The 57,671-nt window shown below is 46.9% G+C and carries 52 protein-coding genes (2 of these 52 cut by a window edge); all 52 read right to left on the bottom strand.

The genetic code is table 11. The features are described 5' to 3' along the window. Positions 1-404, bottom strand: partial view of an acrylyl-CoA reductase family protein gene (locus ABIC22_RS27865; protein WP_354485347.1) — the beginning only. It extends 616 nt beyond the left edge of the window; the window shows 404 of its 1,020 coding nt (coding positions 1-404); it begins with the start codon at positions 402-404; its stop codon lies beyond the left edge, outside the window. 37 nt (positions 405-441) lie between these two features. Beyond that, a complete protein-coding gene (locus ABIC22_RS27870; protein ID WP_354485349.1) occupies positions 442-1,095 on the bottom strand; it encodes a hypothetical protein in 654 nt (217 codons plus the stop codon). 382 nt (positions 1,096-1,477) lie between these two features. Next, the gene (locus ABIC22_RS27875; RefSeq protein ID WP_127536214.1) at positions 1,478-2,932 is read right to left on the bottom strand and encodes a nicotinate phosphoribosyltransferase; all 1,455 of its coding nucleotides are present in this window, start codon (positions 2,930-2,932) and stop codon (positions 1,478-1,480) included. Positions 2,933-3,095: 163 nt separating this feature from the next. Continuing rightward, a complete protein-coding gene (locus ABIC22_RS27880) occupies positions 3,096-3,659 on the bottom strand; it encodes a cysteine hydrolase family protein (protein WP_354485351.1) in 564 nt (187 codons plus the stop codon). Positions 3,660-3,728: 69 nt separating this feature from the next. Next, positions 3,729-4,532 carry an NUDIX hydrolase gene (locus ABIC22_RS27885; protein ID WP_095287688.1) on the bottom strand — a complete coding sequence of 268 codons (804 nt, stop codon included), beginning with the start codon at positions 4,530-4,532 and terminating at the stop codon, positions 3,729-3,731. A 58-nt stretch (positions 4,533-4,590) separates the two neighbouring features. Next, positions 4,591-5,016 carry a PaaI family thioesterase gene (locus ABIC22_RS27890; RefSeq protein WP_095358569.1) on the bottom strand — a complete coding sequence of 142 codons (426 nt, stop codon included), beginning with the start codon at positions 5,014-5,016 and terminating at the stop codon, positions 4,591-4,593. Positions 5,017-5,315: 299 nt separating this feature from the next. Continuing rightward, entirely contained in the window at positions 5,316-5,729 is a 414-nt protein-coding gene (locus tag ABIC22_RS27895; protein ID WP_095287792.1) for a YlbF/YmcA family competence regulator, read from the bottom strand. Positions 5,730-5,996: 267 nt separating this feature from the next. After that, on the bottom strand, positions 5,997-7,553 hold the full coding sequence (gene miaB / locus ABIC22_RS27900; protein WP_127536216.1) for a tRNA (N6-isopentenyl adenosine(37)-C2)-methylthiotransferase MiaB: 1,557 nt from the start codon (positions 7,551-7,553) through the stop codon (positions 5,997-5,999). A 410-nt stretch (positions 7,554-7,963) separates the two neighbouring features. Beyond that, positions 7,964-8,536, bottom strand: a complete 573-nt coding sequence (gene pduL, locus ABIC22_RS27905) for a phosphate propanoyltransferase (RefSeq protein WP_017689107.1) — start codon at positions 8,534-8,536, stop codon at positions 7,964-7,966. A gap of 200 nt (positions 8,537-8,736) precedes the next feature. Then, entirely contained in the window at positions 8,737-9,702 is a 966-nt protein-coding gene (locus tag ABIC22_RS27910; RefSeq protein WP_354485354.1) for a dipeptidase, read from the bottom strand. A 102-nt stretch (positions 9,703-9,804) separates the two neighbouring features. Then, positions 9,805-10,065, bottom strand: coding sequence for a stage V sporulation protein S (locus ABIC22_RS27915; protein WP_019005392.1), 261 nt, complete (start codon positions 10,063-10,065; stop codon positions 9,805-9,807). A 117-nt stretch (positions 10,066-10,182) separates the two neighbouring features. After that, on the bottom strand, positions 10,183-10,977 hold the full coding sequence (locus ABIC22_RS27920; protein ID WP_095358572.1) for a TIGR00282 family metallophosphoesterase: 795 nt from the start codon (positions 10,975-10,977) through the stop codon (positions 10,183-10,185). Between the two features lie 155 nt (positions 10,978-11,132). Next, positions 11,133-12,674 (bottom strand): ribonuclease Y, encoded by a 1,542-nt coding sequence (gene rny / locus ABIC22_RS27925; protein ID WP_127536218.1) that lies wholly within the window; start codon positions 12,672-12,674, stop codon positions 11,133-11,135. Positions 12,675-12,980: 306 nt separating this feature from the next. Continuing rightward, the gene (locus ABIC22_RS27930; protein WP_354485357.1) at positions 12,981-13,718 is read right to left on the bottom strand and encodes a regulatory protein RecX; all 738 of its coding nucleotides are present in this window, start codon (positions 13,716-13,718) and stop codon (positions 12,981-12,983) included. Between the two features lie 265 nt (positions 13,719-13,983). Beyond that, the gene (gene recA, locus ABIC22_RS27935) at positions 13,984-15,048 is read right to left on the bottom strand and encodes a recombinase RecA (RefSeq protein ID WP_095358574.1); all 1,065 of its coding nucleotides are present in this window, start codon (positions 15,046-15,048) and stop codon (positions 13,984-13,986) included. A 236-nt stretch (positions 15,049-15,284) separates the two neighbouring features. Next, positions 15,285-16,541 (bottom strand): competence/damage-inducible protein A, encoded by a 1,257-nt coding sequence (locus ABIC22_RS27940; RefSeq protein WP_354485360.1) that lies wholly within the window; start codon positions 16,539-16,541, stop codon positions 15,285-15,287. Positions 16,542-16,649: 108 nt separating this feature from the next. Further along, positions 16,650-17,237, bottom strand: a complete 588-nt coding sequence (gene pgsA / locus ABIC22_RS27945; protein WP_127536220.1) for a CDP-diacylglycerol--glycerol-3-phosphate 3-phosphatidyltransferase — start codon at positions 17,235-17,237, stop codon at positions 16,650-16,652. Positions 17,238-17,558: 321 nt separating this feature from the next. Then, positions 17,559-18,050, bottom strand: a complete 492-nt coding sequence (locus ABIC22_RS27950; RefSeq protein ID WP_095287698.1) for a YajQ family cyclic di-GMP-binding protein — start codon at positions 18,048-18,050, stop codon at positions 17,559-17,561. 149 nt (positions 18,051-18,199) lie between these two features. Continuing rightward, positions 18,200-18,364, bottom strand: a complete 165-nt coding sequence (locus ABIC22_RS27955; RefSeq protein WP_164764158.1) for a hypothetical protein — start codon at positions 18,362-18,364, stop codon at positions 18,200-18,202. A gap of 73 nt (positions 18,365-18,437) precedes the next feature. Continuing rightward, positions 18,438-19,493, bottom strand: a complete 1,056-nt coding sequence (locus ABIC22_RS27960) for a RodZ domain-containing protein (RefSeq protein WP_354485363.1) — start codon at positions 19,491-19,493, stop codon at positions 18,438-18,440. Positions 19,494-19,564: 71 nt separating this feature from the next. Continuing rightward, positions 19,565-20,332, bottom strand: coding sequence for a DUF3388 domain-containing protein (locus ABIC22_RS27965; protein WP_095287700.1), 768 nt, complete (start codon positions 20,330-20,332; stop codon positions 19,565-19,567). Between the two features lie 187 nt (positions 20,333-20,519). Then, on the bottom strand, positions 20,520-20,783 hold the full coding sequence (locus ABIC22_RS27970; protein ID WP_095287701.1) for a DUF3243 domain-containing protein: 264 nt from the start codon (positions 20,781-20,783) through the stop codon (positions 20,520-20,522). Between the two features lie 121 nt (positions 20,784-20,904). Beyond that, complete coding sequence (gene ymfI / locus ABIC22_RS27975; protein ID WP_397332215.1) at positions 20,905-21,654, bottom strand: elongation factor P 5-aminopentanone reductase; 750 nt, start codon at positions 21,652-21,654, stop codon at positions 20,905-20,907. Between the two features lie 22 nt (positions 21,655-21,676). After that, on the bottom strand, positions 21,677-22,957 hold the full coding sequence (yfmH, locus tag ABIC22_RS27980; protein ID WP_354485365.1) for an EF-P 5-aminopentanol modification-associated protein YfmH: 1,281 nt from the start codon (positions 22,955-22,957) through the stop codon (positions 21,677-21,679). Between the two features lie 3 nt (positions 22,958-22,960). Beyond that, on the bottom strand, positions 22,961-24,241 hold the full coding sequence (yfmF, locus tag ABIC22_RS27985) for an EF-P 5-aminopentanol modification-associated protein YfmF (protein WP_354485367.1): 1,281 nt from the start codon (positions 24,239-24,241) through the stop codon (positions 22,961-22,963). 130 nt (positions 24,242-24,371) lie between these two features. Then, positions 24,372-25,199, bottom strand: coding sequence for a spore cortex-lytic enzyme (gene sleB / locus ABIC22_RS27990; protein WP_154893568.1), 828 nt, complete (start codon positions 25,197-25,199; stop codon positions 24,372-24,374). Positions 25,200-25,389: 190 nt separating this feature from the next. Then, positions 25,390-28,128 (bottom strand): FtsK/SpoIIIE family DNA translocase, encoded by a 2,739-nt coding sequence (locus ABIC22_RS27995; protein ID WP_354485369.1) that lies wholly within the window; start codon positions 28,126-28,128, stop codon positions 25,390-25,392. A gap of 90 nt (positions 28,129-28,218) precedes the next feature. Then, entirely contained in the window at positions 28,219-28,449 is a 231-nt protein-coding gene (locus tag ABIC22_RS28000; RefSeq protein ID WP_095358583.1) for a YlzJ-like family protein, read from the bottom strand. Continuing rightward, positions 28,446-29,219 carry a ClpP family protease gene (locus ABIC22_RS28005; RefSeq protein ID WP_371859910.1) on the bottom strand — a complete coding sequence of 258 codons (774 nt, stop codon included), beginning with the start codon at positions 29,217-29,219 and terminating at the stop codon, positions 28,446-28,448. The genes ABIC22_RS28000 and ABIC22_RS28005 overlap by 4 nt, the downstream gene beginning before the upstream one ends. A 216-nt stretch (positions 29,220-29,435) precedes the next feature. Beyond that, positions 29,436-31,115, bottom strand: coding sequence for a ribonuclease J (locus ABIC22_RS28010; protein WP_095287708.1), 1,680 nt, complete (start codon positions 31,113-31,115; stop codon positions 29,436-29,438). Positions 31,116-31,588: 473 nt separating this feature from the next. After that, a complete protein-coding gene (gene dapA, locus ABIC22_RS28015) occupies positions 31,589-32,467 on the bottom strand; it encodes a 4-hydroxy-tetrahydrodipicolinate synthase (RefSeq protein ID WP_127536227.1) in 879 nt (292 codons plus the stop codon). 45 nt (positions 32,468-32,512) lie between these two features. Continuing rightward, complete coding sequence (gene dapG, locus ABIC22_RS28020) at positions 32,513-33,730, bottom strand: aspartate kinase (protein ID WP_095358586.1); 1,218 nt, start codon at positions 33,728-33,730, stop codon at positions 32,513-32,515. Positions 33,731-34,146: 416 nt separating this feature from the next. Further along, entirely contained in the window at positions 34,147-34,743 is a 597-nt protein-coding gene (locus ABIC22_RS28025; RefSeq protein ID WP_127536229.1) for a dipicolinate synthase subunit B, read from the bottom strand. Beyond that, complete coding sequence (gene dpsA, locus ABIC22_RS28030) at positions 34,740-35,639, bottom strand: dipicolinate synthase subunit DpsA (RefSeq protein WP_095358588.1); 900 nt, start codon at positions 35,637-35,639, stop codon at positions 34,740-34,742. The genes ABIC22_RS28025 and dpsA overlap by 4 nt, the downstream gene beginning before the upstream one ends. A 138-nt stretch (positions 35,640-35,777) precedes the next feature. Then, entirely contained in the window at positions 35,778-36,224 is a 447-nt protein-coding gene (dut, locus tag ABIC22_RS28035) for a dUTP diphosphatase (RefSeq protein ID WP_170948039.1), read from the bottom strand. Beyond that, complete coding sequence (locus tag ABIC22_RS28040) at positions 36,184-37,467, bottom strand: M16 family metallopeptidase (protein WP_354485373.1); 1,284 nt, start codon at positions 37,465-37,467, stop codon at positions 36,184-36,186. The genes dut and ABIC22_RS28040 overlap by 41 nt, the downstream gene beginning before the upstream one ends. A 94-nt stretch (positions 37,468-37,561) precedes the next feature. After that, a complete protein-coding gene (locus ABIC22_RS28045) occupies positions 37,562-38,557 on the bottom strand; it encodes a polysaccharide deacetylase family protein (protein ID WP_154893571.1) in 996 nt (331 codons plus the stop codon). Between the two features lie 176 nt (positions 38,558-38,733). After that, positions 38,734-40,836: a polyribonucleotide nucleotidyltransferase gene (gene pnp, locus ABIC22_RS28050; protein WP_153978031.1), complete on the bottom strand. Its 2,103-nt coding sequence runs from the start codon at positions 40,834-40,836 to the stop codon at positions 38,734-38,736. A gap of 233 nt (positions 40,837-41,069) precedes the next feature. Beyond that, complete coding sequence (gene rpsO, locus ABIC22_RS28055; protein ID WP_056700672.1) at positions 41,070-41,339, bottom strand: 30S ribosomal protein S15; 270 nt, start codon at positions 41,337-41,339, stop codon at positions 41,070-41,072. A 159-nt stretch (positions 41,340-41,498) separates the two neighbouring features. Beyond that, complete coding sequence (locus ABIC22_RS28060; protein ID WP_127536233.1) at positions 41,499-42,437, bottom strand: bifunctional riboflavin kinase/FAD synthetase; 939 nt, start codon at positions 42,435-42,437, stop codon at positions 41,499-41,501. A 70-nt stretch (positions 42,438-42,507) separates the two neighbouring features. Then, on the bottom strand, positions 42,508-43,431 hold the full coding sequence (gene truB, locus ABIC22_RS28065; RefSeq protein ID WP_127536234.1) for a tRNA pseudouridine(55) synthase TruB: 924 nt from the start codon (positions 43,429-43,431) through the stop codon (positions 42,508-42,510). After that, on the bottom strand, positions 43,425-44,402 hold the full coding sequence (locus ABIC22_RS28070) for a DHH family phosphoesterase (protein ID WP_354485377.1): 978 nt from the start codon (positions 44,400-44,402) through the stop codon (positions 43,425-43,427). The genes truB and ABIC22_RS28070 overlap by 7 nt, the downstream gene beginning before the upstream one ends. 19 nt (positions 44,403-44,421) lie before the next feature. Next, a complete protein-coding gene (gene rbfA, locus ABIC22_RS28075; RefSeq protein WP_095358595.1) occupies positions 44,422-44,781 on the bottom strand; it encodes a 30S ribosome-binding factor RbfA in 360 nt (119 codons plus the stop codon). Between the two features lie 25 nt (positions 44,782-44,806). After that, the gene (gene infB, locus ABIC22_RS28080; protein WP_354485379.1) at positions 44,807-47,410 is read right to left on the bottom strand and encodes a translation initiation factor IF-2; all 2,604 of its coding nucleotides are present in this window, start codon (positions 47,408-47,410) and stop codon (positions 44,807-44,809) included. Beyond that, the gene (locus ABIC22_RS28085) at positions 47,403-47,732 is read right to left on the bottom strand and encodes a L7Ae/L30e/S12e/Gadd45 family ribosomal protein (protein ID WP_170948040.1); all 330 of its coding nucleotides are present in this window, start codon (positions 47,730-47,732) and stop codon (positions 47,403-47,405) included. The genes infB and ABIC22_RS28085 overlap by 8 nt, the downstream gene beginning before the upstream one ends. Continuing rightward, on the bottom strand, positions 47,722-48,030 hold the full coding sequence (gene rnpM / locus ABIC22_RS28090) for an RNase P modulator RnpM (RefSeq protein WP_095287722.1): 309 nt from the start codon (positions 48,028-48,030) through the stop codon (positions 47,722-47,724). The genes ABIC22_RS28085 and rnpM overlap by 11 nt, the downstream gene beginning before the upstream one ends. A gap of 26 nt (positions 48,031-48,056) precedes the next feature. Then, positions 48,057-49,154 carry a transcription termination factor NusA gene (gene nusA / locus ABIC22_RS28095; protein ID WP_095287723.1) on the bottom strand — a complete coding sequence of 366 codons (1,098 nt, stop codon included), beginning with the start codon at positions 49,152-49,154 and terminating at the stop codon, positions 48,057-48,059. Positions 49,155-49,277: 123 nt separating this feature from the next. Next, complete coding sequence (rimP, locus tag ABIC22_RS28100) at positions 49,278-49,739, bottom strand: ribosome maturation factor RimP (protein WP_095287724.1); 462 nt, start codon at positions 49,737-49,739, stop codon at positions 49,278-49,280. A gap of 256 nt (positions 49,740-49,995) precedes the next feature. After that, a complete protein-coding gene (locus ABIC22_RS28105; RefSeq protein ID WP_354485382.1) occupies positions 49,996-54,318 on the bottom strand; it encodes a PolC-type DNA polymerase III in 4,323 nt (1,440 codons plus the stop codon). Positions 54,319-54,461: 143 nt separating this feature from the next. Beyond that, the gene (gene proS / locus ABIC22_RS28110; protein WP_193721909.1) at positions 54,462-55,916 is read right to left on the bottom strand and encodes a proline--tRNA ligase; all 1,455 of its coding nucleotides are present in this window, start codon (positions 55,914-55,916) and stop codon (positions 54,462-54,464) included. A gap of 62 nt (positions 55,917-55,978) precedes the next feature. Further along, positions 55,979-57,250 (bottom strand): RIP metalloprotease RseP, encoded by a 1,272-nt coding sequence (gene rseP / locus ABIC22_RS28115; RefSeq protein WP_127536239.1) that lies wholly within the window; start codon positions 57,248-57,250, stop codon positions 55,979-55,981. Positions 57,251-57,362: 112 nt separating this feature from the next. Beyond that, positions 57,363-57,671 carry the 3' portion of a 1-deoxy-D-xylulose-5-phosphate reductoisomerase gene (locus tag ABIC22_RS28120; RefSeq protein ID WP_127536240.1) on the bottom strand. It continues 831 nt past the right edge of the window, so 309 of the gene's 1,140 nt are visible here — the last part of the coding sequence; its start codon lies beyond the right edge, outside the window; the stop codon is at positions 57,363-57,365.

Consider the following 57,671-nt stretch of genomic DNA (forward strand, 5'->3'; position numbering starts at 1 on the left):
GTAAAACCAGCTGTACCGATTGCCATCGCTTCCTTCTCGCTGAGACCCGGTGGCAGCGGAACCAGCCATTCGCTCCGTAGACGAGCGTATCTGCTGTAGCCTCCAAAATGAGACACCCCTGGCTCAAAACCTGTGCTGATCACCCGGTCCCCCGGGGCAAATCGACCACTTACGGACTCTTCTACCATACCTGCCAGGTCGATCCCCGGTACCATGGGATATTCACGAACAACTCCCCCTTTTTCGATAGTAGCGAGCCCATCCTTATAATTGACACTGGAGTACTGTACTTGTACAGTCACATCTCCATTGGGTAGATCTTCTTTTTTCAACTGTTCTACAGATGCCTTAACTCCGCCTTGTTCTTGACTTCGAACGACATATGCCGGAAACGTATTCTCCATGTAAATCCTCTCCTTATGTTTGGTGATTTTTCTGATCTTAAGCTGCACTTCTTCTATCCACTACCAAATACACGAGCGGTCCAATTAGGGGCACCAACCCTGTTAACGCCCATACACGTGATCTGCGACTGAACACGGCATCCCTATAGATTGCAATAACGGAGAGCAGTGTCAGCACAACAAAATCAATCGTCATAATATGTACAAAGGAAGATTGCCTGAATGCTTCCATATATACAGCCGGATGGCCTTGAATGAATCCGTAGCATGCCGTACCCAACGTCAACAATAAAAGTATACCATGAGTCAGTTTGTGTCCTGCAATCCGCCCAATTATAGAGCTGCGGCGATAGCCAAAATGAAGATGTTCCGTTCCCCGTCTACTCCGCTTTGGTGACGACCATGCGAAATAAGGAAGCAGCGCAAAGGCTCCCAAGCCAAAAGACAAGAGCACGAACGGCCAAACAGGCACACGGCTTCCACGCTCGTTTGCAGGTGTTTTTAACAGGAGACATGCGAAGATCGCTGGAAAAATGCCCAGCCATGAGAACACGGTCATCAACCATGCTTCCTTGCTCTGCAGCGTAATCAGCTCTTTGAACACAGGATCGCTCCCCACTGGCTTTCCAGGCGCCCAAATCCATGCATATGCCAAGAAGGCAAGCCAGATCATTCCCAAGATCCATTTCACGATGTACACCTCCCTCACTGTTTCATCCCCCGAGGCTGCATGCTTGAAACAGAAAACGTAAGATTCTAGAATTGCTAGCGAATTGGATCCTGGCCGTGCTGTCCACCTGCAACTTCCTAAGACTATGCGGATCCATAACTTGTGAACAATGCAGAATTTTGGCGGCTTTTGCCATTTCCCGAGAAATAATTATGCCCATGTCCAACTACATTCCGTCTTTAACCCTTAGTATACTGTGGCTCCTAGCCCATCTGTCGTGACGTTGGACACAGCCGCATGAATTCGTAAAGCCAAGCCTGAAGCCGATGAATGGTTACAAAAACAAATCCGAAACCAAAAAGGCATAACCCGGTAAATATACCGATTATGCCTTCTTCCGTTCTCATTCCTCTGTGAATTGTACGTGTTCAGCAATCAGCTTCTGCTTCATATTCCATGCTGCTGGGCTGATGTTCACACGGTAAATCTCCGGATTGAGTTTACGCAAATACTCTGGCCAGAACAGATCCATCTGTTCACGGTGGTAGCTACGGATTTCATCCAGGGTAGGCAGCTCATATACTTTCAACCCATTCACAAAGATTGGTTCAAGCATATTTACCGCTTCATAGCGCGTTACGGTCTTTTTGAGATACGGGTGTAGCGGGTTGAACAGCTTGAGCGGCCCGCCCTGAAGCGGCTGTTCTTCTCCAGGATAGCAGATATAATCTGCAATGGCCTTACCATGCTTCGGATCAATGATCCGGAATACTTCTTTTTTGCCTGGGGTGGATACCTTCTCGGGATTCGCCGATATTTTGATCGTCGGCAGCATGGCACCATCCACTTCACGTTCGACCAGTTTGTAAACCCCGCCGAGGGATGGCTGGTCGGATGCCGTAATCAGCTGTGTACCCACGCCCCATGTATCGATGCGAGCGCCCTGAGCTTTCAGGTTGAAGATCGTGTTCTCATCCAGGTCATTGGACGCCACAATTTTAACGTAATCCAGTCCTGCCTCATCCAGCATTTGACGTGCCTGAATGGACAGGTAGGCAAGGTCACCGCTATCCAGCCGGATGGCATTCATTTTCTTGCCCTGGCTTTCGAGCATTTTGGCCGTTTTGATCGCATGAGGTACTCCACTGTTCAGCGTATCAAAGGTATCTACGAGCAGGGTCACCTGATCAGGCAGCACTTTGGCATAGACGTCAAACGCCTCCTGTTCACTCATGAAACTCTGTACCCAAGAGTGGGCATGTGTTCCAGCTGTCGGAATGCCAAAACGTTCTCCTGCCAGCATGTTGGACGTTGCATGGAACCCAGCGACGTATGATGCACGTGCACCCCATATGGCTGCATCGGCTTCCTGAGCCCGTCTGGTTCCGAATTCAAGCAGGGTGTCCTGACTCGCCACCTGTTTGATCCGTGACGCCTTCGTTGCAATCAAGGTCTGATAGTTCATGAAGTTAAGTATTGCCGTCTCCACCAGTTGGGTCTCCATAATGGAGCCTTCTACCCGAATGAGCGGTTCATCAGGGAAAACGAGCGCTCCTTCCTTCATGGAATGAATTGTCCCCTGAAATGAAAACTGGAGCAACTCTTCCAGAAAGACCGGATCGTAATTTTCCTCTTGTTTGGATAAATACTTGATGTCTTCCATGGTGAAGCGAAGCTGGCTGATATAGTTCACAATCCGTTCCAATCCGGCGAATACGGCATAACCGTTACCAAAAGGAAGCTTGCGGAAATAGGCTTCAAACACCGCTTTTCGTTTGTGAGTGCCATTCACCCAGTGTGCATACATCATATTAATTTGATATTTATCCGTATGTAAAGCCAGGCTAGTCGTCTGCATTTGTCTCATCCTCTCTGACTTCCGCTCGTTACACAAGTGTATCCTGTGCACTCGGTTCAACATGTGGAGACTCCTTACTTTTGTATCAGAACATGTGTAAAGATACGAGTCTCCGGATTATTTCCTGCTCATCATTTTATTAACGCCATCACTGAACGCCAGGCTAAGCCCTTACAAGTACGGTCTCACTGGCCTTAATGACCTGAGCCCCAAGGCTTGACTGAAAATGTCCGAGTGCCCATTCATGTCCCGCCGGGTTGAAGCTGGCAACGGCATCTTCATACACCGTAATGTGAAAACCTTTGTTGTACGCATCCACTGCCGTATGCAGAACGCAAATATCTGTACATACTCCGATCAGTGCGATGTCTGTAATCCCGCGTTCACGCAGCCTGAGTTCCAGGTCCGTACCAGAAAATGCGCTGTATCTTGTTTTGTCCATCCACCGAATATCTTCATGACGTTCCTGCATCACCTGTGCCAGACGGCCATATAGCTGCCTTCCTTCAGTCCCTCTAACATTATGCGGTGGGAAAAGAGCCGTTTCCGGATGGTACGGATCACTCTCTTCATGCAGATCAACTGCCATGATAACTTCATGCTTATTATTACAATATGCTTCCGTTATCGCGGCAACTGTCTTCTCAATATCAACCGCGGGCTGGCCTACAGGCAAGGATCCGTCCACGAAATCACGGGTAAAATCAATCACAATTAGTGCTTTCATCGTCCACACTCCCTTTTGAGAATAGGTTGGGTTGATCCAGATACACTCCTTAATGATAAACTTCCGAAATTAAGTATAGATCGACAGACGGGGTACGAGTTCCGTGAAACGATAAAGCTGTGCCGGACGCTGTGAGTACTGGTTGGAACTTAGGAGGTTCCCCTCTTCGTCTCGTACCTCTTCCACAATCCCTTTTCGACTGCGAGTGGAAGTGATTTTCCGAATGAAGTTTGGTTCTTCAAAATCAGGTACCACACTCTGAATGACCTGGTACAGTTCGCTTAACGTAAAATCACGCGGCAGAAACTGTCGTGCAATCGTCGTTTCCAGCATCTGCTGCTGTATGCGGCGATATGCATCCTCAATGATTGTCCGGTGATCAAAGGCAAGCTCCAGCTCCTGCAATGCTTCCTGGATGGTAAACAGGCCCACATCTTCAGCATCATCCGCCGCCTGGCGATGTTCCAGCATCCATTCTTCTACAAGCGCGAAAAACGCATGGGAGATAATCCATCCTCTCGGATCCCGCCCGGGTTGACTATATACATTTAAATACTCCAGATGTCCGCCGTCGACACCGGTCTCCTCCATTAGCTCCCGCTTGGCAGCATCATAGATGGACTCATTTTCCTGACAGAATCCACCGGGCAAAGCCCAGCGACCTGCAAAAGGCCAGCCTTTGCGCTTGATCAGCATCACTTTCAGTTCACGAATAGGAAGTGTCTTGGTTACCGTCTTGCGTTCTCTCTTGGTTAAGGTGAACATCACGATATCCGCAGGAACGCCATCGGGGGTACGATATTTCTTGGAACTATAGGCAAGTGCTGCCTGTTCATCGTTCTCTTCATTGACGTGTTCGTAGTTTTCGCTCATGGGCACCACCGACTACTTTCATTTTGATAATCTCATTATGACATAATAATATCGTTTGTCAACCTTTGGATTCTGTACTTGGCGTTTTTGATCGTGCCACACGGAACGTGGCTGTTGCCATACATCCTAATGTACCTGATGCATCACGAATTTCCGCTTGGGCGGTGAGGCTCCGTCCGGCTTGGTGCAGCACCGTTGCTGTCACCATTAACTCACCCTGTTTCATCGGTGCCAGAAAATGTACATTCAGATTGGTCGTCACACAGCTGTCCACGGCCATCGCTGCTGTGGCTACCATCCCCATCGCTTGATCCATCAGGGAAGTAAGCACTCCGCCGTGAATAATCCCCATCGAATTCGTATGATGTTCGCCAGCCGTTAATGCGATCTGTACTTCCTTTTCATTCCCTTTGATATAACGACAACCCAGGAACCCCCAGAATCGTTCATTGCCCTCTTCGACCATTTTATCCAAAATATCCATTTTCCATTTCCCCTTTGTTGCACATTAATGTTATCGACTAAGTTGTCTATATTTTTCATTGTACCTGTAATTCTGCTGCGGACTCTCGGATGCTATCTCCTTTATACGGTTGATCATTACTAATAAGCCTGCTCTTGCCAGCCTGGTCTTATTCCTGTAAAGGCGTTCGTCAACCGTACACGCACAAAAGAACCCCACTGCGTGGAGCTCTTCGAAATGTATTTCAAGATCGATTGTGTTAGCTCCCTGTTCCTATAAGTCAAAAAAGGCACGGACCGCGTCCGCACCCTTCTTGTCCATTAACCGCAGCTGGTCGGAGGTGAATCCGTGCCTGCCTCCACATTCACTTTTTCGGAAACGGTATCCCGAATGACAGAGATGACAAGTTGAAGCAGGTAGTTGATATCGCTTTGGCTCTGCTGGAACTCGGTTACCAATGGGATGCTGTCCAGTTCATCCTGCAATTCTTCAATTTCCTGTTCAATTTTGCTGACCATCTCTGCATTTTTGAAGCTTTCGAAGGCAACGATCTCCTTCTGTTTCTTCTTGATTGTTGCAATCAATTGCTGGATACGCTCATGATCGCGAATTTTGGACTCAGCCTGTTGGAAGTGTCTTACTTCCTCGCTTGTGCCGAGCATATCAGCCAATTCTTTGGCTTTTCCCATAATGTCGTCGCGTATGACCAGATTGCGCGTATCGTAGGTAGGCATTCCATAATGGTTGTACTGCACTTCTTCTTCCTGCGCCACTGAAATCGCTCCATTTCTATGAGATATTATAAGATGAATGTTTATTCTCGCATTAGCCGCTCCAATTACATTGCCATCTTTCAATCGCTGTTACCCCCGGATTTTCTGAACTATTTTTCATAGGGAAAAAATCCGGTTGTAAAGGCGAACGCTACGCTTTTCCAGATTGGCACTGCACTCTCCGCTACGTGCAAATCCAACATTCATCTTATTCGGTTGTGTTGTGTATTACTGATTGGCAGCTACCGGCTCGGTGAGCAGGTTGCCACGGATATAAAAAGTCATCGGATCGGTAATTTCCACGTTCACAAATGTACCAATCAATTCTTTGGGTCCTTCGAAATGTACCAGCTTATTACTGCGTGTACGTCCTGCAAGGACGTTGGAATTCCGCTTGCTCTCACCCTCGACGAGTACTTCAACGATCTTGCCGCGCTGCTGTTCATTGCTTCTGTGGCTGTATTCGTTGATGGTTTCATTCAGGCGTTTCAAGCGTTCCTTCTTCACTTCCATTGGCACGTTATCCTCCATCACCGCAGCAGGCGTACCTTCGCGAGGAGAATAGATAAAGGTATAAGCAAAGTCATACCCTACTTCGCGCACCAGTGACAACGTGTCTTCGAACTGCTCATCTGTCTCACCTGGGAAACCAACGATAATGTCCGTGGTCAGAACGACATTAGGGATCGCTCTCTTAATCTTATCCGCCAGCTGGAGATAGTGTTCACGGCTGTACTTACGACTCATTCGCTTCAGCACTTCAGTGCTGCCAGACTGTACTGGGAGGTGGATATGTTCCACCAGGTTTCCTCCCTTGGCAAGCACCTCAATCAGTCGATCATCGAAATCCCGTGGGTGACTGGTTGTAAACCGTACACGGGGAATGTCGATTTTGCGAATATCGTCCATCAGGTCACCGAAGCTGTATTTCAGATCCGTAAAATCCTTGCCATAAGCATTCACATTCTGTCCAAGCAATGTAATTTCCTTGAATCCCTGTCTTGCCAGCTCACGAACTTCGGCGATTACATCTTCCGGTCTGCGACTGCGCTCTTTGCCCCGTGTAAATGGAACGATGCAATATGTACAGAATTTGTCACAGCCATACATGATATTCACCCAGCCGCGCATGCCTTCACGTTTCTTCGGCAGGTTCTCAATAATGTCGCCTTCCTTGGACCAAACCTCAACAACCATTTCCTTGCTGAAGAGTGCTTCCTGAATCAGATGCGGCAATCGGTGAACGTTATGCGTACCGAAGATCATATCCACAAAGCCATGCTTCTGCATGATTCGGTTCACGACACCTTCTTCCTGGGACATGCACCCGCATACGCCGAGCAGCAGTCCTGGACGCTCCGTCTTCAGCGTTTTGAGGTGACCCAGCTCACCAAACACCTTATCTTCCGCATTTTCACGGATGGCACATGTGTTCAACAATATAATGTCCGCCTCTTTGCGGTCCTCGGTTGCCTGATAACCCATGGATTCCAGGAGTCCCTTAATGGTCTCGGAATCATGCTCGTTCATCTGACAGCCGTACGTGTATACGATATAGTGTTTGCCTTTACCAATCGTTTTCAGTTCGTCCGGTACTGCATTCTCATAGAGCACCTGAACGTCTTCCTTGCCCCGTTGTTTCTCCTGACGATGATTAGGCTCCGACTTGATGTTGATCTCACGGCCCCGAATTCGAATCTTTTTGCTGAATTCATCTTGCGAAATTACTTTGGCATCGGAGAAATCAAAATACTGGGAGTAATCCTTTTTTGAGTCTTTAGCCATTTCCTTCGGTCACTCCTTACAGCCTCTATTAATAAAAGTTTCAAGTTCTTAAGACAACACGCTGCATCAGGCAGTTGTATATACGTTCGATATGAGCAGCAAGCTCTACAAAAAGTCACCATCTCATATTTCTAACTTCGTTATCTCTCTTGGATTCTTATCGATTTCATGCAATCTGCACCAAAAGAGCATTACATCAAATTATAACATGAACTGGGCTGTAATTCCACATTCCAAGCCGCCATTGATTTAACAATCCTACCATACAAACTCCGCCTCATACGTGACGCAAAATACACAAAAACCCGAGCACAAACCCCTTCGCTGTGTAAAACAGCTTACCAGGATGTACTCAGGTTTTTTAAGTTGCTCCAACCGAAGAAAACTCAGTTGAATGTCGGTTCATTTGATTAGTCGATGATTTCAGCAGTGTCGCCGTTACGAGCGCCAGCAGCATTAGCTTCATCTGTGTCAATATGCATGTCCAATGCGAAAGAGTCAGATACACGAGCCAGTACATTTTCAAGTACCAGACCACGATCTCCGCCGAGACGAACTTTCAGCATTTGTTTGTCTTCGATGCCCCATTTAGCAGCATCGGAAGTATGGAAGTGGATATGACGGGCAGCAACGATAACACCTTTATCAATCGTAACTTCACCAGCTGGTCCTTTGATCGTGATGCCGGGTGTACCTTCAATGCTTCCGGACTCGCGAACAGGTGCCTTAACGCCAATGGCGAAAGAGTCTGTCATCGAGATTTCCAGTTGTGTCTCAGGACGCACAGGTCCAAGGATACGCACTTTATCAAACTGTCCTTTGGAACCGATGACTGCTACTGTTTCGTTCGCAGCATATTGACCAGGTTGGGACAGAGGTTTAAACTCAGTCAATTCGTAGCCTTTACCAAACAAAATTTCAACGTGCTCTTGGGATACATGAATGTGACGGGCAGATACGCCCACTGGTACTGTTTTACTCATCGTGAATTTCACTCCTTGTTTATCTGTGGCCTACGATTAGGCTCTTAACAATCCAATGGTATTATACCCCTTTTTGACGTGAAATGAAAACGAACTGCTGAAAATTCATGAAATACACTTATTTCACAATCAATAATCTCCTTATTCTGTAAAACAATCTGTATTGAATGCAGTGCTATCGCTGTCGTAATTGGTGTTTATTACAAATTCCCTTCAGGCAGATGTTTCCCAAGATAACTCATAGCATTATCCCACAGCCAGCCGCGTACCAGCTTCTCGTCATAATGTTGGAGAAGGGTTTCGATCAGCCTCGGATATTGGCCTGTGTGTTCAAGATCTTGAATGTATGTGGGTATTCCATCAAAATCTGAGCCCATTATCAGGTGCTGATCCCCGCCAAGCGAACAGATCTGTTCAATATGAGGCAGCAAATGTTCGATTCTAACTTCTCCCTCCTGCTTCACAAACCAGGGAACGAACGTTAGCCCAATTCGCCCTTCCCGTGCAATGATAGCCCGGATCTGGTCATCCTTCAGATTACGCACATTTGGACAAACCGTATAGCTGTTGGAATGCGAAGCAATAAACGGACGCTCACTCAGCTCAGCCAGCTCCCAGAATCCCTTCTCCGTGAGATGTGACACATCCAGCAGCATGCCAATCCGGTTACAAAGGCGGACCAGCTCTCTGCCCCTCTCGGTCAATCCGGCTCCGCGCTTCTCCAACACCCCATCAGCTGCCCAGTTGGCATAATTCCAGGTGAGCCCTACTATCCTTACTCCCATTTGGTAACATAGCTCTAGATAAAACAGGTTCCCCTCGAGTCCGTCTACACCTTCCAGCGTCAGCAGCCCCCAAGGATTAGCCGTGTGACCGACCTCACCAACCTGTTCCCGCCATAATAATTTGTTTACGCCCCCAAGCCGTTCAGGGCTCTTCTCCACACGTGTGCGATATACTTCCAGCTGACCAACCACATGTTCAAACTTGCCCCTGCCGAGCACTTCAGGCAAGTAAATGGCAAATGCCTGCAGACCCACATTCCCTTGCATCATCCGCTCCAGATTGACATCCAGTGTTGAACCATCTTCGAAGGACAGTTCTGATTGCATTAACATTTTGCTGAGCACGTCACAGTGAAAATCGGCTACTTGCCACTTAGTCATGATTAAACCTCCCTATGTAAACCCTATTCTTATTAAGCATATAGACAGAATGCAAAAAAACCTGTCTACTCTGTAAACAGGTTCAATGCATGATCACATGTATTATCTGGGCTCCACAATCAGCTTAATGGCCGTTCGATCCTCACCGTCTATCACAATGTCTGTAAAAGCTGGAATACAAATCAAGTCAACTCCGCTTGGTGCTACAAATCCCCGGGCTATCGCTACCGCTTTAATGGCTTGGTTCAGTGCTCCCGCTCCAATGGCCTGCAGTTCAGCATTTCCACGTTCACGAAGAACTCCTGCAAGTGCGCCGGCTACGGAATTGGGATTGGACTTTGCTGAAACTTTTAATACTTCCATGGTAAGTACCTCCCTGGGAATGTTGAATGTTTGTTTCCACTTACTAGATGTTATTCGCGGGAGGTAAAAAAATTCCTTCTTTTTAGACGGGTTTCCTTGCAAAATGGGACAATACCCCTATTCCATGCGCCACTCGTCTTCCATCAGGCGGATTTTTTCAATTTTGGTTGCTGCACCTGTGGACTCATCAATTTCAACGAATACACCGTGGAAATGCCACTTGCCGTCATCAACTACAAAGCGTACCGGCAGCTGGGTGTAAAATTTTCGCAGTACTGCTTCACGCTCCATACCGAGAATTCCATCTCGCGGCCCAACCATGCCCGCATCCGTCAAGTATGCTGTCCCACCAGGTAGAATACGGTCATCATTGCTTTGTACATGTGTATGTGTACCTACGACCAGTGACGCACGCCCATCCAGATGCCAGCCCATGGCAATTTTTTCGGAAGTCGCCTCGGCATGCATATCGACCAGAATGCATTTATGATCCCGGCGCAGCTCATCCACAATCTCATCCGCAACGCGGAATGGGCAATCAAGTGCGGGCAAAAAGGTACGACCCTGCAAATTCACGATCGCTAGCTCCTTGCCTTCACCTTTGACCACCGTGTATCCTCTGCCTGGTGTTCCTGGTGGAAAGTTGGCAGGTCGGATCATGCGTGGTTCGTCATCTATAAAATCAAAAATGTCCTTATTGTCCCAAGTATGATTGCCAAGCGTAATCCCGTGCACACCCCAGTTGAAAAATTCGTTGGCAATAGCCCCCGTAATTCCTCGGCCAGCTGCTGCATTTTCTCCATTTACAATAACCACATGTGGTTTATATTTCGTCTTCAGATATGGCAAGTTCTCCTTCAAAGCCTTACGTCCTACATTACCCACAATATCACCGATAAACAGCACTTTCATTGCATTGCCTCCTTAATTCCCCGCAAGCTTAGCTTGGTATAACCAGCATACATCTTTGCGGGCATCCCTAACCCATTAGTTCGTCCTATCAAGCCCATTGCCGGGCTTTCAACAGGAAAAGTGGCCCACTACAGCGGCCACTTTTCCTTAAAGCTCTATTTAGCGTATTCAACCGCCCGGGTTTCCCTGATGACGGTGACTTTGATATGACCCGGATAATCGAGCTCATTCTCGATCATCTTCGTTATGTCACGTGCGAGACGGAATGCTTCCGCATCGTCGATTTTTTCAGGCTGCACCATAACGCGAACTTCGCGTCCAGCTTGAATGGCATACGATTTCTCGACACCTTCGAACGATTCCGAAATCTCTTCCAGTTTCTCCAGTCGTTTGATGTACGTCTCCAGTGTTTCGCGGCGTGCACCCGGTCTTGCTGCAGACAGTGCATCTGCTGCACCAACCAGCATGGCAATGACCGAAGTTGCTTCGCAATCCCCGTGATGGGACGCGATACTGTTGATTACTACCGGATGTTCTTTGTATTTCTTCGCCAGCTCCACGCCGATTTCAACGTGTGATCCTTCCACTTCGTGATCCAGCGCTTTACCGATGTCATGCAGTAGACCTGCACGTCTTGCAAGTGTAATATCTTCTCCGAGTTCGCCAGCCATCAGTCCAGCCAGATAAGCGACCTCCATCGAATGTTTCAAGACGTTTTGACCGTAACTTGTACGGAACTTCAACCGGCCCAGTATTTTGATCAGATCCGGATGCAGACCATGTACACCCACTTCAAAGGTAGCTTGCTCACCATATTCACGGATGCGCTCGTCCACTTCTTTGCGGGATTTCTCCACCATCTCTTCAATGCGTGCCGGGTGAATGCGTCCGTCAGCCACCAATTTCTCGAGGGCAGTACGGGCAATCTCACGACGGATCGGGTCAAAGCCCGACAGAATAACTGCTTCTGGCGTATCATCGATAATAAGGTCAATCCCCGTAAGGGTTTCAAGTGCACGGATGTTACGTCCTTCACGACCGATAATCCGGCCTTTCATTTCTTCGTTAGGCAAAGTGACAACAGATACCGTTGTCTCTGCCACATGGTCAGCCGCACAACGCTGAATGGCAAGGGTAATAATTTCGCGGGATTTCTTGTCCGCTTCTTCCTTCGCCTGCTGTTCAATGTCCTTGATCATTTGAGCCGTCTCATGACGAACTTCCTGTTCTACGTTGGACAGTATGATACTGCGTGCATCTTCCATGGTGAGGTTGGATATACGCTCCAGCTCCGTCACCTGATTTTTGTAGATCATTTCGATCTGCTGCTGTGTCTCATCAATACGTTTCTCTTTGTTGGCCACTTGCTCTTCTTTACGTTCGAGTGATTCCATCTTTTTATCCAGCGACTCTTCTTTTTGCAACAATCGTCTTTCTTGTCGTTGAATTTCGTTCCGACGTTCACGAGTGTCTTTTTCAGCTTCGGCCCGAATGCGATGAATCTCATCCTTTGCTTCCAGCACCGTCTCTTTCTTCTGTGCTTCTGCCTCTTTCTTCGCGTTCTCAACGATCTGTACGGCAGCTTGTTCCGCACTGGAGATTTTAGCCTCTGCAAGAGATTTGCGAATAAAATATCCGACTCCGAACCCAATAACGAGCGCGGCCACAACGAGAACGATCGTGATTGCAATGTCCATACTGTTCACCTCCTCGTTGGTTCCTCCAAGGCACTCCTTGGGTCAATTTGCTGTTTTCAAACTTACATATGTTTGGGAATAACGATACCTACGGCGATCCCCCGCCGATTTTCATTTCAAGTGTACATGTTACCATGTACTATTCGCTGCCTTCAGCGAATCCATAATCATGAAGGGTAAATCCTAAGAAACCGAAACCGCTTTTTTGGAAGGAAAAAGGGTTGTCCATTTCTTACAGACTCATGTCCATTTTAGTATTTGACGAAAGAAATTGTCAAGAGAATGCAGTACACTGTGTAGTCTCTGCTAATCCCATGGTAACAACTCGTCATCTTCAGAATCTTCGACTTCATCTTCTTCAATTAAACAATTCACAACTTTACGTACCATATCCATAGGAAAACCGCGTCTCATCAAGAAGGGAAGCGTTTTGCGTTTCTTCTCTGCAACGTCCCCTTTGACTTGGTTCCACTTCTTTCGCCCTGCGGTCAAAGCTGTCTCAAACTCCACATCCGCATCCACACCTTCAAGCGCTTCAACGATGAGCTCATTAGCAATGCCCTTTTGACGCAGCTCTTGCCTTATCCACAGTTTTCCCTTCCTCTGCCCTGTCATACGCTGCCTTGTCCATTCCTTCGCAAACCCTTCATCGTCCACAAGCTTCTCCTGTTCAAGCCGATCCAGTACTTCTTCAATTAATGGTGCTGCAAACTCTTTCTGACGAAGTCGCTGGCTTAATTCATGCCTTGTACGCTGTTTGTGCTCTAAGTAACGCAATGCCTGAACATAGGTTTGCTGCCGCTCATCCGCTACTATAATCTCTTCGAGATCTTTCTTCACAAATGTGTTGCCCCGAGTCATTCGATATTTGATCATTACATCTTCCAGAACCGTAATCGAGTACATACCGAACGTGATCCGGTACCGAGCCTGCCTGCTTTTTGTTCGTTCTACCCGTGTAATCGTAAGTTCTTCGTTATCCGGGAATTGGGAGATCCCCCCTAATTCTGCTGTTTCGTACAAATCATCATCATGTTGATCCATTCAGGTCTCTCCCTCCTTTTTGTTCAACTCTTTATCTTTCTGATTTCCTATCTACTTAAAGAAAACTGCAGACCAAAATGCAAAAAGCCGGGAATCCAACCCGGCACCAGCTCACTCAATAAATGTGCTAACAGCCCCTGTCCAATGGACAGGAGCTGTTAGACAGCGCGAGAAACACGCGCCGTCTCCCCTAGCAGGATCGGTACAATTCACCCCAATCCGGGAAGTCCAGCAACACCTACTGGGGCCTCCCGGTCAGGAAGAATTACTCGTTAATCTCAAACAATTCTTGTTCTTCTGCTTCTTCTTTTTGTTGATCTTCGCTCGTTGGAGCTGGAACTACTGTCGTCAGATTGCTCGCTTCACGAATTTTTTGCTCGATCACTTGAGCGATCTCTTTATGTTCTTTCATAAACTGCTTCGCATTTTCACGACCTTGCCCCAGACGTTCGCCTTCGTAAGAATACCAAGCACCACTTTTATTAACGATATCGAGTTCTGTACCAATATCAATGATACTGCCCTCTCTCGAGATACCTTCACCATACATGATATCTACTTCTGCTTGTTTGAACGGTGGTGCAACTTTATTTTTGACAACCTTCACACGAGTACGGTTCCCGATGATGTCATTACCTGATTTAATACTCTCAATACGGCGAACATCCAAACGAACTGTAGAGTAGAATTTCAGGGCACGTCCACCAGGTGTTGTCTCAGGGTTACCAAACATTACGCCAACTTTTTCACGAAGCTGGTTGATAAAGATGGCAATGGTTTTGGATTTGCTGATTGCACCAGACAATTTACGCAAAGCCTGAGACATCAGACGTGCTTGCAAACCAACGTGGGAGTCCCCCATTTCGCCTTCGATCTCAGCTTTTGGTACCAAGGCAGCAACAGAGTCAACAACGATAATGTCAACAGCACCACTGCGCACAAGTGCTTCAGCAATTTCCAATGCTTGTTCGCCCGTATCCGGCTGGGACAAAAGCAATTCATCAATGTTAACACCCAGTTTACTAGCATATTGAGGGTCAAGAGCATGCTCGGCATCGATAAATGCAGCTTGTCCACCGACTCTTTGCACTTCAGCAATCGCATGCAATGCTACAGTAGTTTTACCTGAAGATTCAGGTCCATATATTTCAACAATCCGGCCTTTAGGCAAGCCGCCTGTTCCAAGTGCTATATCCAGAGCCAAGGATCCGCTGGGTATGATTTCCACTTGCATGTGAGTTGACTCACCCAGTTTCATGATAGATCCTTTACCAAATTGCTTCTCTATTTGACGGAGCGCCATATCAAGCGCGGCACGACGGTCTGACAATATGCTCACACCCTTTACTGTTTATAAGATAATGATACCTTGTTTTAACACGTTTGCCAAGCTTTTTTTCGAACATACATTCGTTTTTTTTATAAGGCCGAGGCGCCTCTTCCTGGGCAAAACTTGCAATGAGACAGAAAAAAGAACCGCAAACAAGGCTGAGTGCCCAATTCTACGGTTCTTCCGTCTGTTTTGATTATACTTGAATATCCCTGTAAAAGCAATTCAAGGTATACCTAGTCCATCGCGACAAGTTTGCGCCATAAGCGGTATAAAATAGCCTTGGTCGAACGGATGCGGACCGTCTCCCGATTACCGTTGATACGCAATTCGTGAATCTCCGTCTCTTTCCCCCGCTCAGCAAGAGCGATAAAAACCAGACCTGGTGGCTTACGCTCAGAGTAACCTGGACCTGCTACTCCTGTAACGGCCAGACCAAAGTCGGAATCACCGATCATGCGTACCTGCTCAGCCAATACTTTAGCAACTTCAGGGCTCACAGCCCCGGGAGCATCTTCACCCTCCAGATAGTCATGAGGAACATTCAGCAGCTTTTCCTTTATCTCGTTGGAATAACATACAATTCCGCCTTTGAGCATGGAAGCACTGCCAGGAACCGAAGTCAGGCTCTGCATAACAAGCCCTCCTGTACAGCTCTCAGCCGCGCTCAGGGTCAGACCCATATCAGCCATCATTGTTACAATTGTGTACTCTATAGGCACATCCTCGTTGGCGTAGAGGTGTTCAGGCAACCGTTCCCGAATGAGTACCTCCATGGCATCCAGCTTCTGTTTGGCCTCATTCTCACTCGGAGCCTTGGTGGACACCCGTACCGTTACCTCTCCCTCACTTGCATAAGGTGCAATCGTAGGGTCAGTTTGGTTATCAATCAGGTCAAGCAGACGGTCTTCCAATGCCGACTCACCGATCCCGGCAAATTTCAACATTTTCGAATAAATCGGCATTTCTTTCGTAAGAACATGTTGGAACAACCAAGGTTTGACCTCCTGCTCAAACATGGGAATCAGTTCTTTTGGTGGCCCAGGCATGACAATATAATGCTTCCCGTTATCCGAGATGGCATTACCTGCGGCAAGACCCGTTTCATTAGCCAGCGGGGTCCCTCCTTCAACCACGATGGCTTGACGCCGGTTATTCTCCGTCATCTCCACATTGCGATCCCTGAAGAAGCTTTCGATTTTATCCATTGCCATCCGATCAATATGTAGGCTGCGTCCCAACACAGCTGCTATGGCATCCTTGGTTAGATCATCCTGCGTTGGTCCGATACCGCCTGAGAACAAAATGACGTCAGCTCGCCCTTGAGCAATTCGAATGGCTTCACTGAGACGATTCAGATTGTCCCCTACCACCGTTTGAAAATAAACGTCAATCCCGATAGCAGCCAATTCACGGGATAAATATCTGGCATTCGTATTTACGATCTGTCCGAGCAGCAACTCTGTTCCGACTGCGATAATTTCTGCCTTCATTCAGCATCCTCCTGTACACAATGTGAGTGATCAAAGGGCAATAGGATGTTTTCCTATTGCCCTTTGCGCAAGCTGTCCTTCATAAATTACCCGTTTTACCTTAAACTTTTACGCTTTTGATAAATTAAGCAAATTTTTGTTTTTGATGAAATAATCAATGCCAGACCAAATCGTAATGATCGCTGCAGCCCAAACGGCTATAACATCAACATGTATCCCAGTATAAGAGAACGGGAAGTTGTTAAGCAGGAGCAAAACGATGGCTACAATCTGTATTACGGTTTTCAGTTTGCCCCAGTTGCTGGCCGCAACAACCGATCCATCCAGCAAAGCAATTTGGCGAAGGCCAGTCACCGCAAACTCCCGGCTGATAATGACGACAGCGATCCATGAGTCCAGCTTACCCATCTCAACAAGTGAAATGAGCACTGCAGTCACTAGTAGCTTGTCAGCCAGCGGGTCGAGCAGCTTGCCCAAATTGGTGACCATATTGTTTTTCCTTGCCAGGTATCCATCAATTCCATCCGTACTGGCTGCAATGATGAAAATAATGGCAGCAATTAGCTGATTATACGGAAGCGAAAAACTTCCAATCTGCATAGGCTCCGGATAAAATGGAAAGTCCACGAGCAGAAACACCATTAAAAAAGGGATTAAGCAAATTCGTGCAAGCGTAATCCGGTTGGGTAAATTCACAAGACGCCCTCCCTCTTATCCTCCAATACTTCAAACAATCATCCTAATCCCGTATCCATCATCCGGAAGGTGAACATGTAAAATGCACTGAGTACACCACTGATCTCATATGTAAAAACGCAAAAAATAAAGTCAACCGTTCAAACGCAAAATCGTTTAAAACGTTCCGGCGACCTCCAAAAGGTGTACTGCTTTTCACAAAGTCAGCAAAACGATGATGACTGGGCTTTATGCTTGATTGCTAGCAATGCACACTTAGTATAATATACGCCAATTCCAGTGTCAAAACACGTTTTTCACAACAAAATCGACGTAACAAACTTATTTGAAATTGGTATATTGCAAATCAAGAGGCAGATTGGCACCATTCAAAAGCTGCATAACGGCTTGCAAATCATTTTTACTCTTACCAGTTACCCGGAGCTGGTCCCCTTGAATCTGGCTCTTCACTTTCATTTTGGAATCACGAATCAGAATATTGATCTTTTTCGCGATATCCTGATCAATCCCCTGTTTAAAACTCAAACGCTGGCGCACGGTCCCGGATGAAGCTGGCTCCACTTTGCCATAGTCAATGTTTTTGAGCGGCAGATTCCGCTTCGCCATTTTGGATTGAAGTACATCAATAACAGCCTTAAGTTTGGTCTCATCATCGGATACAATTGTCAACGCATCCTTGTCCAGTTTCAAGCTACTTTTGCTGCCTTTAAAATCGTATCGTGTGCTGATTTCCTTTTCCGTCTGTGTAACGGCATTCGTTAATTCCTGCAAGTCCATTTTGGACACGATGTCGAACGAATTTTCTGAGCTCAATCTGGTCACCCTTTCAATTAATCATTGGTTCTGTGTAACATTATAGAGGATTCGCCCCGGAAAAGTCTAATTTTGAGGGGTAAACAAACGAAAAAGCATTTTTAGCCACCGCTTTTGCAGTAACCAAAAATGCTTTAACGCACAGCAATCTAATATCGGCTGCGGTTGGGCTGTCTGAACATGTCAAGCACACCCAAAACGACGTGTGCAAGTCCAAAGCCCAAAATTCCGTAACCCCAAGCGCTTGGAGTCAAATAATAACCCAGGAGGCTGACAATGATTCCTAAACCTGTGACGATCCAGCTGACTGTCATAGCCATCCACCTCGCTTTACCGAAAGTTAACTGCAATTGAAGACAACCTTATTGTCCCCCGCAGTTAATGCCCTTATTCGCCGCCTGTGGCAGAGCCTTCGGTTCCTGCATCGGTGCCTTCGACAGAGCTCGCATTCGTTCCGGTAGATGCGCCTGTGCTTTCATCTCCCAATTGGAGACGAATCCGGTTGGTGGCCTTGCCATCCGTTACAACTTGACCACCAACTTCAATGGTCGTAGCCGCAGCATATCCAGACTTAATGTACAAACCGGTACTATCCAGATCAAACGACATACTGTCCCCATCGGCTGTCATACCAAATTGCAGTTTTTCTCCGCTTGAATTTTCACCTTTATACACTTCCAGCCAGCTCTGACCTGAAGCATTAATGGTAACCTTAACCGGTTGACCTGCACTTCCGTTTACTTTGAAATTTGTAATATTACCGGATTTACCATCTTCAGCAACCGTTACAGTCCCAGCATTATCTGCAGGCTCTTGATCTTCGGTGTCATCCGGGGTTTGTTCGTCAGTCTGACCTTCGGTACCCTCACCAGTCACGTCAGTCCCCCCACCATTGCCGCCTGCTTCTCCTTCTGCCTGACCGGTTTCTTGTCCTGCAGATTCGTTATCCGGTGGAGTGGACGCTTGACCGTTGTCCGTCGTCTCATCCGGTTGATCATTTGGCGTTTGCTGACTATCTGTAATTTTGGTTTGATCGACGCCTTGTGTATCCGCATCATCTCTGTTCATGACCACATACACGTACAGCAAGGCAACAATCAGAATCGGAAATGTCCACATTAACGCTACTGACATCCATCGATTGCTGCGCTCTACAGGTCGACTCGAACGTTTTTGAATCACGGGCTCCATGGTTGCTTCCGTTTCCTCTGCCGGTACATCTTTCTTGTGTCCCTCCAGCAGCTCATCAGGGTTTAGTCCCACTGTCTCCGCATAGGTTTTAATGAAAGCTCGCACATAGAAGCTGCCAGGAAGCACCTTATAGTCCCCAGCCTCTATTGCTTCCAAGTACCTCTTGCGAATTTTAGTCATTTCCTGTACATCGTCGAGACTCATCCCTTTTTGCAGCCGGGCCTCTCTTAACTGCTGACCCAGTTCAGACATGCTATCTCCTCCTTATGTTTATCTTTTTCTCTTTGGTTGTTGCTATCTATTCCATGATTCCGTACGGAGCATTACAGTTCGTCGGTGTAACTGGCCGTAAACGTATCATAAATAATTTCCTCATTCGGATTGTTGCGAAGTTCAATAATGATATCAAAATCGTTATAGTCATATTCTGATTCCTGCACAAAAATATCAGGATGCTCAATGACCTTGGTACTCGGCATCGTCATAATGTCCTGCAACAGATTATAATGCCGTTCACTGGAACGGATCGTACTTACGATACCATCAATGATGAAGACGTTGTTTGGGTTCATTTCATCCTCGGAGAGTTGGCTCCTTATCGTTTGACGAAGCAAAGTAGAAGAAACAAACGTCCATCGTTTCATCGCACAGACGCTACCGGCGATAATGGATTCCGTTTTTCCGACACGAGGCATGCCTCGAAGGCCAATCACCTGATTGCCTTCCCTTTTAAATACTTCACCCAAAAAGTCCACGAGTAACCCAAGTTCGTCCCGTGTGAAACGAAAAGTTTTGCGATCGTCCGAGTCGCGGTCAATGTACCGGCCATGACGCACAGCCAAGATGTCGACCAATTTGGGTTGGCGCAGAGCGGAAACCGTAATGCTGTTCACTTTTGCAAGCATTTCACCCAGCAAACGAATCTTCTCATCGTCGTCGGATTCGAGCAGCATTCCTCTAGTTTTGCCTTCAACACCATTAATGGTCAATATATTTACTTCAAGCATCCCCAGCATGGAGGCAATGTCCCCCAACAAACCGGGTCTGTTCTTATGTATTTTATATTCCATATACCATTGTTTAGATTCCATTTAAACACCCCGTAATGCAATATTCCACATTGTTCGACAGCAACAGATCGTGCCCGAAGGACACCGAACTGAGACATCTTCTAAAAATGGGTCACGTTAATGATATATAAAAAGAAAATGAATTACAAGAACAGGTCTGTAATCATTAGAGAAAAGCCCCCTTGCGGGAGCTTTCCATCGGTGGATCTTATGCGTTTTGTTTGGCCAATTTGACCATCAGGCGCGCAATCGTACGACGCTCTTCGGCATCGCCGACATCCCATATTTCCTTCAATGCCCGGTTGGAATGGTTCGCTGGATCCACTTTCTCATCCAGAAAGTCACCAATCTCATACGCAAGTTTGTTGATGGTATCTTCACTCATCCCCATCTTCTCTGCTTGCTGTACGCGATCACCCAAGAACTTTTTCCATGTGTCAAAACTGCTGAGCACCGTTTTTTCTGTTGACATGATAAATCCTCCTTAGCTGTCGCATGAGATTTAAAATCAACAGTTGTAATATGTGCCTATCGAGCAATTAATATTCAGGATAAATTATCCACCGAGCCGTGACCCACCAAACTGCCATTCTTCAGGTAAGCCAGCCGCCATTCGGGCTAATGATCTGGCCATTGATATATCCGGATTCCGGTAGCGCGAGGAAATAAACCAGGGAGGAAATTTCATCAGGCTGCGCAAGTCTGCCGGCTGGAATTTCCTCCTCCAGCATTTTCAGTTCATCCTGATCCAGATGATTCAGCATGGAGGTCTGAACGGCTCCGGGGGCAACTGCATTTACAGTAACACCGGAAGGTGCCAGCTCTTTCGCAAGAGCTTTTGTAAAGGCATTTACGCCCCCTTTCGTGGTGGAGTACAGGACCTCACAAGATGCACCTGATAGCCCCCAGATGGAGGATACGTTAATGATTCGTCCGTATCGCTGTGAAATCATGTGAGGCATCATGATCTGAGTACACAGAAATGTGCCTTTCAAATTAATGGCCATCACTTCATCCCATATTTCATCAGTCACGTCGGACAACAACCCATAATGCGATATGCCTGCGTTATTTACCAGAATGTCAGGCAATAATCCATGAGACTCCAATTTTTCACGCATACGCTCAATTTGTTCCCGGCTGCGAAGATCTGCGGACACCGTCATGACTTTGCCGCTACCCTTTTCCATGCACCTTCTCGCCGCTTCGTTGGCTGCCTCATGGGATTTCATGTAGTGAATAACCACGTTCATACCCACCATTGCAAACCGTTCTGCAATAGCTGCTCCTATACCTCCGCTTGCTCCAGTAACCAGTACTGTCATGTCTCCAATCGGCTTCATTTGTCCGGTTCCCCTCTCCATATTACGGACTCACGACAAGCGATACAGCCAGTTGTTCCCAGCGAATATGCTCTTCCAGTCTGCGATTTACTTCTTCCAATGTGATTGATTCATATATGGGAATCATGTTGAAAAAATCACCGCCACGGAACTGCTCACGGGTAAATTCATGTGCAATATTCTCCGGTGAATTAAGCATGCGCAAATATCCCCCGATTTTCTTTTTGCGTGCACGCTCAAAGTCCGAAGCTTCGAATCCCTTTTTAACAATAGCATCGACCTCTTCCCGTATGCGGGCCAGCAATAGATCCGGGTCTTTCGTATCACCACCAACAACAGAGAATGCATACTGCGGTGAACTAATGTATTCATGTCCGAAGCTATCCGAGATGAGATCTTCATCATACAGTTTTTGAAATAGGGCCGTGCTAGCGCCAAACAGAAGATCCAGCATCAATTTGGTCGTCATATCACGCCGGAGCAGGTCTTCCCCCGAGAATCCAACATCCGTTTCCTTAAAGCCAAATAGACACTTGGGCAATGAAACCGCGAGCCGTGCTTCCCTCCTGGCCTCCACAACCCCAGCAGGCTCCTGTTCAAATATCCGTTTGATTTCACCTTGAGGCTCGTAGTTTTTCTCCTCCTGGTTCGAACGAACCATATCCATGACTTCTTGAGGTTCTACTCCACCTACAACAAATAAAAGCATATTGCTTGGATGATAAAACGTATTGTAACACGTATACAGCGTCTCTTTGGTTATCGTGCCGATCGATTCCACCGTTCCCGCAATATCGATATGGACTGGGTGTTTTTGGTACATTGCTTCAATCAATCCAAAATACACACGCCAGTCCGGATTATCGGCATACATATTAATTTCTTGTGCAATAATGCCTTTTTCCTTTTCCACATTCTGGTCCGTAAAATAAGGATTTTGCACAAAGTTGACTAATGTTTGTATATTTTCATTCACATGTTCTGTCGCAGAAAACAAATATACAGTTTGGTCGAAACTCGTAAATGCATTGGCAGATGCCCCATTGGATGCAAAAGTTGCAAAAATATCACCTGTCGGCTCCTCAAACATTTTATGTTCCAGAAAATGAGCGATACCGTCGGGAACCTGAACTTCTTCCTGACCTTTCACCTGAAAATGATTATCCACAGAGCCGAATTTGGTTGCAAACGTGGCAAAAGTTTTTTGGAATCCGGGTTTAGGCAATACATAGACATGAAGCCCATTATCCATGACTTCGTAATACAGCGTTTCCTGCAAATGTTCGTAATGTATGCTCTCCACCAGTTATTCCCCCTTCTCATCCCGCAAGAAGTAGATCGTGTCCAGACGGAATTGCTCTGCCGCCTCACGAACGTTTTCTTTGCTGATTTGCTCAACCTGAGCGAGCAGCTCGTCAGCGGTCCGCTCCTTACCCGATAACTGACGATTAAAGTCATACGCAATCATCTCAAAAGCCGAATCCTGCATTTCTTTGAGCAGATTGCGGATCATCGCTTTGGTCTGGGACATTTCCAGATCACTAATATTTCCATTTTTCATTTCATCTAACTGCTGCTTAATGATCGTCACGGCTTTTTCATAGTTGGGAATTTCAATTCCGGATTGAATCGTTGCGATGCCTTTATGTCCGTCATACCGGGAGGAAGCATAGTAGGCCAGACTCTCCTTTTCACGAACATTAACGAACAATTTGGAATGCGGATATCCTCCAAGAATGCCGTTGTACATTAATGCTGCTGCATACTGCGGGTCGCCATACGTAATGGACGTGCGGAGTCCCATATTCAGTTTACCTTGGTTAACATTTAGTCGTTCAACGACCGTCTCCACTTCTTTGTCACCACGGACAGCCTGGTTTGTCACATAGTTAGAGGAATGGGTACGATTTACATCGAAGTGTTTTTGAACTAGACTCTCCACTTCTTCCAGCGTCGTGTCGCCTACGACATACAGATCCATGCTGGCCTGCTGCAGCCACGTCTGATAAGCGGTCGTTAACACATCGGGTTCGATTCCCGGCAGATCCTGACGTTTCCCTAACGGATGCAAGCGGTACGGCTCATTTTTACACATTTCCTCGATACTGCGCTCTGCCGCATAACGCATTTTATCATTAACAACAGACTCCAGCTGTTTGCGGACGGTCTCACGTTCTGAATGCACATAGGCCTTTCTGAAATGCCCATCTTCCATGGCCGGCCGAGTAAGTACCTCCCCCAAAAATGCAAAGGAGCGGTCCAAAAGCTGCTCATCCCCGCCTACAAAGGAATCATTAATCGTGTCCATCCGGAACTGCACAATCTGATAGTCTCCACGCTTGTATACGTCAAAACCAAAACCAGCTCCATACAAATGCTCCAACTGTTCACGAAACTCCGTTGTTTCAGGATAAGACTGGGTTCCACGACGAAGCACAAATGGAGTAAGCGCTACTTTGGTGACCGTTTCTTCCTGCAGCGGGACTCCTGCATACAACGAGATGGCAAAAGTTTTGAAACGTTTAGTTGGTAATACATGGATACGAAACTCCTTTTGACTGCCCCGTTCAAATCCTGATGTATTCAAATGTCAAAACCCCTTTACGGCGTCATTTGTTAGGCAATATTTCAGTAACTCTCAAGTGCAACAACCATTTTAACCCATGCAAAAGGCAAGAAGCAACCGAAGACGCGTCTTCTGGTTGCTTCCAACATCATCACATACAAAAGATATGCTGACCGATTGTTTTCACCTGAGGACGGGTCCAGATCCATTTGGAAGTAGCCGTCTTGGGATTGAAGTAATACAGGCAGCCGCCAGATGGGTCCCAGCCATTCATTGCCTGCTCAACCGCTTTACGGGCCTGAGCATTGGGTTCCAGATAGATCTGCCCGTCAGCTACAGCAGTAAATGCACCGGGCTGGAAAATGACGCCGGATGGTGTATTTGGAAAACTCGGTGATTTAACGCGGTTCAATATGACTGCTGCTACAGCAACCTGACCTTCAAAGGGTTCTCCCCGGGATTCGCCATATACCGCATTGGCCATAATCTTAATTTCATTCTCCGATAAGCCCATGGAATTGGCGGAACCCATGTTGTCCTGCTCTTTGTTTGCATTATCGGTTTTGTCCGTACCCTGGCCTGACGATTCCTTGTGCAGTGGAGGCTCGGTTGGGGACCATTGTTTAGTTGCATTGTACAATCTCAGTTTAGTTTTAGCGCCAACCACGCCATCCGCTTTCATACCGAATTCAGATTGAAACCACTTTACGGATTTTAGTGTGCTGCTGCCAAAGTTACTATCGATTTTACCATTGTAAAAACCTAAGTACTTCAGTCTGCCTTGTAGCTCGTATACATCCTGCCCATAACTTCCATATTGTACGGTGTTGCTGCTGAAGGTGGGCAGCGATTTCTCTTCCACCTGGGAAGGATTTGGTTTGGATTCTTGGGTTGCCGAATGGTCAGGGAGCAAATAACGAATTCCCAATGCAGACATCAGCAAGATCGCAGTGAAAAGCCATATGTTCATTTTTCGCATCGACTGTGCTCTACCTTTCTCTTGTGGGATTAACAGAATCGCTAACGTTATTATGACAAGCCTGCTTGCTTCCTATGCACCAAATCATCCGATCATTGGACAACATGGCAAAACCTCAACGACCATCAACAACAAAAAAGCCCCCAACTTATTGTCAGGGGCTTGCATTAGATACAATCCTTAGTGCTACTTAAGAACTTATTTTGTTTTGTTGATATTGTTCCAGCGAAATTAGAACCTCCCTAGGCTTACTGCCCTCATACGGGCCAATAACGCCACGAGCCTCCATTGAGTCGATCAAACGTGCAGCGCGAGTATAACCCACACGCATGCGCCGCTGAAGCAAGGATACGGAAGCTTGCTTCGCTTCCAATATAATTTGTACAGCCTGCTCGTACAGTTCATCCTGTACTTCATCTGCCGCTTGAACGGAGTCATCGACTTCAGGAACAAGTGATTCATCGTACTGGGCTTCGCCTTGTCCACGCACATAATTAACAATATTCTCAACTTCTTCATCACTCATGAAGGCTCCCTGCACCCGTACAGGCTTGGAAGCGCCCATTGGCATAAACAGCATATCGCCGCGACCCAGCAGTTTCTCGGCTCCACCCATATCTAGGATCGTCCGGGAGTCCACCTGTGATGACACACCGAATGCGATCCGGGAAGGGATATTGGCTTTGATGACACCTGTAATGACATCTACGGAAGGCCGCTGCGTGGCGATGATGAGATGGATTCCGGCTGCACGCGCCATTTGCGCAAGACGGGCAATGGCATCTTCCACATCCCCGGCTGCAACCATCATCAGATCCGCAAGCTCGTCCACAATAACAACGATGTATGGCAACACGGCTGCCGGGTTATCCTTCATCAGGTTGTTGTAACCTTCGACGTTCCGTGTACCCGATTTGGAGAACAGCTCATACCTTTTCTCCATCTCGACCACAATCTTTTTGAGGGCCAGCGAAGCTCTCTTGGGATCCGTAACTACCGGAGCCATCAGATGAGGAATGCCATTGTATACATTAAGCTCAACCATTTTCGGGTCGACCATCAAAAATTTAACTTCATCCGGTTTCGCTTTGTACAGAATACTTGTGATAATCCCGTTAATACATACCGATTTACCAGAACCCGTAGCACCTGCAACAAGCAAATGGGGCATACGAGCAAGGTTGCCGATGATGGTCTGACCAGAAATATCCCGTCCAAATGCAATAGTCACTTTGGATTCTGCATCCTGAAACGTGGATGTTTCCATAACCTCACGCATCGTTACAACGGAAACTTCACCGTTAGGCACTTCAATACCGATCGCTGATTTACCCGGAATCGGTGCTTCCATCCGAATATCCTTGGCCGCTAATGCCAGTGCAATATCATCAGTCAAACTTACAATTCGGCTAACTTTTACACCTATGTCCGGCTGAATCTCATAACGCGTAACTGCTGGTCCTCTAACAACTTCAAGCACTTTCGCCCGCACACCGAAGCTTTCCAATGTGGCTTCAAGCTTCCGGGCAGTTTGCATATAATCTTTTTGATCCCCACCCTTACCGCCGTTATTAGGCTTAGCAAGCAGGCGGAACGAAGGGAGTTTATATGGCTTCGGAGGTGGTGGAGGCGGTTTAACAGGCTCCATCTCCTGCCCCTCAACACTTTCACCTTCCATCACCGAAGATGAATTATTTAACCCACCAGGTTGTCCTTCCGGGATGTTCTCCATCTCACTCAGGTCATCAGCACCTGCCTCGTTAACAGACCAATCCGCTCCATCTACCAGTTCATCACTAATTTTGATCGGAATGTCGTCTTCCTGGCTGGAATCTGAAATGTCCTCAGGAAACGGATACGCATCGTCCAAATCGTCATCCTTCACATGATCCTCGGATCTGACGTGTTCGAAGAAATCACGAATAATCGGAGCTGAACTGGTTTTCGGTGCAGCCGTCCTTCCAGCAGAGGCTGGAACATCTGAGCCAAATGATGGCTCTTCATTCCATGATTCTGCAAAATGATCCGGCTCAGCGCGATATAACACTTGCTCTGCTGCCGTTGGCTGCTCCTGCTCCATCTCCATCTCTCGGTCTGATTTGGTTGTCTCCCGATCCGCACCCCACTTACCAAACAATTGAAAGAAGATGGGTGCTTTCCGCTTGGGAAGATGCATCTCTTCCAAATCATCCTCTTCATCTTCTTCGATATCCGCCGGAATAGGAACCACTTTACGTGCTGCCCCACCTTTTTTTCCCGAGGATGTTGCAGCAGATCGTGCTGATGGTCTGGACTCCAGCTTTTTGTAGATCGTACTGCCGGCATCCCATACCTTGGTTCTGAATATACGCACCAGATCGACATAGGAGAGGTTCGTGATCAGCATGAAACTGATAATAAACATCACAATCATGATCAAACGCGCGCCCAGACTGCCGAACAGCCACAGGAACAGAGCAAACTGAGCAGCACCAATGTAGCCGCCACTTATGTCCTTATTCAACATGGAATCACGTTCACCTGGGGCAGGCTGAAGCAGTTCGGTCTGCATATCATTATGTACTTGTGTAATAACCGCTCCAGGCTCGAGAGCACCCACAGGGATAAGCTTCTGATGCATTGCAGATACGGTACTCATCAAGGTTAACGCAAACACCAGAAGAACAAGCCCGGTCTTGCGAGTAGTCCAACCGCTTGGCCACTTTCGGTGAATCATAACCATCAATCCGTAGTAGATCCCAACCAGCGGAATGGCAAAATAGAACTTCCCTAGCATTAATCCGAACATTTTGGATAGTGAACGTCCTACCGTTGCTTCTCCGGATAGAGCGATAACCGCCAGAGTAATGAGCACAATACCATAGATTTCATATTTTAAAACGCCGCTGAACGCAGCGCCTTTTTTCTTCTTCTTTTTTCTTCTGGCCAAAATCAGGTCACCCCCAGAAGAATATTATACCATACAAATATAATCCGTACATATGTTCTTTTCTTGCCCTATTTGTCTTTTTTCGTCATGTTATGTTGGTCCTGCGTTACCTGAAAGAGGAACTTTGGAGCCAGGCATATTGGCAGGATCAAGGTACGCTTCTAGCGGGCAGTCAAGCAAACGCACGATAACAGCTTCGCTCTCACTAACCGGTCTGATCTGCATCAATAAACCGTTGATTTTGACTTCACGCGTATCCTCCCCTTCATTCCACATCCCCGACCAGAGATGCTCCGGCGGCATTACAGTATACATGGTCATTGTGTAAGCCCTCCTGCCTGCAGGGTCTGTCTCTTGTCTCCCATAAGTTTGTTCAGTTGGGCAATGGCTTGTCCAATACCTCCAACCGCATCCATTAATCCGTATTTGACTGCATCAGCACTCCCTACGGCAGTACCGATATCCCGGTTTAATTCCCCTGTCTTAAACATAAGTTCTTTGAACATGTCCTCCGAAATATTCGAATGCGTGGTAACAAAGCGAACAACTCGTTCCTGCATTTTCTCCATATATTCAAATGTTTGAGGAACCCCAATGACTAGTCCGTTCATCCGGATGGGATGGATCGTCATTGTTGCACTTCCGGCAATCAATGAATAGGTGGAAGCTACTGCGATTGGAACCCCAATGCTGTGTCCTCCCCCTATAACAACGGTAACGGTAGGCTTGCTCAGAGAAGCAATCATCTCGGCAATGGCCAACCCTGCCTCCACGTCTCCTCCCACGGTGTTCAGAATGATCAGGATGCCTTCAATCCGGGGATTCTGTTCAGCAGCAACCAATTGCGGGATAATATGCTCGTACTTCGTGGTTTTGTTTTGCGGAGGCAAAATCAAGTGACCTTCGACCTGTCCAATAATCGTCATACAGAAAATATTGGACTCTCCTGCAGGTGACTGAGTCTGTCCGAACTGCTGGATGGCCTCTGTAACGGGAGCCAATCCTTTGTCATCTTGTGCTGGCATGCCTGGTGTCTCTGTCTCGGGTTGATTCGACTTGGATGTCTGTTTGCCATTTATATACTCACTCATTAGATTAATCCCCTTCCCCATAACCATTTTAATGTATTCCTTAGTATGGGGAATTTTCCAGTCTACTTATACCCAATGAGTTGCCAAAAATCCCTCACATCCTCCATGAATCCAATCTGTAAAAAACAAAAAAAGCCCCTGATCTACGAGGAACCGTCCAATATTACTCGTAGTTCAGGGGCGACTGTGTGCCTGAATATATGATTTTAATGTATTTTAAACTTCCATGATAATTGGCAAAATCATCGGTCTGCGACGAGTTTGCTCATACAGGAAGCGTCCCAGTGCGTCTTTTACATTCGTTTTGAGTGAAGCCCATTCGTTTACGTTCTCACTCATCAACTTTTGCAGAGTGCTGCTGACAATACGGTTGGCTTCATCAAGCAATCCTTCGGATTCCCGTACGTATACAAATCCACGGGAGATGATATCCGGACCGGATACAATTTTACCATCCTGTTTGCTCAGAGTAACTACAACGACAAGAATACCATCTTGGGATAACAGTTTGCGATCACGCAATACGATGTTACCTACATCGCCTACACCCAATCCGTCGATCAGTACGTTGCCTGCAGTAACTTTACCAGCCTTGCGTGCTGCTCCGCCTTGAATCTCAACCACTTCACCAATATCTGTGATGAAGATGTTATCAGGGTCGATACCTACAGATTCAGCAAGAACGGCGTGGCGGCGCTGCATACGGAACTCCCCGTGAATTGGCAGGAAGAATTTAGGTTTCATCAGGTTAAGCATCAGCTTGAGCTCTTCCTGGCTACCGTGTCCGGATACGTGTACACCGCTGTTCGCACCACTGTAATGCACATTAGCTCCGAGACGGAACAGTTCATCAATGGTACGGCCCACATACTTCTCATTACCTGGTACCGGTGTTGCTGCGATAATAACTGTGTCTCCAGGAAGAATGTCTACTTTACGATGAGTAGAACGAGCCATCCGAGTCAATGCAGACATTGGCTCGCCTTGACTTCCTGTGCAGAGAATAACAACACGGTCAGCAGCCATTTTACCTACTTCTTCAGGTTCAATGATCATGCCGTCCGGAATATCCAGATAGCCCAGATCCGAAGCAATACCTACAACATTCACCATGCTGCGTCCAATGACAGCCACTTTGCGGCCAGTCACTTCTGCTGCATTAATGACCTGTTGAATCCGGTGTACGTTGGAAGCAAAGGTAGCAACAACAACGCGCTGGCTCGCTTTACGGAAGATATCTTCCAGAACGATCCCAACATTTTTCTCGGAAGGCGTAAAGCCTGGTTTCTCGGCATTGGTACTGTCAGACAAAAGAGCAAGTACGCCATTCGTACCGATCTGTGCCATACGTTGAAGATCCGCATATTGACCATTGACTGGTGTGTGGTCGAATTTGAAGTCACCTGTGTGAACTACAGCACCTTCTGGTGTTTCAACACATACACCAACGGAATCCGGAATACTATGGTTAGTAGCAAAGAAAGTTGCTTTCAATACCGATCCAAGTTGGATCTCGGAATCAGCATCAATCAGAATGCGTTTTGTTTCACCCAGCAAATTGGCTTCTTTCAGTTTGTTTTCCACCAGTCCGAGTGTAAGCTTGGTTCCGTATACAGGAACGTTAAGGTGTTTCAGAACATACGGCAATCCACCGATATGATCTTCGTGACCGTGAGTCAAAATGATACCTCTTACTTTGTCACGGTTCTCAGTCAAGTACGAAATGTCAGGAATGACAATGTCAATTCCAAGCATATCTTCTTCAGGGAATTTAAGGCCAGCATCTACGACTACAATGTCGTTAGCGTATTGGATGACATACATATTTTTACCAATCTCGCCTACGCCGCCCAGTGCAAAAATCATCAGTTTATCGTTATTATTTTTCTTAGACAAATGAATCTGAACCTCCTATGGTAGTTGGACGTCGTACCTTATTATTTTATTTATTGTAAGTTAAAAAAGTAATCTCCACATGACAAACCAATAGATAGGCATGTATGCAAAAGAACACCTTTATTCACGATATTTGGAAGAAGTTCTTCGAAGTAATTCCCCTTCACCAACAAGTTGGATTTGAAATGATTCCTTCTTAGCCGTTCCTTCCCTTTTCACCGCAAAGCCACATCTCGAAACGATGTCGCTTTCAATTTCAAAAAAATACCGCACCCAGTCACTTGACATCATTATACATGATTAAAAACAAAAAAAACAAGTCACTCTGTCGTTGAGCCCTAGGTTTCCCTTTATCAGCAAGGTTGAAACAACCCAAAAAAGCGAAAAAAGAACCGCTTCTTCTTTCGCAGAAGAGCGGTTCCTGTCTGTTTAAAATAGGTTACCACGATTAATAATTTCAAGACATGTGCCTTCTATTCATTAAACAAGGCACGGATAAAGCCCTGCTCGTCTTCGGTTGGAGCAATGAGCGGTAGACGTACAGAACCCACATTCATCCCACGTAACGTCAGTGCATATTTCACTGCAACCGGGTTCGGCAAAGGCTGAGGACACTCAAACAAACCTTTGAACACCGGGAAAAGCTGCTGATGCAACTTCGTTGCCTTTTGAGTGTCTCCGGCGACAAAGGAATCAATCATCTGCTTCATCTCTGAACCAACCACATGGCTCGCGACGCTTACAATGCCGTATGCCCCTACCGTGATCGCTGGTAAGCCTGACGCATCGTCTCCCGTATATACTTTAAAGTGATCGGGTGCACCTGCAGCGACGAGTGTCACATGCTCCAAAGAAGCACATTCTTTCGTAGCCACGATATTCGGTATCTGAGCCAGGCGAAGCGTTGTGGCCGCAGACAAGCAGGCTGAGGTACGTCCTGGTACGTTATATAGCATCACAGGCAGTTTGGTTGAGCTCGCGATGGCTTCAAAATGTTGGAACATGCCTTCCTGGCTTGGTTTGTTGTAATAAGGAACGACCAAAAGGACCCCATCCACGCCGACACGTTCAGCTTCTTGAGTCAGATGGATCGAATGGGCAGTATTGTTAGACCCTGTTCCGGCAATGATTTTGCATCTTCCTGCAGCATGCTTTACTGCAAACTCAAAAAGCTGCACCTTCTCACTGTCGCTAAGTGTAGGAGATTCACCGGTCGTACCGGACACCACAAGTGCTTCAGATTTTTGATCTGCAATTAAATAGTCTATAAGCCTTGCAGTTTCCTCCCAATGAATCTCCCCCTGTTCGTTGAACGGAGTGACCATTGCTGTAATCAATCTTCCAAAGTCCAATTCGATTTCCTCCTTCAAAACAGGTCTGGCTCCGATCGCTTCTAATTACAGATGAAGTTCGAATGAGGTATGAAGCGCCCTCAGGGCCTGAACCATATCTTCTTTTTTTACAAGTACCCAGATGGTTGTGTTCGAATCTGCCGATTGCAAAATCTGAATGTCAGCCAGTGTTAACGATTCAACGATTCTTGCCATGATGCCAGGCACACCGTTAATTCCACCGCCGATCACCGAAACTTTGGCACAGCCGGACAGACTTTGAGGTTTAAGACCAATCTCTTGCAATACTTGAATTGCTTTTTCAGAGTCACTGTCAAATACCGTATAGACGACTCCTGAAGGGGTAACATTAATAAAATCAACACTAATCGAATTTTCAGCCATTGTTTTGAAGACTTTCAGCTGCAGCCGATCTGCGCCTCCAGGTACATCTACTGTGATTTGGGTAACATTGCTAACGTAAGCAATCCCCGTCACATAACGATCTACTATGCCTGTCTGCACATCCTGGAAGCCTTCCGGATGGGTAACAAGGGTTCCTTCGCTGTCTGCAAAAGTGGAACGCACGCGTACAGGAATTTGCGATTGCATTGCAATTTCAACTGCTCGGGGGTGAATAACCTTGGCCCCATGATGTGCCATATTACAGATCTCCGCATAACTCACCACAGTTAACGGACGTGCATCCTCTACAATTCGCGGATCGGCAGTCAGAATGCCGTTTACATCCGTATAGATATCCACCATCTCTGCATGAAGAGCAGCCCCAAGTGCCGTCGCTGATGTATCACTACCCCCACGGCCTAAAGTGGTAAAGTCCCCGCTCTCTGTCTGCCCTTGGAAACCAGTAACAATAACAACACGATTTTTTTGAAGCTCCTCCAGCACACGAACAGGACGGACATCCAAAATCCGGGCATTCCCGAAATTGTCGTCCGTCACAAAGCCTGCCTGCGCACCAGTTAGTACAGTTGTGGGAATGTTTTCATGTTCCAGAAGACTGCTGAGCGTTGTAGCTGATATGATTTCACCGCAGCACAACAATAAATCTTTTTCACGTGCAGACAGCGAATTACCATTTTGTGCAGCCCAGTCGAGCAGTGTATCTGTAGCATAAGGTTCACCCCGGCGGCCCATAGCGGACACAACAATGACAAGACTAAGTCCTGCCTCAAGTTCACGTTTAATATGACGGAGCACGTGCTCTCTCGCCTGAACTGTAGAGAGTGACGTGCCTCCAAATTTCTGTACCATGATACGCATCTTAATTCCTCCATTTGTGTACGCAAGAAGACTGGACACGGTCAAATCAACAAATGGATCAACCCAGGGAGCGTTCCGATGCAATAAATTCAGCAATGATTACGACATTATATGCCGTTTTTCCTCTGTAGATTGCTCAAAGCAATTCACAAACTGAAGCTCGGTTGTCACCGATCACGACATGCATATCTTCATGAACGCATCCCGCTTGCGATCATTTCATTGCAAGCAGGAATGCCCTTCAACGACAGGAACGCGTACACAGAAAGCTGTTAAACTTCCGACATATCGTCCCCCATGATTTTCTTTGTCTACCCTAACCAAGTTCAATTCTTCATGCGTATAACCGTTATCCTGGAACTTCTCCACTGTGAAATCAAACCCGTAAGCATTCGTTAAACTTGGTTAATAAACGATTAAGCCTGTGCAGAACGTTCCACAATCATTGGCTGTAACTGTTTACCTTCCAGAGCACTCCAGCATGCCTCTGGAATAAGTTCCATTTTTGCTACTAACGAGTTTGGTTTCTTCACCGGATCATCCTGCCCGAACGGTACAAAGTACATATATTTTGCCACAAGTAGTTTGGCGATGTTCGCGGCATTCAGTCCCAGACCATCATTTGTGGAGATGGCAAGCACTACCGGACGCTGATTCCGCATCTGGGCTTTGGCTGCCATCAGCACAGGGCTATCGGTCATCGCATTAGCCAGCTTACTGGTAGTGTTCCCTGTGCAGGGAGCAATCACGAGCACATCAAGCAATTTGGCTGGCCCGAGCGGTTCCGCCTCAACAATTGTAGAAATGATATCATTACCGGTTATATCTTTCAACTGTTTTTGCCAGTTCTGAGCCGTACCAAAGCGTGTATCCGTTGTTAATACCGAATTGGAAATAATCGGAATAACATTTGCGCCCTCAGTCACAAACCGGCTAATTACCGGCATAACCTCTTCAAACGTACAATGAGAACCTGTAATCGCATAACCTACCGTTTTACCCTTCCAGTTCATAGTTCAACCTCCCGTGCGTTTTGTTCTTCCAAAAGCAAACGGATCAACACGTCGGCAATAATGCCGCCAGCCGTTTTGGGAGCAACAATGCCGGGGAGGCCTGGCGCTAGAAGCGCCTTAATGCCGCGTTTTTCAGCATATCTGAAATCGCAGCCGCCAGGAGCGGATGCGAGGTCAATAATGACTGCTTTTTGCGGCATTCTGGACAGGATTTGTGCTGTGATTATCATAGTCGGTATCGTATTAAAAAGCAAGTCAACTGCCCCGGTTTGAGCGGCCAAATCCGTTGTCATGAAAGGCTTCCAGCCCATGATGTTAGCACGAGCTGCATCTTCTTCCCGCCTGATTCCCACCCGTACATTTGCCCCTAGACCCTGGAGCGTTTTCGCCATTGTGAATCCTGTTCGGCCGAGCCCAAGCACAATACATTCCGACCCGTGGATCGTGAAGTCCGTCTCCCGAATCGCCATAGCGACCGCTCCCTCAGCTGTCGGTATCGAGTTGTAGAGCGCAATATCGTCACGATCCAATACCTCAATAAGCCGCAAGCCGTTATCCACGCACAACTCACGCAAAAATGGCTTTGCCATTCCTGTGAAAACAATACAATGCTCTGGCAATGCCGCTATCTGTTCTTTTTTGAGGAAAATCGGCAAGTCACTGAATGAGGTGCTCACTTTCCCCTGATCATCACATCCAACCACGGGCAGCACCAGCACATCCGCAGATGCCAACACCTCATCCTCCAGCTCATGATGTTCGATCCCCGGAATAGAACGCTCCAGCTTGTCGAAACCGACCACACTCACTGTGGCATCCAGCTCTGCGCATTTTTGAATGACTTCAAGCTGCCGCGCATCTCCGCCCAGGACTACTATCCGGACTCCGGTCAGCATCGGGACGTCACTCCTTTCACCACATGTATGCCTTATCGTATGCAGGGGCCCACAGGGGGGTGAAAACATTTCCTATCTCTTCACCAAACAAAAAAGGCCTTCCCGCATGGGAAGGCCCTTCATCATTAGTAGCATTTATTATTTTCCGGTATGACCGAATCCACCTTCGCCGCGAACCGTTTCCGAAAGCTCGCTCACTTCGGTTAGTTCAACAGCAGGCACAGTCTGAAACACGATCTGGGCAATGCGTTCACCCCGTACAATCGTGAATGGCTCCTGGCCCAGATTAATCAAAAGCACTTTAACCTCACCCCGGTAATCCGCATCAATGGTACCCGGTGTGTTTAAACAGGTAATGCCGTGTTTGAACGCCAGGCCACTGCGTGGGCGAATCTGTGCTTCAAGGCCCGCAGGCATAGCCATAGCCAGACCTGTCGGAATCAGCGTGCGCTGTCCCGGCTGCAATACAACGTCCTCCTGAAGCGCAGCAACTACATCAAAGCCTGATGCAAGCTCCGACATTTTTTGTGGCAGTTTAATATCTTCATTGCCCGGCAACTTTTGAATTTGAACGTAATGCAACAAAATCATCCCTTCTTAATCCAGCAATGGTGCGATCAGAGGCACCGACCATAGCAAGCGCAAACGGCTCCGCGAACATCAGGTCAAGTACAGCATCGATATCTTCCATCGTTACTTGTTCAATTTTGGCGATCATTTCATCCAGCGTATGGTGTCTGCCCAGCATCAGTTCGTTTTTACCCAAACGATTCATCCGGCTTCCCGTGCTTTCCAAACTGAGAATCAGACTTCCCTTCAGCTGTTCTTTTCCTTTGCGCAGCTCATCTTCCGTCAGACCGTTAACTGCAAGATCCTGCAGAACCTCTTTGGTCAGGTCCAACACTTCTTTCGTTTGTTTTGGTGCAGTACCAGCATATATCGTGAACAGACCGCTGTCCGCATGAGAACTGTGATAGGAATATACGGAGTATGCCAGTCCGCGTTTTTCACGAATTTCCTGGAACAGTCTGGAGCTCATGCCGCCACCAATAGCATTGTTCAATACAACCATGGCAAACTGCAGTGGGTCTCCAATTTTGCAGCCCGGGAACGAAATACAGATGTGATTCTGTTCGGTTTTCTTCTTGTGAAAGAGCTGCCCGCTCTGGAATTTAGGAACGGTGATCTGTTCTGCCGCACCATGAACGTCAAATGATCCAAAGTGTTTTTCCATCAACTCAATTACACTGTCATCAATATTACCTGCAATACTAATAACTGTGTTCTCAATGGTGTAGTGCTCTTTCATATAAGCACGCAGATCGTTCGAACCCATCGCTTTGAGTCGTTCCTCCGTACCCAAAATCGGGTAAGCCAGTGGATGCTCTCCATATGCAGCCGTAGCCATCAGATCATGTACCATATCATCCGGGGTATCCTCGTACATTGAAATCTCTTCCAGGATGACATTTTTCTCCTTGATGAGCTCGCCATCATCCATTTTGGAACGAAAAAACATGTCAGACAATACATCTACAGCGATAGGCAGATGTTCATCCAGTACTTTAGCATAATAACACGTGTATTCTTTTGAAGTGAACGCGTTCACGTTACCGCCGATAGCATCAAACTGTTCCGCAATTGCCTTGGCATCGTAACGATCCGTTCCCTTGAACAACATGTGCTCAATAAAATGTGATACTCCATTGTTAACAGGCTGCTCGTTGCGTGATCCTGTCTTGACCCATATACCAAAAGACACGGAACGACAGGTCGGAATCTGTTCCATGACTACCCTGAGGCCATTGCCCAGCTGAATTTTTTTCACGGTTGGCCCTCCTACATCTCTATAATTGCCCTGATCTCCAAAAACGAAATCGACATTTGGTTCCAACTGTTTGATATTAACAAAAAAACGCCGCTCACTCAACCGCTGGAGCTTTTATGCGTTCCGAAGATAACGTCTCACTCACTGTACCAAGAACGAGGCCTTTCGCACGAATCGACTCAATCATGCCTTTCAGCGCTCCTGAAGAGGATGCAGTGGGATGCATCAAAATTAACGTACCCGCTTCCACTTTTGCCCCAATTTTATTTACAATGGAAGCTGAACTTGGCTTTCTCCAATCGACGGTGTCCAGTGTCCAGAGGACCGTTTGCAACCCCATGCTTGAGGCAATGTCTACGGTTTTCTGATTAAAGTCACCTGACGGGGGAGCAAACCAGCGGTTTTCCACCCCTAGCGTCTCTTTGAGCAGATCCTCTGTCTTGCTAATCTCAAGTCTGGCCCGTTCTGCGCTCAATCGACTCATGTTCGGATGAGAGTACGCATGGTTGGACAGTTCATGACCTCGTTTCTGAATCTCTTTGGCGAGCTCGGCATTTTTCTTTAACCAGCTTCCATCCAGAAAAAAGGTCGCCTTCACCTTCTCAGCATCGAGTGTGTCAAGCATCGGGATAATATACTCATTTCCCCAAGCCACATTAATCATAAACGAGACCATCGGCTTTGCCGGATTTCCCCGGTATACCGGGTGAGCCCCAAGATCCTTGAGCTGGATTTCTGGTTCAACCTGACGATAAACATAAGAAATTTTGGTATTGAGGTTACCACCCAGTGCCTTGCGATACGTGGCTTCCACATCAATCTCCAAGCCGTTATATCCCGGTATTGCCTTCCATACCCTGTCCACTTTGGCGTTGACCGGGGCTACTTTTGTTTCGGCCGCTTTATCACGGATCGCCGACAACAGGGCATCCTCTCCAGTCGCCTCTTGAAACATATCAAAAGCATTTTGTGTCCCCGGGCCATCCCGAATCTCCGTAATGTATGTACGTACACTGCCTACTTGTCCGACCAGTATGACAGCCGCCACACCCGCCAGAACTGCAACCAGCTTTTTGGATTGGTTTTTCACAGTTCCATCCTCCCGCCGTCTTTGTCCCCATCATATGAGGACAAGGGCAAGAATATGAACAAATTCAGGCAGTCTTTTGAAACCCATTAACGTTTCCGATTTTAGGCGTTAAAAAAAGAGCCAGAAATCACATTCTGTCTCTTCATTCAATGGATCTGTAAAAATTAAGGCAGAGCTTAGGACTGCGCCGGAGCTTCAGCCGTCAATACTGCTTTGCGGGACAAGTTGATGCGACCTTGTTGGTCAATTTCCGTTACTTTAACGGTAATGGAATCACCTACGGCTACAACATCTTCTACTTTGGCAACACGCTCTGTTGACAGTTGTGAGATGTGAACCAGACCCTCTTTGTTCGGCAGAACTTCGACAAATGCACCGAATTTCTCAACACGTTTTACTTTGCCGACATAAATCTCGCCGACCAGCACTTCACGTACGATTCCTTCGATAATCGATTTTGCCTTATCGTTCATGTCCTGGTTGGAAGAAGCGATAAATACGCGTCCATCCTGTTCAATATCAATTTTAACACCAGTTTCCTCGATGATTTTATTGATAATTTTACCACCAGCACCGATAACATCACGGATTTTATCCGGATTAATATGCATAGTCGTAATTTTAGGCGCATATTGAGACAGCTGCTCACGCGGTGTTTTCATTACTTCGGTCATTTTGCCCAGGATATGCATACGGCCTTCTTTGGCTTGAGCCAAAGCTTCGGACAAAATTTGACGATCAATACCATCAATTTTAATATCCATTTGGATCGCTGTTACACCTTCAGGTGTTCCTGCCACTTTGAAGTCCATGTCACCCAGGTGATCTTCCATACCTTGAATATCACTAAGAATGGACACATGCTCTCCATCTTTGATCAGACCCATAGCTACCCCTGCAACCGGAGCTTTAATTGGTACACCAGCATCCATCATCGCAAGCGTACTTGCGCAGATACTTGCTTGTGAAGTTGATCCGTTTGATTCCAGTACTTCTGATACCAGACGAATTGTGTACGGGAAGTCCGTCTCCGAAGGAATAACTTTAGCAAGAGCACGTTCACCCAATGCACCATGTCCAATCTCACGACGGCCTGGAGCACGCAATGGACGAGCTTCACCCACGCTGAATGGCGGGAAGTTGTAATGATGCATGAAGCGTTTGGTTTCTTCCAAGCTGATTCCGTCCAAAATCTGAACATCACCCAATGCACCCAACGTACAAATGCTAAGTGCTTGTGTTTGACCACGTGTGAACAAACCGGAACCATGTGTACGCGGCAGCAATGATGTATCACACTCAATTGGACGAATCTCAGCAAGTCCACGTCCGTCCGGACGAACCTTATCATGTGTGATCAAGCGGCGCACTTCTTCTTTGACGATGTCGTGCAGCACTTCTTTCACGTCTTTGAGCAGTTCAGGAGTCTCGATGTATTGCTCTTCAAAATGAGCAACAGTTTCGTCATTCACTGCATCAATCGCATCTTGACGAGCATGCTTCTCAGCGATTTTAACTGCTTCTACCAAGCGAGCACTCGCATATTCACGTACAGCACTGTTCACTTCAGCATTTACAGCGTGCAGTTTTACAGCCATTTTTTCTTTGCCGGCCACTTGAACCAGTTCTTCAATGACAGCCACAATGTTCTTGATTTCATCATGTCCGAACATGATGGCTTCAAGCATGACTTCTTCCGGAACTTCGTTTGCTTCTGCCTCTACCATCATGATGGCATCTTTGGTTCCAGCAACAACGAGTTCAATTTCACTGACTTCAAGCTGTGCAATGGTTGGGTTGATAATGAATTCGCCATCAATACGTCCAACTTTTACGCCACCGATTGGCCCGTTGAATGGTACGTCCGAAATGCTCAGTGCAGCCGATGTACCGATCATGGCAGCAATCTGTGGTTCACAGTCCTGATCAACACTCATAACGATGTTAAGAACTTGTACATCATTACGGAAACCTTCAGGGAACAATGGACGAATTGGACGGTCTGTCAGACGACTAGCAAGAATGGCTTTCTCGCTTGGTCTTCCTTCCCGTTTAATGAATCCGCCTGGAATTTTACCTACAGCATACAATCTTTCCTCATAGTTCACCGTGAGCGGGAAAAAGTCCAGATCTTTCGGTTCGCTTGATGCGGTAACAGTACACAAAACAACCGTATCTCCGTATGTTACTTTAACAGCAGCATTTGCCTGTTTAGCCAAACGTCCTGTTTCAAGCACAAGCGTTCTTCCACCAAGCTGCATTTCAACACGCTTTTCCATGAAATCCCTCCTTCTAATCGTTCCTAACACAATGGATTCTGCATTTTCTCAGTATTTCCTGCTTGTCCTGCATTCATTAACTTGCAAAACAAAAGCTCCTTGCGGAGCTGTCATCTACAAATATATGGCAACATGTTCATCTACAAAACAACCCGGCTGTAAACTCCGCTTCTCCCTCAATACAGAGGAACGACGGAAAACAGCCAGGTTGGTTTTGAAAACATGTACGATAATTAACGACGCAATCCGAGTTTCTCGATCAATGCGCTGTAACGTTTAACATCTTTGTTTTTCACGTAAGCCAAGAGCTTACGACGTTGACCTACCATTTTCAAAAGTCCACGACGTGAGTGGTGGTCTTTCTTATGCGTACGCAAGTGGTCTGTCAAACTTCTGATGTTTTCCGTAAGGATAGCAACTTGCACCTCAGGTGATCCAGTATCGGACTCATGAGTTTTGTGCTCGTCGATCAGTTGTTGTTTACGTTCTTGAGTCAATGCCATCCTATTCACCTCCTTCATTATAATCGCCATTAGCCTCGTTACCGCCGGTGAGAGCGTGCAACCAAGCCAAGGTTGTCTGTTGTCCAAAACGACAACGTAGTACATTATATCATAGTTGCCTAACCAAAGTAAATGTAAACATACATTTTACTCAGAATTTCAACCTAAGAGTCTTGCAGCAGTCAAGGCATCTTCCCGAATCTGGCTGATCAAAGCGTCGATGGAGTCAAACTTGCGTTCTTCCCGAATATAGTGAACCAGTTCGACCTTCAGTTCCTCATCATAGAGATGCCCTTCAAAATCAAGCACATGTACTTCAAATGTAGGCTTCATCCCGCTATCGTGGAACGTAGGCTTCACACCGAGGTTCATTACCCCTCGCAACGACTGCTCCCCATGATATACGCGTACAGCATACACACCTTTCGCTGGTGCCACATAATGATCTGTCAATTCGAGATTGGCAGTAGGGAAACCAATGGTCCGGCCGCGTTTCTCTCCGTGGATAACGGTTCCTCTGATACTGTATGGACGACCAAGCCACTGACTCGCTTCATCCATTTCTCCACGTTTAAGCAAACCACGAATTAAAGAACTGCTGACCTTCTCGCCATTAAGCAGGAATGGAGGTACAGTTTCCACAGCCATCTCATTGCTGCCCAGCGAACGAAGCATCTGTTCATCACCTGCTCCCTTGTGACCAAAACGGAAGTCAAAACCAACCACCGCCGTTCGTGTCTGAAGCGGAAAGAGCAGATCATGTACAAACTGCTCCGGTGTCAAATGTGAAAATTCTTCATTAAACTCCACAACATATAACACGTCAACGCCCATCTCTGCCAAGATATCTTCCTTATCTCTCAGGGGCGTCAAATAACCTTCATAATCTCCTTTGCGCATGACTTCCTTCGGATGCGGATGGAAGGTCATTACCGCTGACTGCATGCCCTTTTCACGAGCAATGCGGACAGCTGACAGAATGACGCTTGCATGTCCGAGATGCATTCCGTCAAATTGGCCAATGGCCAGCACCTGGGGTTGTCTACGCAATTCATCGGAAGTTAATGTCTGCGGATACGTTAGCATTACGGTTTTCATACAATCATTCACCTGCATTTCACTTGATAGACCGAGCTTAACATCACATGAACCTAAACTCAAGGCCTCTTTATTCCGGTAAAAATACCTTAACAGCTCGAACTGTTGGTTTATGTTCATCCCGTTCGAAAATACCGAGAAATGTGCCATCCTGAGCATATAACCGCAAAAGTCCTGGCTGCTCCACGGGCGGCTCCAATAAACGTGCAGACAATTTCTGACCTTGGAGAGCGCCTTTGGTGTTATCCTCTGGAACTTTGTGGGCAGGCATGTAGTCAACGGCATCATCTACCGAAATCAGCACTTCAGCCAGCGTACCTGCGGCCATGTGCTGTTCCACATCCTCAAATCGCAAGCACCGATCCGCTGTGATTCCCGCAGAAATGGTACGTTCAAGCTGTACCATGGTAGATGGGTATCCCAGTTCTCGGCCGATATCTACGCACAATGTTCGAATATATGTTCCTTTAGAACATAATGCCCGGAAGGAAATATCTGTCGTGTCGCCATGCGTTTCGATTCCGGTCAGTTCAATCTCGTAAATCGTAACCTCACGGCTCTTACGCTCCACTGTTTTGCCTTCACGTGCAAGCTCATACAGACGTTTACCGTCGACTTTTACTGCTGAATACATGGGTGGAACCTGCGAAATCGTACCTTTAAACTGATTCAGGACCTCAAGCACCTGTTCTTCGGTAACTTGGACTGGTTCTTCCGAACGTTCAATAACCTCACCTGTCAGATCCTCCGTGTCCGTAGACAGGCCCAATCGTAGTGTTGCCAAGTACTCTTTCGGAAGTTCCTGCATGTATTCGACTACCCGTGTGGCACGTCCGAGACACAGCGGAAGTACACCTGTAACTTGTGGGTCCAACGTTCCGGTGTGTCCAATACGCTTCATTTTCAGAATGCGCCGCATTTTGGCTACAACATCATGCGAGGTGAATCCTGCCGGCTTGTATACAGGCAAAATTCCTTCAAGTGGTTTTACCATTGCGCATTCACCTGCTTCAGCACTTTGGCTACGATCTCTTCCAACTCACCTTCCACACGACACCCGGCAGCCAGTACGTGGCCTCCTCCGCCAAATGTCTGTGCAAGCGCAGCAACATCGACTTTACCTGCCGACCGAAGAGACACTTTTACTGCGTTATTGTTGATGACTTTGAAAAAAATCCCCACTTCTACACCTTGAATATTACGGGGATAGTTTACAACGCCTTCGAGATCCTCATTAGCCGCTCCACAAGCAATCATATCTTCCGGCGTAATAACCACCCAAGCAATTTTTCCATCCTCTGTCATCTGCAGACTCGAAAGTGCCTGATTCAATATCCGAACTTGGGGAAGCGTAACCTGTTCAAGCAAAATTTGCGCAAGGTACGGTCCATTTACACCATGCTCAAGCAATTTGGATGCTGTTGACATTACATTTGGACTGGTATTCGCGTACCGGAACCCGCCTGTATCCGTAAGCAACCCTGTATATATAGCCGTTGCAGAATCTTGATTCAACGTCACCGGGAACAAGTTTACAAAATCAAACAGGATCTCTGCAGTAGCTGCCGCATCCGGCTTAATGATATTAACCGTTCCATAAGCATCATTGGTGGGGTGGTGATCAATATTTAGAATAACAGCATCTTCTTCGAAATAATGGCGAGTTAGGCCCACTCTTGCAAAGTCTGCACAGTCTACACAAATCACTGCTTTATATTTACGCTGCGGTGGTTGTTCGGTCATGTTCACGATTTCGTCTGCACCCCACAAAAAACGCATCCGCTGCGGGATCTCACCTTCATTGATCATCGTGAATGTCTTCCCCAGACATGACAGCAGCCAGCCCACTGTTACCGTCGAGCTGACTGCGTCACCGTCCGGCTGTACATGCGACACGACCAGGTAATCATCATGCTCCAGCAGAAATTGCTTTCCTGCATGAAGCGCCTGTTCATAAGTGTGCATTGCCGTCTCCTTTATGCTGTTACTGGGATTCGTTCTTGTCGGTACCGATGTCGCCAAGCAGCTTCTCAATACGGCTGCCATAAGCGATCGATTCGTCGATCTTGAATATCAATTCAGGTACATGGCGAAGTCTAATTCGCTTGCCCAGCTCGGAACGCAAAAATCCATTTGCTTTATCGAGTGCTTTAAGCGAGTTATCCTTTTGCTCCTGTTCACCGAAGACACTCAGATAAACTTTGGCTTGCGACAAGTCATTAGTCACGTCGACACCTGTTACGGTAATGAAGCCGATACGTGGATCTTTCAGTTCGGACTGGATGAGCACGCTCAATTCTTTCTTGATCTGCTCGCCCACTCTACCTGTACGAATCTTGGCCATAGTTGTTCACCTCATGCTTCCTTGCTTATCGTTGTACCGTCTCCATAACAAAGGCTTCGATAACGTCGCCTTCTTTGAGATCGTTATAGTTATCAAGAGTAATACCACATTCGTAGCCTTGAGCTACTTCTTTGGCATCATCTTTGTAACGTTTCAGTGAATCAAGCTTACCTTCGTAAAGAACAATGCCATCACGAATCAAGCGTGCTTCCGCTGAGCGCGTAATTTTGCCGGAGGTAACCATACATCCTGCAATGGTACCCACTTTACTGATTTTGAACGTGCTGCGAACTTCAGCATGACCTATTACATTTTCTTTGTAGATCGGATCAAGCATTCCTTTCATCGCCTGTTCAATCTCTTCGATTACGCTATAGATGACACGGTGAAGACGAATGTCTACTTGCTCTTGATCTGCAGTTACTTTCGCCTGATTATCAGGACGAACGTTGAAACCGATCACGATGGCATTGGATGCCGCTGCCAAGATAATGTCGGATTCGGTAATTGCACCAGCACCGCTATGAATGATCTTCACGCGCACGCCTTCAACCTCGATTTTTGCAAGTGAACCTTTCAATGCTTCAACAGAACCTTGAACGTCACCTTTGATAATGACATTCAGATCTTTGATCTCGCCATCTTTGATGTGTTGGAACAGATCGTCCAGTGTTACACGTGTGTTGGTACCCAGATCGGATTCACGTTGCGTGATCGCACGTTTGTCAGCGATAGAACGAGCTTTACGCTCATCTTCAAATACCATGAATGGATCTCCCGCACCTGGAACTTCAGTCAACCCTGTGATCTCTACAGGAGTAGAAGGTCCAGCTTCTTTCAGACGGCGACCTTTATCATTCACCATCGCACGTACGCGACCGAAGCAGTTACCTGCTACAAAGGCATCTCCAACTTTCAACGTACCATGCTGTACCAAAATACGGGCAACTGGGCCGCGTCCTTTATCCAGCTCGGCTTCGATCACTGTACCACGGGCACGTTTGTCCGGGTTCGCTTTGTACTCGTTCACTTCAGCAACGAGCAGGATCATTTCTAACAGACCTTCAAGACCCATTCTTTGTTTCGCCGAAACGTTAACAAAGATGGTGTCACCGCCCCATTCTTCCGGAACGAGTTCATAGTTGGTCAGTTCTTGTTTTACTTTGTCCGGATCTGCACCAGGCTTATCGATTTTGTTAACCGCAACGATAATAGGCAGACCCGCTGCTTTTGCGTGGTTAATAGCTTCAACAGTCTGTGGCATAACGCCGTCATCCGCAGCAACAACGATGATGGTAATATCCGTTACTTGTGCACCACGAGCACGCATCGCTGTAAACGCTTCGTGACCCGGTGTATCCAGGAACGTGATTTTTTTGTTGTTGATTTCTACCTGATACGCACCGATATGCTGCGTGATTCCGCCAGCTTCGCCGCCCGTTACATTCGTGGAACGAATGGCATCAAGCAGTGTTGTTTTACCATGGTCAACGTGACCCATAATCGTTACAACTGGAGGACGGGATTGCAGATCCGCAGGATCATCGTTCTCTTCCACAGTTTCGAAACGATCGTCTTCAAGCACAATTTTCACTTCAACCTCAACACCGAATTCACCTGCAAGCAGAAGAATGGTATCGATATCGAGCTCTTGGTTAATTGTAGCCATAACACCCATACCAATGAGTTTCTTGATAACTTCGGAAGCATCTTTGTGAAGCAGCTTCGCTGTTTCACCCACAGTCATATCACCACGTACGATGATTTTCTTAGGTGTGTTATCAATTTTCTCGCGTTGTTGGTACTGCTGCTGGTTTCTGTTACGGTTGTTCTTGCCACCACGGTTACCACGGAAGTTGCCGCCACGGTTGTCATCGTAACGACGTCCGCCACCGCCACTGTTTGAACGGTTGCCGTTGTTATTACCGGAAGAATTTCCTTGACCGCCTCTGCGCTGACCTTGACCTTGGTTCTGTCCTTGGCCACCGCTGCGGTTGCCGCTATTACCAGTGTTGCTTGGTCCAGCACTTCTTACTTGACCGCCACCACTGTTGTTCGTACGTTGTCCTGAACCTTGTGGACGTGAAGCTGTGCTGCTTGTTCCGCCTTGTGGACGTGAAGCCGTACTACTTTGTCCGCCTTGCGAAGGTCTGGAACGATTACCTGTTTGTCCGCCCTGGCTGGAGCCTTGGGAAGAGTTCGTTCTGTTGCGGCTATCTTGGCCGCTGGGTCTTTGGGAGCCGTTGTTATTGTTTGAATTTGGTCTATTGTTCATACCTACCTGCTTTTCCTGTTGTATTTTTGTTTGTACGGGACTACCGGATGAATTACTGTTGTTCGGCGTGTTCGCTCCGCCGGCCGGCTTGTTGCTGTCCACTGTTTTTTCACTGCGCACGGACGAAGTAGCGACTGGTTTAACCTCGCTGTTCTGTTTCGATGCTGCAGTGGATTTTATATCTTTAAAAAATTGTTCCACCTTACCCACTGAACCATTCTCCATGACGCTCATATGATTGTTTACGGGAATATCCAGTTTTTTAAGAATGGTTATAATTTCTTTGCTGCTCATATTAATGGACTTCGCATATTCATAAACTCGCAATTTATCCTTGTTTTCCTGTTTACTCAATATACTCCACCTCCGACATTATACCGACTTGCTTGGAGATCATTTTTGCAAACCCACGGTCCGTTACCGCAAGAACAACCCGCGTTTCTTTACCGATACTTGAACCCAGACTATCCCGGTCAAATCCGATCACCAGCGGAACTTTGTAGGTTCCGCATTTGTCGCGAAATTTCTTCTGTGTATTGGCCGAGGCGTCACCCGCAACAATAACCATCTTAGCTTCGGAAGAACGGATCGCCTTGAGCACGATTTCTTCACCTGTCACCAGTTTGCCTGCACGCATGGAGAGTCCCAGATAAGACAACGCTTTGTTATTCATCATGATCACGCTCCTGCGCTGCGATGAAATCATCTTCAACCGAAGCGAAATCAGCAGCCAATTGCTCGTAAATTTCAGGTGAAACCTTGCCCTTCAACGCACGATCCAAAGACCGGTTTTTGAGTGCAAGTTTAAAACAGGATTCCTTGCCGCATAAATAAGCGCCACGTCCGGATTTTTTGCCAGTCAAATCGATCAGCACTTCATCCTCTGGCGTTTTAACGATACGGATCAGTTGCTTTTTGGGCATCATTTCTTGGCACGCCACACATTTGCGCAGCGGTACTTTTTTCTGTTTCATACGTTAGCGCCCCCCCGTGCTTTACTTTAATCGACGGAGACGGAATCTTGGTGCATTTCTGAAGAAGAATCTTTTTCTCTGCCGAATTCCTGTTCCGCCTGGCTCTCGCTCTTGATATCGATTTTCCAGCCGGTCAGCTTCGCTGCAAGGCGGGCATTTTGGCCCTTGATGCCGATAGCGAGGGACAGTTGATAGTCCGGTACGATGACACGGGCCATCTTCTCTTCTTCAAACACTTGAACTTCCAACACTTTGGAAGGACTCAATGCATTAGCCACATATTCGTCTACCTGTTCGGAGTAACGAACGATGTCAATCTTTTCACCGCGCAGCTCACCCACAATGGTCTGCACGCGCATGCCTTTAGGGCCTACACATGATCCAACCGGGTCAACTTCCTCATTGCGTGAATGTACGGCAATTTTGGAGCGGAAGCCCGCTTCACGTGCAACGGAGCGAATCTCAACGACTCCGTCAAAGATTTCAGGAACTTCCAGTTCAAAGAGACGTTTCAAAAGACCCGGATGTGTGCGGGACAAAATGATTTGCGGCCCTTTGGTCGTATTCTCGACCTTAGTGATGTATGCCTTAATACGGTCACCATGAACAAATTTTTCATTCGGCATCAATTCGGTTAACGGTAATGCCGCTTCGATTTTGCCCAGATCGATGTAGATATTGCGCAAATCCTGACGCTGCACCACTCCCGTAACGATATCCTCTTCCTTGTCTACGAAAGCGTTGTAGATCAGGCCGCGTTCGGCTTCACGAATCCGCTGGGTCACTACCTGTTTGGCAGTCTGTGCGGCGATACGTCCGAAATCGCGCGGCGTAACCTCAATCTCCGCAATATCTTCCAGCTGGAAGTGTGGGTTAATTTCACGTGCAGCAGGCAACGAAATTTCGGTGCGTGAATCGAGGACTTCCTCCACGATCAATTTGCGTGCATATACACGAATAACTCCAGTGTTGCGGTTCATATCAACACGCACGTTTTGAGCGGTGTTGAAATTACGTTTGTAGCTGGAGATTAATGCCGCCTCAATCGCTTCAAACAGCACATCCTTGCTGATCCCTTTTTCCCGCTCCAATTCATTCATTGCTTCAATAAAATCCATACTCATGAATGTTGATCCCCCTTTCAAACATGGCATCTCATACGTAAAACGGCGAAAGGCTCAAAACTCATGAGCACCTTGCCGTTATCGTGAGATGTGTCTTTTTCATTAATAAAGTGAACAAGGCACTTAAAACAGAATGGCCAAGCGCGCACTGGCTACCTTATCATAAGGAACCGTGTACTGCTTCTTGCCTGCTTCGATCACAAGTTCCCCGTTATCAAAGGAAAGCAGTTTACCTTCAAACTCCTTCATTCCATTCACTGCTTCGTAGGTAGTAACAAATACGTTTTTCCCTACGGATTTTGCAACATCCTCCGCTTTTTTCAGTGGACGTTCAGCTCCCGGAGAAGACACTTCAAGGAAATAGACGGTTGGAATCGGATCGTTCTCATCCAGCTTGGCGCTCAGCTGTTCGCTGATCAAGACACAATCATCGATGTCGATGCCACCCTCTTTGTCGACATACACCCGTAAAAACCAGTTGCTGCCTTCTTTGACGTAATCGATGTCAACCAGCTCGAAGCCTTGTTCATTCAAGTAGGGTTGGATCATTTCTTCCACGGTAGATTTAATCTTCGTTGTGCTCAAAACCGATAACCTCCAACTTAGGTTACGCCGACATGTTAAGCCGACAATTTCGTAATACCCAAGATTCTTGTATACCAAAGACTAAAGAGTGGGTTTCCCCACTCTTCAGAAATTCGTACTATCTCGTTCACTTCAGAAATTATAACATAGTCTGGTAATAGTGACAAGTAAGCGATCTTTCAGGTCAATTGCGTACTAATGAAGAAAAAATTACGCAACCTTCTGACAGGCGTTTTTTTGACGGCTTAAGCTTCCATTAAAACAGGGATAATTGATTGCTTTCCGGAAGCCCCCGGAAACAGCCCATGCCAGACAATAGTTCGACAATCGTTTTACTTGCCTTGGATTTTTGCTGAAAATCTTCAATCGACAGAAACTCGCCATGATCTCTTGCCGCCGCAATATTACGTGCTGCATTATCACCGATTCCCGCCAGTGCAGAAAATGGAGGAACCAGTGCATTTCCGTCTACGATAAATTTCGTAGCTTCAGAACGATACAAATCAATCGGCTTGAGTGAGAATCCACGAGCTGCCATTTCCAGAGCCATCTCAAGCACAGGAAGCATGTTTTTTTCTTTTGGCGGTGCCTGGAAACCCAATTGTTCAATTTCAACAATTTTCCGATAGATCGCATCGTACCCCTGACACACCAGCTCGATGTCAAACTCATCTGCACGAACTGTAAAATAGGTTGCGTAGAATTCAATAGGATGATACAGCTTGAAGAATGCAGTACGAACTGCCGAAATGACATAAGCGGCCGCGTGGGCCTTCGGGAACATGTACTGGATTTTGAGACAAGAGTCAATGTACCATTGTGGTACTTTGCAGTTTTTCATCTCATCAATCCACTCCTGAGGCAACCCCCGCCCTTTACGAACACTCTCTGTAATCTTAAAGGCCAAACTTGCATCCATCCCCGCTTTATAAATGAGGAATAACATGATATCATCCCGGCAACCAATTACCGTTTTAATGTTACATGTACCGTTCTTGATCAATTCTTGTGCGTTTCCAAGCCATACCCCTGTTCCGTGGGACAATCCCGAAATCTGCAATAAATCGGCAAAAGACGACGGCTGGGATTCGACAAGCATTTGACGCACAAACTTCGTCCCCATCTCCGGCACACCAAAGGTTGCAACAGGTGAACGGATCTGTTCAGGAGTTACTCCCAGTGCTTCCGTAGAGTTGAACATGCTCATGACTTTTGGATCATTCATCGGAATGGTGGTTGGATCGACCCCCGTCAGATCCTGCAGCATCCGCATCATGGTCGGATCATCGTGTCCTAGGATATCCAGTTTCAACAAGTTCTCTTCAAAGGCGTGATAATCAAAGTGCGTTGTTTTCCACTCTGCAGTAACGTCATCCGCAGGATATTGAACAGGAGTGACATCTTCCACTTCAATATAATCCGGCACAACGACAATGCCCCCGGGATGCTGTCCCGTGCTCCGCTTGACCCCTGTACAACCTGAAGCCAGTCGATTCAATTCAGCTCCGCGCCATTTCTTATGATGCTCTTCCTCATATTTCTTGGCGAAACCAAAGGCTGTCTTCTCGGCAACTGTACCGATGGTGCCAGCCCGAAACACGCTTTTTTCACTAAAGAGTACTTTCGTGTAGTTGTGAGCATGTGGCTGGTAATCACCCGAAAAGTTCAAGTCGATATCGGGAACCTTGTCCCCCTTAAAGCCAAGGAACGTCTCAAACGGTATATCTTGCCCTTCTCCCTTCAGTCTGCCTCCGCAGTCGGGGCATTCCTTCTCTGGAAGGTCGAATCCACTTGGTACACTTCCGTCCAGGAACCATTCGCTGTGCTTACATTCAGAGTTTACACAGATATAGTGAGCCGGAAGCGGATTAACCTCGGAGATGCCTAGGAAGGTTGCAACAACCGATGATCCTACAGATCCCCGGGAGCCTACCAGATAACCATCCTGATTCGATTTTTTCACCAGACGCTCCGAGATCAGATAGTTGGCGGAGAAACCGTATTTGATAATCGGCTGGAGCTCTTTCTCTAGGCGTGCCACTATGACTTCAGGCAGGTCTTCACCATATATCGACTTTGCCGTATTGTAGCAGGTGTTTCGAATTTCTTCGTCCGCACCTTCCAGTATTGGCGTAAACAGTTTGTCCGGGAACAGCTTGATTTCCTCAAAGCGATCAGCAAGTTCTATCGTATTCGTGACGACAACCTCGTAGGCTTTATCCTGACCCAGGAACTGGAATTCCTCCAGCATTTCTGCAGTGGTTCTAAAATGGGCATCCGGTTTGCGCTGGTCTTTCAGAGGACTGAAACCGGTAATTCCGTGGATGGTAATATCCCGATAGATTTTGTCCCTCGGCTCCAAATAATGCACATTGCCTGTAGCAATAACCGGCTTGTTCAATTTGGCTCCGATATCAACTACTTTACGAACCGCAAGTTTCAGTTCCTCCGGTGTGGCCACAAGTCCCTTGTCCACTAGATGCATATACATCGTAAGGGGTTGAATCTCCAAAATGTCGTAAAACTCGGCGATTTCTTCGGCCTCTTCCAGTGATTTATTCAGAACAGCCTCGAAGAACTCACCTTTTTCACATCCGGAAATAATAACCAGTCCTTCGCGCAAACCGACCAGTTTGGACTTTGGAATACAAGGGACACGCTTGAAGTATTCCGTATGAGACAAGGACACCAGCTTGTACAAATTCTTCTTGCCGACATCATTCAATGCGTAAATCCCGCAGTGGAATGGACGTGTATTCGACAGATCAACCCCAACGTAATCGTTCAACCGGTCCAGCATGGTTAAGCCTTTTAACTGGGCTGCATCATTCACTAATCCATTCAGGATTCCAGCAAGTGCAATCGTATCATCAATCGCCCGGTGATGGCTTTCCAGTGCGACTTTGTATTTGTCAGCCAGTGTGTTCAGTCGGTGGTTTTTCATCTTTGGATACAAAAGCCGTGCCAATTCCAACGTATCCAGCACAGGGTTGGGCAGCTCAGGCATACCCAAATTTTTAAGGGACGCCTGGATAAAGCCCATATCGAATCGTGCATTGTGCGCGACCAGCACGCCATCACCCGCAAACGCAACAAAGTCACGAATGACCGGTTCAAGCTCCGGTGCATCTTTGACCATCTCATCCGTAATGTTGGTCAATTGCTGGATGTTGTACGGAATTCGTTCATGTGGGTTTACAAAGGTGGCAAACCGGTCGATCTCTTTGCCCTCTTGTACTTTGACTGCAGCAATCTCAATAATCTTGTTCTGTGTAACGGATAGACCCGTCGTCTCGATATCGAATACGATGTAGGTCGCTGTTTTCAGATCAATTGGCTGTGGTGCCAAGACAACGGCAACGGAATCATTCACTACATTGGCCTCTAGGCCGTATATCATTTTGATGCCGTTTTTCTTCGCTGCTTTGGCTGCCTCCGGATAGACCTGTACTCCACCGTGATCTGTGACGGCAATTGCCGTGTGTCCCCACTCCGCAGCAGTTTTCACATATTTATCGATGGAGGTTACAGCATCCATGGTACTCATGGTTGAGTGCAGATGGAATTCCACCCGTTTCTCCTGCGCGGTATCTTTTCGTGATGGAGGTGCTTTAATTTCGGTCAGATCCGAAGGGATCATGGCCAGTTCAGGAATTTGCATAAACCGGTCGTACTCTACGCGTCCGCGAACCTTGACCCATTTCCCATTGGCCAGAAGGCTCAAGATTTTAACATCCTCTTTTGTCTTCGCAAACATCTTCATCTGCATCGAATCTGTAAAGTCGGTCAGATAGAAGGTAAACAGCGTATTTCCGTTTCGCAGCTCCTTGCGGTCCAGACCAAAGATCGAGCCCTGAAGCGTAATTTTCTTCTCTTCATCCTGAACTTCCTGCATCGGTACAGCTGGCTCCTTGATCTCATAGCCCATCTGCAAGCGTACATCGCCCTGATCTTCGTCTTCCGGAGCTTCCATTTCGGTCACTTCGCTCATCATCTGTTCGATGACCTGTCGCTCCTCAACCTTCTTCTGAGCCTGGAACTGCTCCATTGCTTCCTTATTGCTTCCCACTTCACCAACTTGTAGTTTAATGCGGAGCGGGAGATGAAAATACTTTTCATAGAATGTTGAAATCGCTTGATCAATCTGTTTCTTGCGCGCCAGCTCCATCGATGTAGAATCACTCATGGTCAATTGCAGCAAATCTGCTTCACATTCAAAGGTAGTTCGGTTCATCCATCCATTTACGGATGGGATCTCGCGAGTGACCCATTCCAGAAACAGATTCCAATATTCACTGACAATATCCCCTGGCTGCACTTGCTCTGTATACTTAAAACCAAATGTAATTTTGGCGATATGATTCATTTTCTCCTGAATATGCAGGCTAAAAGTACGATAGATCGGTGCAGGGACCAACGTATCCTTACAGATCAGGATATGCCATTCCCGGTTGCTGCGATTCGTCTCTACCTGTTCAATCCATCCGTCCAGAAAATAGGGATCGGTCAGACCTGCAGGTAGCTCTGCCTGTTTCATCAACAATTCAAACCGTTTTCGTTTCTCCTCGAATCCACTCATCGTGTTCCTCCTTGTACCCCCTTAAAACATGAAAAGCTTCTGCAATCAAAAATGTCCCCGATCCGAACCCGCACCGACTCATTTTATCCGACAGAAGCCTTCCATTACTTACTCATACGGTGAATATTCCTGTTAATGATGACCTAGTAGGCTCTTGCAAACACTACTGTGTTCTTCGCCTTTTCACCACAAGCCAGGCACGTATGCTTTTCTTCCGCAGGCTGGAACGGAATGTTCCGGCTTGTTGCACCTGTTACTTCTCTTACTTTATCTTCGCAAGCTTCGGAGCCGCACCAGCCGGCCAGCGTAAAGCCGCGTTTGTTTTCCATCAATTCCTTCATCTCATCGAGCGTATCTACAGAGTAGAAGTTGTCCGACATAAATGTGCGTGCACGTTCCAGCATATCAGATTGAACCTGATTCAGCATATTCTGAATTTCTTCCACCAGATTCGCCTGCTCTACTACTTTTTTCTCACCTGTGATCCGAGACACAAGCACACATACACCATTTTCCATATCGCGAGGACCAATCTCGAGACGAACTGGAACTCCGCGCATCTCGTATTCATTGAATTTCCAGCCTGGACGAACGTCGCTGCGGTCATCCATTTTAACACGAATGCCTGCTTTTTTCAGTTCAGCGAACAGTTCGTCCGCACGACCCACAACGGCATCACGCGTTTTTGGCGGTCCAATCGGAATCATCACGACTTGGGTTGGTGCCACTTTTGGAGGAAGTGCCAGGCCACGATCATCTCCGTGTACCATGATCAGCGCACCGATCAAGCGTGTACTTACACCCCACGATGTTGTATACGCATGCTCAAGCACATTTTCCCGGCTGAGATACTGAATCTCAAATGCTTTGGCAAAGTTAGTACCCATGAAGTGAGAAGTTCCGGCCTGTACGGCACGTCCATCTTTCATCATCGCTTCGATGGAGTATGTATCCACCGCACCTGCAAATTTCTCTGAAGGCGTTTTTTGACCACTGATAACCGGGATAGCCAAGTACTCTTCCACGACTTCGCGATAGATTTCAAGCATGCGCATCGTTTCTTCACGTGCTTCTTCTTCCGTCTCGTGAGCCGTATGACCTTCCTGCCAGAGGAATTCGCTTGTCCGTAGGAAAGGCAATGTTCTTTTCTCCCAACGAACAACGTTAGCCCACTGGTTGATCAGAACAGGCAGATCACGATAGGATTGAATCCATTTGGAATACATGTGACCAATGATGGTTTCGGAAGTCGGACGAATGGCCAGACGTTCTTCCAGCTTTTCACCACCAGCTTCGGTAACCCAAGGCAATTCCGGGTTAAATCCTTCAACATGCTCTTTTTCTTTTTGGAAAAAGCTCTCTGGAATGAACATCGGGAAATAAGCATTGCGATGGCCCGTTTCGCGGAAACGACGATCAAGTTCATCCTTGATATGTTCCCAGATCTCAAAGCCGTCCGGCTTGAACACAATACATCCGCGAACCGGCGAATAATCCATCAGATCGGCCTTTTTAATAACATCAATGTACCAACGGGAGAAATCCTCGCCCTGTGGTGTGATTTCAGTCACGAATTGTTTATCATTTTCCTTTGACATAAGACTCCAGCGTCCTCCCATAACGACCCTCTCTGCAAATTCAGAGTGTAGTCAAACCATAATTATCCGTTAATTAAACGTAGTATATCATTATATGTTACAGCCAGCATCAGTACAAACAGCATGGCAAAGCCTATAAAGTGAACCATGCCTTCACGGTTAGGATCAACAGGACGTCCTCGCAGCGCTTCAATTCCAAGGAATACCAATCGGCTGCCATCCAGCGCAGGTATTGGCAACAGGTTGAAGATTCCAAGGTACAAGCTCAAAATAGCAGCCCATCTTGTTAGCTGTTCAATGCCCTGTTTGGCAATCTGACCTGTTACTTCAAATGTACGTACCGGTCCGCCAATGTCGTCCATGTTAAACTGATTAATCAGATGTTTGAAACCTTCAAAGATGACTTTTGTGGTATCCACCATGGCTAAACCTGATACTTTGAATGTTTCTGCAAATCCAACAGATCGGGTTGGCAATGTTGGCACGATTCCTACCTTACCACCCTCTTGTCCCTCTACAGTGCGGGGCGTAATCGTTATATTGAACGTTTCATCTCCCCGACGCAGGGTCCATTCCATCGGCTTGTCTTTCGACTCAGCAATCATAGCCACCATTTTTTGCGAATCAATACCTATAGCCGTACCATTGATGGTTTCAATGATATCTCCTTCTTTCAGGTTGGCCTGGTCGGCAGCGCCGCCCTCAAGTACTTCACCGATTTGCAGATTTTTAGGGTTTTCCACAGGAACTCCCGCCATTTGTGCATACACGGCAAACAAGACAAAAGCCAGAATGAAGTTCATCAATGGTCCAGCAAAAATGGCCATCGCCCGCTGTCCAACCGTCTTGCTGCCAAACTGCCGGTCTTTCGGAGCAATTTGTGTTTGTTTACCGCGACTAACGAGCATTGCTTGTGGATGTATGCGGTAGTGTTGTACCTCTCCATCAACATCCAATTGCAGTTTCAACGCGTTCTCCATATCAATGGAGATCACTTCACCACGTATTACATTTTTACGATTATCCAATTGGTCCAGATAAATCATTTTCACTTGATCATCCATCGGTCTAACCGCAATGGTCTGACCCTCTTGGATTTCTACAAGCTCGGGGTCTTCACCAGCCATACGTGCATATCCGCCAAATGGAAGCAAACGCAAAGTAAACTGGGTCTCGTTTCTTTTATATGAGAACAATTTGGGACCAAAACCGATCGCAAATTCCCTTACAAGAATACCGGCGCGTTTGGCAAAATAATAATGCCCCCATTCATGAACCGTCACGATGACAAAGAACATGAGCACCGTTAGAAATACAACTTGTATGGTTTCCAATCCCTATCCATCCTCCTTCACGGCACGAACCGAAGTCTGTCCCTTTAGATTATCATTATTCCAAGGTGCCGCACAAGAGAATCACTTCTTCCATATTTGTGAGGAAAAAGGATTACAGACTAAAAGCATGTTTACGACTTTCCTGGTCACATCTTGCAATTTCTTCGAGATCAGGGTTGTCCACATTGCGGTGTGCATCCAGCACGGAAGCAATAATATCCTCTATTTTAAGGAACGAAATCTCTTTGCGCAAGAAGCGTGCTACAGCAACCTCATTCGCGGCATTAAATGCCGTAGTTGCAGTCCCTCCCATTTTACCACACTCATAAGCCAGTCTTAAACAAGGGAACCGTTCCATATCCATCTCACGGAATTGCAGCTTGCCTGCTTGGGCCAAAGATAGTCGCTGTGCTGGTGAAGG

This window comes from Paenibacillus sp. PvP094 (assembly GCF_040546835.1).
In the GTDB taxonomy this organism is placed as follows: Bacteria; Bacillota; Bacilli; order Paenibacillales; family Paenibacillaceae; genus Paenibacillus; species Paenibacillus illinoisensis.

What these genes read in the sequence shown, in the direction of transcription:
- ABIC22_RS27970 (WP_095287701.1), bottom strand. Translation starts at nt 20,783, where the DNA reads ATGTCAACAGAAAAAACGGTGCTCAGCAGTTTTGACACATGGAAAAAG.
- nusA (WP_095287723.1), bottom strand. Translation starts at nt 49,154, where the DNA reads ATGAGTATGGATTTTATTGAAGCAATGAATGAATTGGAGCGGGAAAAA.
- ABIC22_RS27885 (WP_095287688.1), bottom strand. Translation starts at nt 4,532, where the DNA reads ATGAGCGAAAACTACGAACACGTCAATGAAGAGAACGATGAACAGGCA.
- ymfI (WP_397332215.1), bottom strand. Translation starts at nt 21,654, where the DNA reads ATGAAGCCGATTGGAGACATGACAGTACTGGTTACTGGAGCAAGCGGA.
- rny (WP_127536218.1), bottom strand. Translation starts at nt 12,674, where the DNA reads ATGGACATTGCAATCACGATCGTTCTCGTTGTGGCCGCGCTCGTTATT.
- ABIC22_RS27910 (WP_354485354.1), bottom strand. Translation starts at nt 9,702, where the DNA reads ATGACTAAGTGGCAAGTAGCCGATTTTCACTGTGACGTGCTCAGCAAA.
- ABIC22_RS28060 (WP_127536233.1), bottom strand. Translation starts at nt 42,437, where the DNA reads ATGAAAACCGTAATGCTAACGTATCCGCAGACATTAACTTCCGATGAA.
- proS (WP_193721909.1), bottom strand. Translation starts at nt 55,916, where the DNA reads ATGTCAAAGGAAAATGATAAACAATTCGTGACTGAAATCACACCACAG.
- ABIC22_RS27875 (WP_127536214.1), bottom strand. Translation starts at nt 2,932, where the DNA reads ATGCAGACGACTAGCCTGGCTTTACATACGGATAAATATCAAATTAAT.
- ABIC22_RS27940 (WP_354485360.1), bottom strand. Translation starts at nt 16,541, where the DNA reads ATGAAGGCAGAAATTATCGCAGTCGGAACAGAGTTGCTGCTCGGACAG.
- sleB (WP_154893568.1), bottom strand. Translation starts at nt 25,199, where the DNA reads ATGCGAAAAATGAACATATGGCTTTTCACTGCGATCTTGCTGATGTCT.
- ABIC22_RS27955 (WP_164764158.1), bottom strand. Translation starts at nt 18,364, where the DNA reads ATGACAGTCAGCTGGATCGTCACAGGTTTAGGAATCATTGTCAGCCTC.
- truB (WP_127536234.1), bottom strand. Translation starts at nt 43,431, where the DNA reads ATGGTAAAACCACTTGAAGGAATTTTGCCTGTATACAAGCCGGCAGGA.
- pduL (WP_017689107.1), bottom strand. Translation starts at nt 8,536, where the DNA reads ATGAGTAAAACAGTACCAGTGGGCGTATCTGCCCGTCACATTCATGTA.
- ABIC22_RS28105 (WP_354485382.1), bottom strand. Translation starts at nt 54,318, where the DNA reads ATGAGTGGATTCGAGGAGAAACGAAAACGGTTTGAATTGTTGATGAAA.
- pnp (WP_153978031.1), bottom strand. Translation starts at nt 40,836, where the DNA reads ATGGAAAAGCGTGTTGAAATGCAGCTTGGTGGAAGAACGCTTGTGCTT.
- ABIC22_RS28025 (WP_127536229.1), bottom strand. Translation starts at nt 34,743, where the DNA reads ATGAACTGGAAGGGTAAAACGGTAGGTTATGCGATTACAGGTTCTCAT.
- ABIC22_RS27965 (WP_095287700.1), bottom strand. Translation starts at nt 20,332, where the DNA reads ATGGAATCTAAACAATGGTATATGGAATATAAAATACATAAGAACAGA.
- ABIC22_RS28085 (WP_170948040.1), bottom strand. Translation starts at nt 47,732, where the DNA reads ATGATGAATAACAAAGCGTTGTCTTATCTGGGACTCTCCATGCGTGCA.
- ABIC22_RS27880 (WP_354485351.1), bottom strand. Translation starts at nt 3,659, where the DNA reads ATGAAAGCACTAATTGTGATTGATTTTACCCGTGATTTCGTGGACGGA.
- ABIC22_RS27930 (WP_354485357.1), bottom strand. Translation starts at nt 13,718, where the DNA reads ATGGATCAACATGATGATGATTTGTACGAAACAGCAGAATTAGGGGGG.
- ABIC22_RS28000 (WP_095358583.1), bottom strand. Translation starts at nt 28,449, where the DNA reads ATGACCATGTATACTGTAATGCCGCCGGAGCATCTCTGGTCGGGGATG.
- rbfA (WP_095358595.1), bottom strand. Translation starts at nt 44,781, where the DNA reads ATGGCCAAGATTCGTACAGGTAGAGTGGGCGAGCAGATCAAGAAAGAA.
- dpsA (WP_095358588.1), bottom strand. Translation starts at nt 35,639, where the DNA reads ATGCTGACCGGAGTCCGGATAGTAGTCCTGGGCGGAGATGCGCGGCAG.
- ABIC22_RS27915 (WP_019005392.1), bottom strand. Translation starts at nt 10,065, where the DNA reads ATGGAAGTATTAAAAGTTTCAGCAAAGTCCAATCCCAATTCCGTAGCC.
- ABIC22_RS28005 (WP_371859910.1), bottom strand. Translation starts at nt 29,219, where the DNA reads ATGAGTGAGTATATAAATGGCAAACAGACATCCAAGTCGAATCAACCC.
- ABIC22_RS27890 (WP_095358569.1), bottom strand. Translation starts at nt 5,016, where the DNA reads ATGGATATTTTGGATAAAATGGTCGAAGAGGGCAATGAACGATTCTGG.
- ABIC22_RS28070 (WP_354485377.1), bottom strand. Translation starts at nt 44,402, where the DNA reads ATGCACACTTATGAACAGGCGCTTCATGCAGGAAAGCAATTTCTGCTG.
- dapG (WP_095358586.1), bottom strand. Translation starts at nt 33,730, where the DNA reads ATGCGTATCATGGTACAGAAATTTGGAGGCACGTCACTCTCTACAGTT.
- ABIC22_RS27920 (WP_095358572.1), bottom strand. Translation starts at nt 10,977, where the DNA reads ATGAAAGTGCTGTTTATCGGTGATATTGTGGGTAATGTAGGACGTAAG.
- miaB (WP_127536216.1), bottom strand. Translation starts at nt 7,553, where the DNA reads ATGGCTAAAGACTCAAAAAAGGATTACTCCCAGTATTTTGATTTCTCC.
- rpsO (WP_056700672.1), bottom strand. Translation starts at nt 41,339, where the DNA reads ATGGCATTGACTCAAGAACGTAAACAACAACTGATCGACGAGCACAAA.
- ABIC22_RS27895 (WP_095287792.1), bottom strand. Translation starts at nt 5,729, where the DNA reads ATGCCTACCTACGATACGCGCAATCTGGTCATACGCGACGACATTATG.
- ABIC22_RS27960 (WP_354485363.1), bottom strand. Translation starts at nt 19,493, where the DNA reads ATGTCTGAACTGGGTCAGCAGTTAAGAGAGGCCCGGCTGCAAAAAGGG.
- rnpM (WP_095287722.1), bottom strand. Translation starts at nt 48,030, where the DNA reads ATGAAACAGAAAAAAGTACCGCTGCGCAAATGTGTGGCGTGCCAAGAA.